Origin of the sequence: Paenibacillus sp. XY044, from assembly GCF_002257645.1 — a bacterium.
GTDB lineage: Bacteria > Bacillota > Bacilli > Paenibacillales > Paenibacillaceae > Paenibacillus_AQ.
This window is the reverse complement of sequence record NZ_NQMO01000007.1, coordinates 230687-288357: the sequence shown is the minus strand read 5'-3', so window position 1 is coordinate 288357 and position 57671 is coordinate 230687. Positions and strand designations below refer to the sequence as shown.

General features: G+C 47.5%; 51 protein-coding genes and 1 pseudogene (2 of these 52 running past the window's edge). 41 read left to right on the top strand and 11 right to left on the bottom strand.

Going from position 1 to position 57671, the window contains the following annotated elements:
* Both CJP46_RS25695 and CJP46_RS25690 read left to right on the top strand, forming a co-directional pair.
* On the top strand, positions 1-1035 hold the 3' portion of the coding sequence (locus CJP46_RS25695) for a Gfo/Idh/MocA family protein (RefSeq protein ID WP_094598487.1). The gene continues 48 nt to the left of window position 1, outside the view; the window shows 1035 of its 1083 coding nt (coding positions 49-1083); its start codon lies beyond the left edge, outside the window; the stop codon is at positions 1033-1035.
* Positions 1036-1367: 332 nt separating this feature from the next.
* Complete coding sequence (locus CJP46_RS25690) at positions 1368-2138, top strand: class I SAM-dependent methyltransferase (RefSeq protein WP_256992529.1); 771 nt, start codon at positions 1368-1370, stop codon at positions 2136-2138.
* 86 nt (positions 2139-2224) lie between these two features.
* Here the strand turns inward: CJP46_RS25690 and CJP46_RS25685 are convergent, their stop codons facing one another.
* Positions 2225-3697, bottom strand: a complete 1473-nt coding sequence (locus CJP46_RS25685; RefSeq protein WP_094598486.1) for a DHA2 family efflux MFS transporter permease subunit — start codon at positions 3695-3697, stop codon at positions 2225-2227.
* Positions 3698-4156: 459 nt separating this feature from the next.
* Here CJP46_RS25685 and CJP46_RS25680 point away from each other — a divergent pair, with 459 nt between their 5' ends.
* The 13 genes from CJP46_RS25680 (at position 4157) to CJP46_RS25620 (ending at position 21026) form a co-directional block, all read left to right on the top strand.
* On the top strand, positions 4157-4597 hold the full coding sequence (locus tag CJP46_RS25680) for a DUF5946 family protein (protein ID WP_094598485.1): 441 nt from the start codon (positions 4157-4159) through the stop codon (positions 4595-4597).
* Between the two features lie 312 nt (positions 4598-4909).
* Positions 4910-5773, top strand: a complete 864-nt coding sequence (locus CJP46_RS25675) for a phosphotransferase (RefSeq protein WP_094598484.1) — start codon at positions 4910-4912, stop codon at positions 5771-5773.
* Between the two features lie 274 nt (positions 5774-6047).
* On the top strand, positions 6048-6440 hold the full coding sequence (locus CJP46_RS25670; RefSeq protein ID WP_094598483.1) for a hypothetical protein: 393 nt from the start codon (positions 6048-6050) through the stop codon (positions 6438-6440).
* Positions 6441-6712: 272 nt separating this feature from the next.
* Positions 6713-7690, top strand: a complete 978-nt coding sequence (locus CJP46_RS25665) for an ABC transporter permease (RefSeq protein WP_094598482.1) — start codon at positions 6713-6715, stop codon at positions 7688-7690.
* 14 nt (positions 7691-7704) lie between these two features.
* Complete coding sequence (locus CJP46_RS25660; RefSeq protein WP_094598481.1) at positions 7705-8580, top strand: carbohydrate ABC transporter permease; 876 nt, start codon at positions 7705-7707, stop codon at positions 8578-8580.
* Positions 8581-8660: 80 nt separating this feature from the next.
* Positions 8661-10259, top strand: a complete 1599-nt coding sequence (locus CJP46_RS25655) for an extracellular solute-binding protein (protein ID WP_094598480.1) — start codon at positions 8661-8663, stop codon at positions 10257-10259.
* Between the two features lie 100 nt (positions 10260-10359).
* Positions 10360-12129 (top strand): cache domain-containing sensor histidine kinase, encoded by a 1770-nt coding sequence (locus CJP46_RS25650; protein WP_094598479.1) that lies wholly within the window; start codon positions 10360-10362, stop codon positions 12127-12129.
* Positions 12130-12843, top strand: coding sequence for a response regulator transcription factor (locus CJP46_RS25645; protein WP_094598478.1), 714 nt, complete (start codon positions 12130-12132; stop codon positions 12841-12843). It begins immediately after the preceding gene.
* Positions 12844-12884: 41 nt separating this feature from the next.
* Positions 12885-14036, top strand: coding sequence for a serine hydrolase domain-containing protein (locus CJP46_RS25640; protein ID WP_094598477.1), 1152 nt, complete (start codon positions 12885-12887; stop codon positions 14034-14036).
* Positions 14037-14089: 53 nt separating this feature from the next.
* Positions 14090-16420: a glycoside hydrolase family 95 protein gene (locus CJP46_RS25635; protein WP_179281332.1), complete on the top strand. Its 2331-nt coding sequence runs from the start codon at positions 14090-14092 to the stop codon at positions 16418-16420.
* Between the two features lie 92 nt (positions 16421-16512).
* Positions 16513-17268, top strand: coding sequence for an alpha/beta fold hydrolase (locus CJP46_RS25630; protein ID WP_094598475.1), 756 nt, complete (start codon positions 16513-16515; stop codon positions 17266-17268).
* A 591-nt stretch (positions 17269-17859) separates the two neighbouring features.
* Positions 17860-19596, top strand: coding sequence for a Rieske (2Fe-2S) protein (locus tag CJP46_RS25625; protein ID WP_094598474.1), 1737 nt, complete (start codon positions 17860-17862; stop codon positions 19594-19596).
* 263 nt (positions 19597-19859) lie between these two features.
* Positions 19860-21026 (top strand): MFS transporter, encoded by a 1167-nt coding sequence (locus tag CJP46_RS25620; protein ID WP_094598473.1) that lies wholly within the window; start codon positions 19860-19862, stop codon positions 21024-21026.
* Between the two features lie 114 nt (positions 21027-21140).
* Here the strand turns inward: CJP46_RS25620 and CJP46_RS25615 are convergent, their stop codons facing one another.
* Together CJP46_RS25615 and CJP46_RS25610 are read right to left on the bottom strand one after the other, a co-directional pair.
* The gene (locus CJP46_RS25615; RefSeq protein WP_094598472.1) at positions 21141-22028 is read right to left on the bottom strand and encodes a LysR family transcriptional regulator; all 888 of its coding nucleotides are present in this window, start codon (positions 22026-22028) and stop codon (positions 21141-21143) included.
* 281 nt (positions 22029-22309) lie between these two features.
* The gene (locus CJP46_RS25610; protein ID WP_094598471.1) at positions 22310-23350 is read right to left on the bottom strand and encodes an NAD(P)-dependent alcohol dehydrogenase; all 1041 of its coding nucleotides are present in this window, start codon (positions 23348-23350) and stop codon (positions 22310-22312) included.
* Between the two features lie 154 nt (positions 23351-23504).
* Between CJP46_RS25610 and CJP46_RS25605 the strand changes: the two genes are divergently transcribed.
* The gene (locus CJP46_RS25605; RefSeq protein ID WP_094598470.1) at positions 23505-23927 is read left to right on the top strand and encodes a MerR family transcriptional regulator; all 423 of its coding nucleotides are present in this window, start codon (positions 23505-23507) and stop codon (positions 23925-23927) included.
* A 63-nt stretch (positions 23928-23990) separates the two neighbouring features.
* Here CJP46_RS25605 and CJP46_RS25600 read toward each other — a convergent pair whose 3' ends face one another.
* Positions 23991-24536 carry a TetR/AcrR family transcriptional regulator gene (locus CJP46_RS25600; protein ID WP_094598469.1) on the bottom strand — a complete coding sequence of 182 codons (546 nt, stop codon included), beginning with the start codon at positions 24534-24536 and terminating at the stop codon, positions 23991-23993.
* A 209-nt stretch (positions 24537-24745) separates the two neighbouring features.
* On the opposite strand from CJP46_RS25600, the gene CJP46_RS25595 reads away from it, so the two are divergent.
* From CJP46_RS25595 to CJP46_RS25570, 6 genes are all read left to right on the top strand, one after another.
* Positions 24746-25126, top strand: coding sequence for a DUF2255 family protein (locus CJP46_RS25595; protein WP_094598468.1), 381 nt, complete (start codon positions 24746-24748; stop codon positions 25124-25126).
* A 55-nt stretch (positions 25127-25181) separates the two neighbouring features.
* On the top strand, positions 25182-26348 hold the full coding sequence (locus CJP46_RS25590; protein WP_094598467.1) for an MFS transporter: 1167 nt from the start codon (positions 25182-25184) through the stop codon (positions 26346-26348).
* A complete protein-coding gene (locus CJP46_RS25585; RefSeq protein WP_094598466.1) occupies positions 26335-27087 on the top strand; it encodes a carboxymuconolactone decarboxylase family protein in 753 nt (250 codons plus the stop codon). The genes CJP46_RS25590 and CJP46_RS25585 overlap by 14 nt, the downstream gene beginning before the upstream one ends.
* A gap of 17 nt (positions 27088-27104) precedes the next feature.
* Positions 27105-27968 (top strand): aldo/keto reductase, encoded by an 864-nt coding sequence (locus CJP46_RS25580; RefSeq protein WP_094598465.1) that lies wholly within the window; start codon positions 27105-27107, stop codon positions 27966-27968.
* Between the two features lie 49 nt (positions 27969-28017).
* Positions 28018-28425 (top strand): cupin domain-containing protein, encoded by a 408-nt coding sequence (locus CJP46_RS25575; protein ID WP_094598464.1) that lies wholly within the window; start codon positions 28018-28020, stop codon positions 28423-28425.
* A 434-nt stretch (positions 28426-28859) separates the two neighbouring features.
* The gene (locus CJP46_RS25570; protein ID WP_094598463.1) at positions 28860-29741 is read left to right on the top strand and encodes a nucleoside hydrolase; all 882 of its coding nucleotides are present in this window, start codon (positions 28860-28862) and stop codon (positions 29739-29741) included.
* Positions 29742-29838: 97 nt separating this feature from the next.
* Here the strand turns inward: CJP46_RS25570 and CJP46_RS37650 are convergent.
* Both CJP46_RS37650 and CJP46_RS25555 read right to left on the bottom strand, forming a co-directional pair.
* Positions 29839-30598 (bottom strand): annotated as a pseudogene (locus CJP46_RS37650) (HAD-IIB family hydrolase).
* A 31-nt stretch (positions 30599-30629) separates the two neighbouring features.
* The gene (locus CJP46_RS25555) at positions 30630-31370 is read right to left on the bottom strand and encodes an SIS domain-containing protein (protein ID WP_094598460.1); all 741 of its coding nucleotides are present in this window, start codon (positions 31368-31370) and stop codon (positions 30630-30632) included.
* A gap of 215 nt (positions 31371-31585) precedes the next feature.
* Between CJP46_RS25555 and CJP46_RS25550 the strand changes: the two genes are divergently transcribed.
* From CJP46_RS25550 to CJP46_RS25520, 7 genes are all read left to right on the top strand, one after another.
* Positions 31586-32359: a DeoR/GlpR family DNA-binding transcription regulator gene (locus CJP46_RS25550; RefSeq protein WP_094598459.1), complete on the top strand. Its 774-nt coding sequence runs from the start codon at positions 31586-31588 to the stop codon at positions 32357-32359.
* A 274-nt stretch (positions 32360-32633) separates the two neighbouring features.
* Complete coding sequence (locus tag CJP46_RS25545; RefSeq protein WP_094598458.1) at positions 32634-34265, top strand: extracellular solute-binding protein; 1632 nt, start codon at positions 32634-32636, stop codon at positions 34263-34265.
* A 67-nt stretch (positions 34266-34332) separates the two neighbouring features.
* The gene (locus CJP46_RS25540; RefSeq protein WP_094598457.1) at positions 34333-36075 is read left to right on the top strand and encodes a DUF4838 domain-containing protein; all 1743 of its coding nucleotides are present in this window, start codon (positions 34333-34335) and stop codon (positions 36073-36075) included.
* A gap of 64 nt (positions 36076-36139) precedes the next feature.
* A complete protein-coding gene (locus CJP46_RS25535; protein WP_373558037.1) occupies positions 36140-37120 on the top strand; it encodes an ABC transporter permease in 981 nt (326 codons plus the stop codon).
* 16 nt (positions 37121-37136) lie between these two features.
* The gene (locus CJP46_RS25530; RefSeq protein WP_094598456.1) at positions 37137-38045 is read left to right on the top strand and encodes a carbohydrate ABC transporter permease; all 909 of its coding nucleotides are present in this window, start codon (positions 37137-37139) and stop codon (positions 38043-38045) included.
* Positions 38046-38067: 22 nt separating this feature from the next.
* Entirely contained in the window at positions 38068-39042 is a 975-nt protein-coding gene (locus CJP46_RS25525) for a BadF/BadG/BcrA/BcrD ATPase family protein (RefSeq protein WP_094598455.1), read from the top strand.
* A 52-nt stretch (positions 39043-39094) separates the two neighbouring features.
* Positions 39095-39823 (top strand): sugar isomerase domain-containing protein, encoded by a 729-nt coding sequence (locus CJP46_RS25520; protein ID WP_179281330.1) that lies wholly within the window; start codon positions 39095-39097, stop codon positions 39821-39823.
* A gap of 239 nt (positions 39824-40062) precedes the next feature.
* On the opposite strand, the gene CJP46_RS25515 is transcribed toward CJP46_RS25520, so the two are convergent.
* Positions 40063-40530 (bottom strand): DinB family protein, encoded by a 468-nt coding sequence (locus CJP46_RS25515; protein WP_094598453.1) that lies wholly within the window; start codon positions 40528-40530, stop codon positions 40063-40065.
* A 286-nt stretch (positions 40531-40816) separates the two neighbouring features.
* On the opposite strand from CJP46_RS25515, the gene CJP46_RS25510 reads away from it, so the two are divergent.
* The 3 genes from CJP46_RS25510 to CJP46_RS37225 all read left to right on the top strand — a co-directional run bounded on the left by CJP46_RS25510 (position 40817) and on the right by CJP46_RS37225 (position 43750).
* Positions 40817-41575, top strand: coding sequence for a cyclase family protein (locus CJP46_RS25510; RefSeq protein WP_094598452.1), 759 nt, complete (start codon positions 40817-40819; stop codon positions 41573-41575).
* A 291-nt stretch (positions 41576-41866) separates the two neighbouring features.
* Positions 41867-43075, top strand: coding sequence for a hypothetical protein (locus CJP46_RS25505; protein ID WP_094598624.1), 1209 nt, complete (start codon positions 41867-41869; stop codon positions 43073-43075).
* A gap of 51 nt (positions 43076-43126) precedes the next feature.
* Positions 43127-43750: a hypothetical protein gene (locus tag CJP46_RS37225; RefSeq protein ID WP_256992525.1), complete on the top strand. Its 624-nt coding sequence runs from the start codon at positions 43127-43129 to the stop codon at positions 43748-43750.
* Here CJP46_RS37225 and CJP46_RS25495 read toward each other — a convergent pair.
* The gene (locus CJP46_RS25495; protein ID WP_094598451.1) at positions 43653-44195 is read right to left on the bottom strand and encodes a DUF4267 domain-containing protein; all 543 of its coding nucleotides are present in this window, start codon (positions 44193-44195) and stop codon (positions 43653-43655) included. The two genes, CJP46_RS37225 and CJP46_RS25495, sit on opposite strands and share 98 nt — an antisense overlap.
* A 414-nt stretch (positions 44196-44609) precedes the next feature.
* On the opposite strand from CJP46_RS25495, the gene CJP46_RS25490 reads away from it, so the two are divergent.
* A complete protein-coding gene (locus tag CJP46_RS25490; protein WP_094598450.1) occupies positions 44610-45692 on the top strand; it encodes a stalk domain-containing protein in 1083 nt (360 codons plus the stop codon).
* A gap of 379 nt (positions 45693-46071) precedes the next feature.
* Here CJP46_RS25490 and CJP46_RS25485 read toward each other — a convergent pair whose 3' ends face one another.
* Positions 46072-46944: an AraC family transcriptional regulator gene (locus CJP46_RS25485; RefSeq protein WP_094598449.1), complete on the bottom strand. Its 873-nt coding sequence runs from the start codon at positions 46942-46944 to the stop codon at positions 46072-46074.
* A 363-nt stretch (positions 46945-47307) separates the two neighbouring features.
* On the opposite strand from CJP46_RS25485, the gene CJP46_RS25480 reads away from it, so the two are divergent.
* Both CJP46_RS25480 and CJP46_RS25475 read left to right on the top strand, forming a co-directional pair.
* Complete coding sequence (locus CJP46_RS25480) at positions 47308-49233, top strand: glycoside hydrolase family 26 protein (RefSeq protein WP_094598448.1); 1926 nt, start codon at positions 47308-47310, stop codon at positions 49231-49233.
* Positions 49234-49706: 473 nt separating this feature from the next.
* Complete coding sequence (locus CJP46_RS25475; RefSeq protein WP_094598447.1) at positions 49707-50129, top strand: VOC family protein; 423 nt, start codon at positions 49707-49709, stop codon at positions 50127-50129.
* A 127-nt stretch (positions 50130-50256) separates the two neighbouring features.
* Here CJP46_RS25475 and CJP46_RS25470 read toward each other — a convergent pair whose 3' ends face one another.
* Entirely contained in the window at positions 50257-50613 is a 357-nt protein-coding gene (locus CJP46_RS25470; protein ID WP_256992524.1) for an SDR family NAD(P)-dependent oxidoreductase, read from the bottom strand.
* Positions 50614-50684: 71 nt separating this feature from the next.
* On the opposite strand from CJP46_RS25470, the gene CJP46_RS25465 reads away from it, so the two are divergent.
* On the top strand, positions 50685-50912 hold the full coding sequence (locus CJP46_RS25465) for a hypothetical protein (protein ID WP_179281329.1): 228 nt from the start codon (positions 50685-50687) through the stop codon (positions 50910-50912).
* Positions 50913-51448: 536 nt separating this feature from the next.
* Positions 51449-52480, top strand: a complete 1032-nt coding sequence (locus tag CJP46_RS25460) for an aminoglycoside phosphotransferase family protein (protein ID WP_094598446.1) — start codon at positions 51449-51451, stop codon at positions 52478-52480.
* Between the two features lie 128 nt (positions 52481-52608).
* On the opposite strand, the gene CJP46_RS25455 is transcribed toward CJP46_RS25460, so the two are convergent.
* The gene (locus tag CJP46_RS25455) at positions 52609-53421 is read right to left on the bottom strand and encodes an SDR family NAD(P)-dependent oxidoreductase (RefSeq protein WP_218831056.1); all 813 of its coding nucleotides are present in this window, start codon (positions 53419-53421) and stop codon (positions 52609-52611) included.
* Positions 53422-53472: 51 nt separating this feature from the next.
* Between CJP46_RS25455 and CJP46_RS25450 the strand changes: the two genes are divergently transcribed.
* The 4 genes from CJP46_RS25450 to CJP46_RS25435 form a co-directional block, all read left to right on the top strand.
* Complete coding sequence (locus CJP46_RS25450) at positions 53473-54387, top strand: AraC family transcriptional regulator (protein WP_094598444.1); 915 nt, start codon at positions 53473-53475, stop codon at positions 54385-54387.
* 222 nt (positions 54388-54609) lie between these two features.
* Positions 54610-55671, top strand: a complete 1062-nt coding sequence (locus CJP46_RS25445) for a substrate-binding domain-containing protein (RefSeq protein ID WP_179281328.1) — start codon at positions 54610-54612, stop codon at positions 55669-55671.
* A 136-nt stretch (positions 55672-55807) separates the two neighbouring features.
* Positions 55808-56725, top strand: a complete 918-nt coding sequence (locus CJP46_RS25440; RefSeq protein WP_094598442.1) for an N-acetylneuraminate lyase — start codon at positions 55808-55810, stop codon at positions 56723-56725.
* Positions 56722-57671 carry the 5' portion of a sialidase family protein gene (locus CJP46_RS25435; protein WP_094598441.1) on the top strand. Its footprint extends 85 nt past the window's final position, so only the first 950 of its 1035 coding nucleotides appear in the window; its start codon is at positions 56722-56724; its stop codon lies beyond the right edge, outside the window. Before CJP46_RS25440 ends, CJP46_RS25435 begins: the two co-directional genes overlap by 4 nt.

Below are 57671 nucleotides of genomic sequence, written 5' to 3'. Positions count from 1 at the left end.
GGCAAGCATATGCCGAGTTTGTCTAAGTTAGACAATGTACAGATGGTGGCCTTCTGCGACTTGAAGCCGGAAAGGGCCGAGGAAGCGGCCCAAAAATACGGCACGCCTGATGCAAAGCTGTTTACAAATTACAAGGATCTGCTTGCCATGGAAGATATTGAAGTCGTACATGTGCTCACACCGAACAGCTCTCATGCGAAGATTTCAATTGATGCTCTCGAAAGCGGCAAACATGTCATGTGCGAAAAACCGATGGCGGTCACAGGTGTGGAGGCCAAAGCGATGTACGAAGCCCACTTGCGAACAGGCAAGAAGCTAACCGTCGGGTACCAGAATCGTTCCAACGCTAGAAGCCAACTGTTAAAAAAGATGATCACCAATGGGGAACTTGGAGATATCTATTTAGCAAAAGCTGTCGCTACCCGAAGAAGAGGCGTACCTACATGGGGCGTGTTTCTGGATAAAGAGAAACAGGGGGGAGGTCCAATGATCGATATTGGAACCCACTCCCTTGATCTGATCCTATGGTTGATGGATAACTATGAGCCGGAGAGTGTGGTCGGCAGTGTTTTCCATAAATTGAAGTATACCGAAAATGCAGCGAACGAATGGGGAGCCTGGGATCCTAACGAATTCCAGGTAGAAGATTCGGCGTTCGGGTATGTGAAATTTAAAAATGGAGCTACGGTCATCATTGAGACCAGCTGGGCCCTTAACATTGCGGAAGGTGGCGGCAACCTGCTCTGCGGAACGAAGGGAGGAGCGGATTTTGCTAAAAACGAACTGCGGATCAATGGCGAGAGGGACGGGAGCTTGTTCCTGAATAAAATCGATGTGAACCCGAATGCAAGAGAACGATTCAGCGGAGAAGAAATGACCGATTTCGAATATGAAGCCAAACAATGGATTCACAGCATCGTGAACGATACCGAACCCTTGGTTAAAGCGAGGGAAGCTATGATTGTATCACAAATATTAGAAGCGGTGTATATATCCGCAGATACAGGAAAAACCGTTTATTTTGATGAGGAATAAGGACGTGAACTAAAGACCACTTTTCAGAGTTAATTTCCCCTCAAGGTAGACAGTGAAATATGAGTTCATGGTATCATGACTCCAACACTGTTGACTGGAGGGGATTTTTCTATTCTATGATATTCATCATCTTAGGAACAGTATATAGCTGAAAAGTGGAATTCAACAGCAGGGAATGTTATTTCTTGCAATAACCAGACACGCTGCCACCTATCGATGGCCAAAGTCAACTATGAAGAAAAACCGTCCATAATTTCGAATCATCCCAAAAGATCAACAAGCTGAAGCTGGTAGGCTAACGCTATAAATTCTAGTTAGGGGAGTGCATAAGCATGATGAAAAGTATGGAGCACAATAAAAACATTTGGGAAGAGAAAGTAAAGCAACGAAACCGTTGGACCGTTCCTGTATCCAGCGAAGACATTCAGCAGGCGAGGTCAGGCAATTGGAGCATTGTGGTAACATCCGTAAAACCTGTACCAAAATCATGGTTTCCTGAGCTTCATGGAAAAAAAGTGCTTTGCCTTGCTTCTGGCGGCGGACAGCAAGGTCCGATACTCGCAGCAGCAGGGGCCGATGTAACTGTATTGGATTTTTCGAAATCGCAATTGGAACAAGACACTCTGGTTGCGGAACGCGATGAATTATCGATCCGAACCGTTCTTGGCTCGATGACAGATTTGAGTATGTTTGTCGCGGATCGCTTTGATTTGATTGTACATCCGGTATCCAATTTGTATGTGCCCGATATCCAGCCGGTCTGGCAAGAAGCCTTTCGTGTATTAAAGACCGGAGGCAGCTTAATCAGCGGATTTATGAACCCTGTATTTTATTTATTTGATTGGGAACTTCAAGAGGAAGGAATCCTCCGAGTGAAACATTCCATCCCTTATTTGGAACTCGATTATTCAACAGAAGAAGAGATTGCAAAGAATGGAATACCTCTTGAATTCGGCCACACGTTGGAACAGCAATTGCAGGGTCAAATCGATGCCGGCTTTGTCATAGCTGGATTTTATGAAGACACCTTCGGAGGAGAGAAGCTCTTGGACCGCTATACAAATAGCTTTATTGCGACACGGGCCATAAAACCCAATTTATAAGACTTAGGAATGGAGGAACAAGAACCGGATTCCCTTAAGGATCCGGTTTTTCCTTTTACCAACTTGTAATAGTTTTGTAATTACGATCATTCAAACTCAATTTTTTCCGAATTTTTGATCGCATGAGTCCCTTGCCGTTTTCTTTGCGGGAGCAGTAAAAACAGCCCAAGCAGGAAGGCGAGTCCAAGAAAGGCTGCGAACAACCGAAAACCAACATTAGACGCATGAATAAGGGCATCCCTTGATTGATTCAAATCATGATTTAGGTCCCCGGACAACAACTGAGAAGCGATATCGGACTTCGCTACCCATTGAATGATGACCAAAACAAGCGCTTGGCTGATAGCACGGCACATATTGTATACCGTCCAGAACACCCCCGATGCGGGCCCTGCTTGATTTTGTGGAGCCGCTGACAGCACTGCTTTAGCAAGCGATGGCCAGGAAAGCCCAGTTGCTCCAGATATAATTAAAAGCGGAATGATCACAGCTACACTCGACAACTTGGGGCCGAGCTGCCCGAGTAATAGGATTGCAAGACCGATTAGAAACGAACCGAGCAATATCATTCTTGCTGGACCGAAACGATCCGCAAGTTTGCCTCCGAATGGAGCCGTGAACAGTTGGGGTACGGATAAAGGGATCAACATGAGCCCGGATTCCAAGGGACTGAGGTGTTGAGCACCTTGCAAATACAGCGTCAAAAGAATGGAGACAGCGAAATAACCGATGCAATAACTAGCGGAAATACCTAGCCCTAATGTGTAATCCCGATAACCGAGGAGACCTAGATCAAACAAAGGGTGTCGAACCTTTTTCTCAATGAATACGAATGCGATCCAAAGGAGAATTCCCGCTGCGAGCAATCCGAGCGTTCTACTCGATGCCCATCCCCAGGATTGCGCTTCGGACAGGACAATGAGAAGAGCGGTTAATCCTGTCCCATAGGTCAGTAAGCCTGGCCAGTCCGTCCTGGCTTTCTCCGGTTCCGCAGATTCCCTTAAAATGAGAATTCCAGCGATCAAGCCCAAGATCCCGAGTGGAACGACTGCGTAGAACATGGAGCGCCATCCAAACCCGCCGATGAGAGCCCCTCCGGCAACCGGGCCGAGGAGAGAACCGGTTACCCATGCGATGTTGTTGACACCAAGGGCCCTTCCAAGCTCATGGGGAGGAAATGTCTTCATCAGGATCGGGGTGGATGCTGCCATCGCCATAGCGGCACCTGCTCCTTGCAGCAGACGAGCGAGGATCAACACCGTGCCGGAGCCTGCCAGTCCGCAAAGAGCGGTAGCTACAGTGAATAAAGCGAATCCCCATAGAAAAACCCGTTTCGTTCCGAACATATCTGACCAACGGCTGGAAGGAAGCAGAAATACGGTACTTGTGATGTAGAACGAGGTAAGCGTCCACATTCCCGTTTCAAGCGAAAGGTGCAAATCCTCCATGAGTGGAGGGAGACCGTTGACCACAATCGTCGCATCCAGATTCGTGATAAAGGACACTAGCGTGACGACAAACAATACGGACCATTTGCCCGATTGCGTACGTTTGATCATAAAGGCACCTCATCTTTGGAATTGTTTCTGGTTTTGACTCCCACATAAAACCCTGCCCTCATATTCGTTTTTTTTCGATTAGCACCTGATAATCCGGATGTTTCAAGTCAACCGATATCATGTTACTCCTCCTTGACATCACGTTTTTTCAACCATTTCATCTTGCCTGAGACTTTGCACAATTTTAGCACTTCAGAAAATTCATGCCGCCGAAAAATGAGCATTCATTTTTAGCTGGTTGAGTTTACTAAAGAAGCTCGTGGTTGCTTTCTGGTCGGTTAGAATAGGATTAGAGATTGACTTTCTCGTAAGGTGAAGGTTTATGATTACGAAGTAACCTTTTCTTTTATTGCTTGATTTAATTAGCTACGTCTCAAAAATATGTTTTGAGAAATAAGGATAAGAATAGACGCTTAACATTAAAGGGTTATTTTTGCGAGTGGGTGAGGAGGAAAACAAATGTCGAATACTTGTGATAAATGCAATGCCGAACTTCCTCTGGGAAATACATGCGAATCGATCTTGAACGAATTTTTGGCACTTGAATTCAGCGATCCTGGCTATGGAAAGGTTCACTTTCTCACGGTTGCCTCCTACATGGTTCAACACCAAGGCTATAGCGATGAGATGTATGCCTGGGTGCAATCCGCATTACGGAAACATTTAGAGGAAGGCTACCCTACGGAATTGATTCGCCAAGATATGGCCAGAGGACCAGGAAGCACCAAGGGGATTCGAAGGCCATTGGATGCGCAACCTCTCCCCAAAATATCTTGGACCATGACGATCGCCGACGTGGCGGCGCAGATGCATGACGCCGAAAGCTATTGTAAGCTCATTAAGCAGTGGGGGCGTACCACGCTGAAAGAAATGGCACCTCTTGTTTTGAAAAATATTTAAAATTTTTAATCATGAAAAACGTTAACCCATTGTTCTATCAAATGAAAAGATCAGGTGTAAGACGAGATGAACATTTATCAATCCGTTTGCCGAAAAAAGCAAAAACAACATGGTTAACTGTAATTGATAAGGATTATCAGCTACGAGGTTGGCGCTTAAAAGAGTACTACATTTTCAGGTTAAATACGCTAATGACCAGGAAAGTTGATTATAACAAAACTTTATCTTGAATCCCCTTCAAAACATCCATATATTAATGAAATGGTGGAATTTTACATTTTATCTAATTGAGAGTTAAAGGGGAAATGAATAATGTTTGAAAAAATAGATGTGAACAGCATCATAAATATACTTATTGATGAAGGCATAATTGAAAACAATGTTATTGCAACTAATAATAAAACTGGATCTACGGATGGTGTTGTTTATTTTCTTTCAGAGCACGATGAAACAAAATACGTTCTTAAAATTGATCGTCCGCATCAAATTACTTTGACCGAACAATTTCTTGGTACTTATCAGTACGTTAAACTTTTTCCTGAAATTCTTTATACCGATCCAGCAAAAGAATATATCGTGTATACGTATATCACGGGTGCAACTCACCATAATCGTGGATTAAAAATAGATTGGATGACAATCTTAGTAAAAGAGCTTTTTAATAATTACGAAAAATATGTACAAACGGATAAATGGGGAAGGCTAGGTTCACCGATTCAGTTATGGCGTGAGTGGAACTATCGGAGTTTGGTGGATACAAGAAATGATTGGGGAAGCCTTTTATCAAATGAGGATTATAAAAGAGTAGAATCAATATTTGAGAACATTTCGAAAAATGAAGATCAAGAAGTAAGATATTTGCTGCATGGGGATACTGGCGTGCATAATTTTGTATTTCATGAAAACTCACTTGTTGGTGTTATAGACCCATCACCGATGATTGGTCCTATGCTATACGATTTTACATACGCTTTTTGCTCTTCTCCAGACGATTTGAACCTAGAGACTTTATTGGCTGCCTTTAATTTGCTTCATCATGAATCCATTGAAGAATCAAGGCTGATTGAGGAAGTAATCTTTCAACTTTATTGTCGAATTGGGATCTGTATAAAATTACATCCGCATGATTTGAAAGATTACTTGCAAGCGTGGGAATATTGGAAGTCGTTGCAATAGAATCTACGACTGCTTGCCGAAGAAGGAATGTTCTTTAATCCGACCTGGCTAAATCTAATGGAGATGGTTCATACTCACTGGCGGATGCCAAGTTTTTTAAAACGAGGAGTTAACTCCTCGTTTTTTTGGTAGAGCGGCACCTACCTTAAAGTCATACCTTAAAGTTCGGTAACAATATTATAAGAATTAACGGTTGTTCCCACAACGATTCTTGGTATATCAAACGAAATATTGCATGAATGCTGTATATTCGAAGTAGGAGGGTGATTTGTTCATGGGAAATTTGACAATAGAAGAAAAGCAGCAGTCGGTTGAAGCGTTTAAGTCGATTATTCGTAAATCGGAAAAGGCGCTCTCTCATATGAAAACAGATGCGCCACAGACGAGATTGCTTGAGAAGCGAATGAAGGCTGCTCGGATTGGCGTAGATACGCTTCTTGCACGTTGGGAAGGTCAGGAATTGGATGTCAGCAAAACAGATTTAATGGAAGCCAAAAAAGAACTGGAGGGATTACTGTTGACACTGCCTTCATTTCTTAAGAGATCAAAAGAGGGCAGTGGGCAGCGGACCTACATTACGAGAAGGATAAATGCTCTAAAAACTGCAGTTTACTATGTGGACGAGCTGATTGAAAAAATTGATAAAGATCATCAATTACGGGGATAGCGAGCAAGAATCGGCCCGTTACTTGATGGCTGCCGGATCAAATCTTGCTTCTGTTACCCGTTGGTAGCTGCCTTGCGGCGCTAAACCAAGATGAAACGAACCCTATTTTCTCTAGAAAAAAAGCGGTCGCTATCGTACTCGCCTCTATTTTGGCGGGTGCGTTTTTTTGTTGTTTTGTCCTTCTTAAGAATTGACAATGCTTTCTTTAGATTGTTGTCTATCGTGTCCGCATTGACAGCGCTTACAATAAAGGCAGAGGAAGGGGGGATAAGATGATTCACAAAAACACGCAAGATGCCGTCTTGACGAATCATTCAGGAAGGGTTTGGAAGCGATTTAAAAAACAACGCACCCTACAGGCATTTGTGCTGATCGGCATTATCTATTTGCTTATCTTCGCTTATACGCCAATGTTCGGCATCTTGATGGCTTTCAAGCACTACTCGATCGTGACCGGCATTCAGGGGATCTTTACAAGCCAGTGGGCCGGGCTGCAGCACTTTCACGAGTTGGTGACCGATTACCGCTTCGGTCAAATTGTCCGAAATACGTTGGTACTCAGCCTGCTGAAAGTCATCTTCACGTTTCCGCTGCCCATACTTTTCGCGATTATGCTGACGGAACTTCGCAACATGGTTTTTAAGAGGGTTGCCCAGACGGTGAGTTACTTACCTCATTTTATCTCGTGGGTCGTTGTCGCCGGATTGACCTATTCGTTCTTCTCAACCGAGGTGGGGATCGTCAATCGCATTCTGATGGGGATAGGGATCATCGATGCGCCGCTGACGATTCTGACAAATCCGAACTCCTTCTGGGGGCTCGCCGTAGGAAGCGCGGCATGGAAGGAAATGGGCTGGTGGGCGATCATTTTTCTTGCCGCCATCTCCGGCATAAATCCTTCGCTGTACGAAGCCGCCCAGATCGACGGAGCTGGGCGATTAGCCCGCATTCGCCACATTACCTTACCGGGCATCATGGGAACGATCGTTGTGGTATTGATTCTTACCGTCGGTAATATTCTTGGAGGCGGTCTTGTCGGGTCCAACTTCGAGCAGTCCTTCTTGCTTGGCAACGACATCAACAATTCGACTTCGGAAATCGTACAAACCTATGCTTTCAAGGTCGGGTTGAGCCAAGGGCGTTTCGATTATGCCGCATCCATCGATTTGCTCCAATCCATCATCTCCGTCACGCTGGTGTTCCTCAGTAATTGGATTGCCAAGCGAGTGTCGGGATCAAGTCTCTTCTGAGGGGAGTGAACAAGGTGTTGTCTAGGAGAACTACTGAGGACTGGATCTTTGACATTGCAAATTACTTTCTCTTGCTTATCGTCATCATCGCGACGGCTTATCCGTTCTATTACGTCTTCATGATGTCCTTCAATGCGGGAACGGATGCGGCGATTGGCGGTTTGTATTGGTGGCCGCACCATGTCACGTTGGAAAATTATGCCAAGTTCTTTTCCGATTCCAAGTGGTCCATGGCGCTCGTAGTTACGGTTGCCCGAACAGTCGTCGGTACCTTACTGGGAGTCATCTTCACAATGATGGTCGCGTATGGCCTGTCGACGAAAGATCTGGTGTTCGGCAAGTTGTATTTTACGCTCGTAATCATCGCCATGTATTTCTCCGGCGGGTTAATTCCGTATTACGTGGTGCTTCGCTCCTTGTTCCTGTTGAACACGTTCTGGGTCTATGTCATTCCGACCATGTTGAACACATTCTTCCTGTTGATCGCCATATCGTTCTTCCGGGAGTTGCCGTCGGAAGTGCGGGAATCCGCCTACCTCGACGGAGCAGGAGAACTGACCATATTTATGCGCATCGTTTTTCCGGTATCCAAGCCGCTGCTCGCGACCATGTCCTTATTCCTGGGAGTGGGGCAATGGAATTCCTGGCTCGACTCGGCCTATTTCGTGCAAAACAACGACTTGCGGACGCTGACCTATCGAATGATTGAGCTTATCAACACCGCTCAGATTCCCGCATCCGCAGCCGCGGCAGGGGCAACCAATACCGTAACATCGTACTCGTTGCAACTGACGGCGCTCGTCGTCTCGATCGCGCCGATCTTGTGCGTGTATCCGTTTTTGCAGAAGTATTTTGTGCAAGGCATCATGTTGGGGTCGGTCAAGGAATAACCAACGTTCGATTATGAAAGTGAATGGCTTTAATTAAATAAAAACTTCTAAAGGTATATCTCTAAGGAGGGGGATCCCAAATGCGAATGGTTGAACCAAGAAAGTTGGCGGCAATCTCGTTATCCGTATTGCTGGTTCTTGTCATGCTGGCAGGTTGCACGAAGGGCAGTGGCAGCGACGGCAATGCCTCAGGTACAGGGGACGGCGGCAGTATAAGTACGAAAACCGAAGATTCGACGCCCACGGCCCAAAACCCGCTCACGCTCAAGATGTTTATTGATTATCCGTGGTATCCGGTCAAAGAATGGAAAGGACCTATTGCTGATGCCCTCACCCAGAAGACAGGAATTAAATTGGATATTACGGTTGCGGCTGACGCTACGCAGCTGTCTACCATGATCGCCTCGGGCGACTTGCCCGACCTGGTCTTTACCGGGGGACAAAATGGGATTCGAATGTCAGATCCGAATCTGTCGTATGCATGGAATGAATTGATTCCGAAGTATGCTCCGGATTTCGAAATAGATCCGATCCGAAAAGCAATCAACACAGCATCGGACGGCAATATCTACACCGTTCTGAATTCATTCGCCACCGCGCAAGAATGGGAAGACAATAAATATGCGGTCGGTAGTGATGGAAATCCAGGTTTGGCCGTAAGAAGCGACATTTTGAAACAATTAGGAAATCCGCCGATTAAAACACTCGACGATTTTGTCAACATCTTGGAACAAGTGAAATCAAAATATCCCGATATGATTCCGTTGGTTCTGGATCCGAACTGGCAGGAAGGATATTTCCAAGTTCAGTTCGGGGTCAGTGTGGGCGGCAGTGAAATGAACGTAGGGAAAGACGGTAAGCTGCACTTTTATATTACGGATCCGAATATGCTCGAGTATTACAAATTCTTTAATATGTTGTATAGCAAAGGTCTGATTTTGCCGGAAAATTTTGCGATGACCAACAGCGATATTACCGGTGATTATGCCCACAGCGGGAAAGCTTTTGCTCATATGGGCACGGTCTCCATGGCGGATATGAACAACGTAGCGGCTAAGAAGGACGGTAAGCCGTATACGTGGGAAATGCTGCCGGAAGCCTTGACTCCGCAAGCCTCTATAATCGATGACGGTATCGGTTTTGCCGGCACTTTCATTACGAAGAGCAACAAGCATCCAGCGGAATCGATCAAATTCCTGCAGTATTTGGCCCAACCGGATACCCAAAAACTGATGATGTGGGGCGAGGAAGGTAAGGATTGGCAGATGAACGAGGACGGATATCCGGACTTCAACTATGATCCTACTGATGACGACTATGTAAGTTCGCAAGGATTGAAGTGGTATTATTTCTACTCGGACGGCATCTACGAATTCATTCGCGGGTATGTACCGGAGTCGCAAAATACAAAAGCGCTGCTTGAAATCAAAAACATTAAAAAATTTGATCCTGTACTGGGAATGGTTCAACCTCCCGCTAATTCGGAATACGCCAATATAAAAACCAAACTTGATGATTTGATCAAGACCGGGCGGACGAAGATCATTCTGGCCAAAACCCAAGAGGAAGCCGTTCAGGCTTACAATGATATGATCAAATTGGCGAATCAAATTGGAATGGCCAAATTGGAGCAATGGGCATCGGAACAGTATGCAGAAAAACAAAAATTGATGAAGTAATTTGAATCAATCTAATTTTGAACCCCCAATTCCTTGTCCCAAATTCCTTCCTTCTGATCTATAATGTATGAAACCGCTTTATTAATACTGGAGGCGCTGGATGAGAAGGAGCTTGGCAGCGATAAAAAGCAAACTAACAGGTATCGGCATTGTCAGGAAAATGATGATTAGTTATATCTGCATCATTTGTTTGCCGGTGATTGCTTTCGGTTTCTATTATTATCATCAGATCAGCGGGATGCTTATAGAAAAAATCGCCATCAACCACCGGCAGACGATGCAGCAAGCCTACAACAATCTGAATGTCAGTCTGACCCATTATGAATCGTTGTACAAATTCGTGCAAACCAATCCGTTTATCGTCGATTATTTGGACGGTGAGTACAACACGGACGCCGAAAGTGTGTTTAACTATTTGTCCTATATCTATCCGCAAGTCGAGTATTTGGTAACGGGGGATTCCAGAATTTCAAACATTATCCTCTACAAATTCAAATCGAATGTGCTTCATATTCCGAATCAGATCGTTGACGCAAGCGATCTTGAACCCGATATACGGGAAGCAATCAGCAAGCTCAAGCCAGACCAAGGGATCTGGATCAATCAAATGGACGGGATGGATTTGACCGCACTCTGTTATTACCAAGTATTATATGACCGAAATTACACCGATCAGCTTGGGATTATGGAGATCACCGTCTCGGCAAAAGTCCTTCAGAATTTTATGAATACGCTCCGGGCAGATTCAAGCTGGGAGGTCTATCTGCAGAATCAGCAGGGAGAATTCGTGCAGCCTGTTGCCAATTCCGGTGCAAACGCAGCCGGCACCAAGGTTGCGGCTGGGGTCACGCTCCCTCGTCACCCCGGAAGATCGGCAATCTTCGACCGCCTGGATCTCGAAAGTCTTGGCCTTGAAGTTGTGGCATTCGGGAAGAAAAACGAAATGTTCCGGGACATCAAGACGAAGGAAGCTTATTTGGCCGCTATGATCATTCTATTGCTTCTGGGACTATCATTCGCGTATTTTATGCTGGCTTCTTCGATTGCCAAAAGAACGTCCCAACTTGCAAGACATATGCGCACGGTCGGGAACAACAATTTGAAGATGTATCCCAAGCCAGGCGACATGGACGAAATTGGTTTCTTGACCGCTTCTTATAATGCGATGGTCAAACGGATCGAAGAATTGATCGAGAACGTCCACCGCGCGGAGGCGCTTCGCAAAGAAGCGGCTTTCAGAGCGCTTCAAGCGCAGGTAAGGCCGCATTTTCTGTATAACACACTGGAGACCATCCGCATGATGGCGGTGGCCAAGAACGTGCCGGAAGTGGCAGAGATCGCGTATTCCTTCGGTCAATTGATGCGGTATAGCTTGTCCCCCACATCCAGCGAAACGAAGTTAAGTCAAGAACTCGAGATGGTGGGCAGCTATCTGGACATTCACCGGATTCGCATGAAAGATCGTCTCCAGTACAAGATCGAAGGGACGTGGATCGCCGAGAACGTCAAATGCCCTCGATTCATTCTGCAGCCGGTCGTCGAGAACTGCATCGTTCACGGAGTGTCGAAGGTGCGTCGCCCGACTTGGATTAACGTCGCCGTATCGGAGGACGAGGAGTTTTATATCATCACGATTGAAGATAACGGAGGAGGGATAGAGGAATCCATGCTGAATGAATTACGCATAAGGCTGAGAGGCCCCTTCGAGGATTCCATGCTGGGGGAACGCGGCAGCATCGGACTACGCAACGTGTTGGAACGAATCCATTCTTATTATGGCGGTCGGTCGCGGCTGGAGATCGACAGTACGAAGGGAACAGGAACCATGATCCGAGTGTTCTTGAACAAGCAAAAGGATGAGGTCGATTGAATGAAGTTGATGATTGTCGACGACGAACCTTATATCTTGGAAGGACTTACGAAGATGATCAAGGAAGCATCGACGGGCTTTACGCAGATCATGGAAGCGAAAGATGCATTCGAGGCGCTTGATAAGATGCCCGGCTTCCATCCGGACGTCGTGATCACCGACCTGGATATGCCGGAAAAGGATGGTTTTGAGTTGATCGAGGAAACGAGGAAAGCAGGTTACTGCGATCGATTTGTCATCTTAACGGGCTATGACGAGTTCGAGTATGCGCGCAAAGCCATCCGGGCGAAGGTCGTTGAATATTTGCTTAAACCAATCAATCAAGATGAAATTATGAAGATTTTAACAACCATTTTTACGGACATCAACGGGCCTCTGGAGCACATCGGGCACATGGATAAAATCGTGGATTATATTAACCGGCATTACAGCAACCCGCTTTCGCTCGACGATCTAGCCGGTTATACAGGGCTTCATCCGAATTACATCAGCAACTTGTTCCGCAAAGAGCTCGACATTACGTTTATTCATTACCTGAATTCCGTTCGGATCGAGAAAGCCAGGGAACTATTGGAACAAGATCGGCATCTATCCGTCCATCTCGTCGGACAACAGGTTGGTTATGAAAGTCCGCAGTATTTCCTGAAAATATTCAAGCGTTACATAGGGATGACACCGGGACTCTACAGGGAGAATGCTACACGGTCCAACTGAGGCATGAGGCGCGATATTTTGAATGGAGGGTGAGGATTAGAATGAACTTCTCGAAACTGAAGGACTACCTCAACAGCTTTTACACGGAGAAAAACATTCCCGGCGTGGGAATGGCCGTGTATTACAAGCACAAGCCTGTCTTCGAGCATTATGCGGGATTCTCCGATGTGGAGAATCAAATCAAATTCGGGCCGGATTCGATCTTCCGGCTTTATTCGGCCACCAAGGTTATTACCTGTACGGCGCTCTTGCAATTGTTTGAGGCTGGATTGTTCAGGCTTAGCGACCCGCTGCATGAATATATTCCCGAATACAAGGACATGGTCGTACGGCATATTCGGAAGGACGGGTCGGAGGAATTGCGTTCCGCACAGAACCACATCACGATCGAGCATCTATTCAGCATGACCGCGGGGATCGACCGACGAGATACCGAAGAGACCGACAAAGTGATCAAGGCATCGGGCGGGGAAGGCAGAACGTTGGATGTCATCAAAGCTCTTGCCAAGGAGCCGTTAATTTTCGAACCGGGCACCCATTTCAAATACGGCGCTTGCCACGATGTGTTAGGCGCATTAATCGAGGTGCTATCGGGCAAGACGTTCGGGACTTATTTAAAGGAGAACATTTTTGACAGGATCGGTATGCGTGATACTTCTTTTGTTATGAAGGACGAAAAGCGTTTCTGCAAGCTGTACAACAACTTTAACGGAAAGACGCACACCGCCGAGAGCATCGGAGAGACATTCAGGCTCCAGCCAGGCAGGGCTTACGAGAGCGGCGGGGGCGGACTCTTCTCTACCGTACCCGATTATATCTTGCTAGCCGAGACTCTGTGCAATTATGGGCTGGCACCGAACGGCGAACGTATCCTGAGAAAAGAGACGGTCAATGAGATGAGGAAACGGCGTTTGAGCCAAGAGGCACAGCAGGATTTCGCCAAATTCGGCGGAGTGAGCAAGAGCGGATATAGTTACGCTCTCGGCGTACGGACACTTGTGGACAGGGAGGAAAACAATTCTTTGAGCCAAAATGGCGAGTTCGGTTGGGATGGCGCCCGCGGTTGCTATGTTGTCATTGATCCGGAGGAAGAATTGACACTGTTCTATGCCCAGCAGGAGGGCGGCTCACCTTGGTATCGCTGGCATGGCACGATTCGAAATTATGCATACGCCAGCGTCTGGGAAGACTGACGCAACTGGAATGAACGATTGGAAGCATTTTAATAATGAGAGGTGAACTTAACTTGAAGCTTTGGTATGAATCGCCTGGCACATCATGGCAAGAAGCGTTGACGATCGGCAATGGACGGATTGGAGCGATGGTGTTCGGGGGTGTAGAGAAAGAAAGAATCCAGATTAATGAGGAGACGTTATGGTCTGGTGGTCCGCATGATTACAACCGGCCGGACGCCGGAAAGCATTTGCAGGAAGTCAGGGACTTGATCTTCGCCGACCGGGTGGAGGAAGCCGAAGAATGGTTCTTGAAGCATATGAGGAGCGATCCGTTCTGTATGCAGGCGTTCATCCCATTCTGCGATCTATGGATGGAATTTCCGGAGCATGGCGAGGCGGAGAATTACTACCGCGAATTGGACCTGGAGAGAGCGGTGGCGACCGTACGCTACGAATTGAATGGGGTCAATTATACGCGCGAAGTCTTCTGCTCCCACCCCGGTGGATGCATGGTCATCCGGATCACGAGCAATGCGCAGGGAAGCGTGTCCGTGAATGCCTCGTTGACCAGCGTCCATCCGGATACCTCCGTTCATACGGACGGGAACAGGACGTATCGGCTTGTCGGGCGTACGGGCACGCGCAAGTCCGCCGACTTCACCAAACACTGGATCGCTGATTGGGAAGGGCCGGGGTTGTCGTTCGAAGGAAGTCTCACGGCTTTTTGCGATGGAGGACAGTGCATCGCCGATGGCAGCGGACTCAAGGTCGCGAACGCGGATACGGTGACGTTCGTGTTCTCGGGAGCGACAGGATTCGTGAACTACCAGGATATCAGGGCGGATCCGACCGAGAGAAACCGGCAGTATATCGCCGGCATTGCCGGTCGGCCCTACGAGGATGTATTGAACGAACATGTCGAAGATTATGCGGCCTTGTTCAATCGCGTGTCGTTGACTTTAGGACAGCGCGATAGCTCCATGGACCGCATGCCGACAGACCAACGCATCCGATCCGTGCGCCGGACGGAAGATGCGGAGCTGGCGGCTATATATTTTCAGTTCGGACGCTATTTGCTGATCGCCTCATCCAGGCCTGGCGGTCAACCGGCCAACCTGCAAGGGATCTGGAACGAAGATGAATGGCCGGCATGGGGCAGCAAGTGGACGATCAACATCAATACCCAGATGAATTATTGGCCGGCCGAAGTCGGGAATTTGCCGGAATGCCACTACCCGCTGTTCGATCTGATCGACGATCTTCGAGTAACCGGGGCACGTACCGCCGAGCTTTATTACGGCGCGCGGGGCTTCGTCGTCCATCACAATGCGGATTTATGGCGCGGGGCCGCGCCAGTCGATATTCATGCGGGTATCTGGCCTATGGGCGGCGTGTGGTTGGTGCAGCATTTGTGGGATCACTATGAATACAAGCCCGACGCGAGCTTTCTAAGAGAGCGGGTTTATCCCGCTATGAAGGAAGCGGCGAGGTTCATCCTGGATTTTCTCGTGGGGGCGCCGGCTGGACATAAATATCCAGGCATGCTGATCACCGTGCCGTCCTATTCGCCGGAGAACGCCTATATCGACGCGCAGAAGCGCAGACGCTTTCTCTCCTATGCCTGCACGATGGATCTTCAGTTGATCCGCGACTTATTCGAACGCGTCTTGATTGCAAGTGACCTTTTGCGGGAAGACGCCGCGTTCAAGGACGAGGTTAAGGACGCGCTCGACCGGCTGCCACCGATGCAGATCGGCCGGTACGGGCAATTGCAGGAATGGTTGGAGGATTGGGATCGTCCCAGCGATCATAACGGGCATGTATCCCATCTGTATGGGCTGTATCCCGGCAATCAGATTAACGAAGTAGATACACCTGAGCTTTTCGCTGCGGTGAGGAACAGCCTCGAACTTCGCAACAGCGGACGAACCCATAACTGGCCGGCGGCATGGCGTTCCGGGCTGTACGCGCATCTTCGCGACGGGCAAAGGGCGCGCGAACACATCGTCGACCTGTTGGCGGAATCGACGAACCCGAACATGATGAATCAGCGGCAACCTTTTCCTATGCAGGTGGACGCGAATTTTGGAGGATCCGCCGGTATCGCGGAAATGCTGCTTCAAAGCCGTGCCCGATATAAGGGAGATCAAGCAGAATATCAGATCGATTTGCTGCCGGCGCTTCCCATTCAGTGGTCGGAAGGCTCCGTGACGGGCCTGCGGGCACGAGGCGGTTTCGAAGTCGACATGGTCTGGGCGGACGGCTTGCTGAAATCGGCGGCCGTACGTTCGTTGAACGGATCAGCATGTACGCTGCGGTATCGGGAAGAGTCGATTTTATGCATGGTGGGAGCGGGAGAGGACTTCCAATACTGTCCAGCCTTAAGCAATTCCTCACGATGAGAACGGTGCTATACAAAAACTGCGCTGAGGAAATAATCCCCAAGTGTAACATACTCATATCAACAACACCACGGACAGAAAGGATGGTTCATATGTCGGCAGAAGTTAAAGAATCTGAATGGGAGGGCTTCACCCGGCTGGATTTCACGTTTAAAGGACGCGAGTGCATCCTTATACAGCCTAAAACGCGCTCAGGCAAGCCAGACGGCGGCAAAATGGTTATGTACATGGAGTATTTCGGCGCCTTCCCCAACACTGCGATTTCGCTCGTCGAGCACGGCTACCACCTCTCCTACATAAAGAACAGCAACCGGTGGGGAACCGACGATGATCAGCATATGCGTCGAGATTTTGTGGATTTCCTGGCTGAAGAATACGGCCTGTCCCGCCGGTTCGTGACAATCGGCATGAGCGCGGGCGGCGTGACCTCGGTAAATTTCGCCCACCTGTACCCTGACTACGTGTCGGTGCTCTACCTCGACGCGCCGGCCATGAATTTGTTGAGCGCCCCGCTCGGCTACAACAAGCCCACTAGGAGCGAGGAGACGGTAAAGGAAGTTTTGGACGCGCTCGGCCTGACTGCGTCGGAGATGCTAAGCTTCCGCGGCCATCCCATGGACAAAATGGGCACGCTTGCCGAGCACAACATCCCGGTGGTGCTGCTCTACGGCGACAGCGACACCAGCGTCCCGTATGAGGAAAACGGCAAACTCCTGGCTGACTTCTACGATAACCACGACAAGAGCGACATTATCACTGTGTTCGGCAAGGAAGGGTGCGGGCACCACCCCCACGGACTGCCGGATCCCAAGCCGATCGTGGATTTTATAATGAAGCATGACAGGTAGCTGCCTATAATCCGTATAAGGATGATGGGAGCGGATGTTGACCGGCCAACCGCCAAGTGTGAACTTGTGGTGCCTCGGGACATTTCTTGGGACTATTTTTTATTTTTATCGATCCAACCGCCAGAGTTGTGATAGCGCCGATGATGGATCTAAAGGGGATATTTGCGTCAGAAGTCAATGACACAAATATCCCCTTTACCCGACAACGTCTGCATTGGTGATGACGGCCGACTGTAGCCGACAACGACCGTCGCCGCGACGGATCGGATACCCGATGCCAAAGCCGATGAGGACCATGATGGAGAGGACGTCGCATCCTCCGCCGCATCCGGATTCAATTAGCCGACCAATTAGGTGAATGGCGACAAGAACATACTCGTTGAAAAGCCGCATAGATACGGCTTTTTTTGTTTCAACGATATATGTTCATGCTAACACCGGAGGACAAGAACTTATTTCGTTAGCCGAAAATGACAACAACTTAAACGGTTAACTATAACACTTTTTAAACATACATATTTAAAAAGTATTTAAAATAAGATAATCTGTAAACAAGGAAAACATTTACTATTCAAAATTGGAGGCGTTTTCATGAATGGTTGGATTTCGGCTGGTTCGGTTGAAGAAATTCGAGAGCAAGGACCGAAGCTAATTAAGGGGGGCATTGTCGTATTTTATCACGAGGATCAAGTACATGCGCTTGACAACCGTTGCCCTCACCTCGGTTTTCCTCTTCACATGGGAAGTTTATGCAACGGAATATTGACATGTCATTGGCATCATGCGCGGTTTGACGTATGCAGCGGGGGAACGCTCGATCCATGGGCGGACGATGTTCCTGTGCATGATTTAACCATTCATGACGGATTGATTTGGGTCAACCCGCGTTCCCGGAACGGCAATCAAGTACAACTGTATAAAGACCGGCTTCTGAGCGGCCTTGAGCAAAATATCGGTCTTGTCATAGCTAAGGCTATCGTCGGTTTAATGGAGGCAGGCGCTCCAGAGACGGAAATCGCAGCGATCGGAATCGAATTTGGGGTCAAACAGCGCAGGCAAGGGTGGGGCTCCGGATTAACGATTTTGACCGCGATGACCAACATCCTGCCAAAGCTTGATAAGCAAGGCCGGATTCTTGCGTTGTTTCAAGGGTTGCTGCACACGGCGCGCGACTCAGCCGGAAGCGGTACGCGCTTCTTTCTCGATGCGCTTCCGAATGCAGAAGTCTCTGTAGAACGGTTGACAGAATGGTACCGCGATTGCATCGAGGTTCGGGATACGCGCGGCGCGGAACGGGTGCTTCTGACCGCGCTGCTGGCGGAGGCGGATGAGAGTCGGTTATTCTCTATGATGAGCATGGCGGCGACGGACCATTTCTATATTAATGGCGGTCACACGCTGGATTTCCATAATAAAGCTTTCGAGAGCTTGCAGTATGTCGGGCACGAGCAGCGCAAATATGTCCTCGCTTCGCTCGTTCCGATGTTTGGTAACGCAACGCGTAGTGAAGAGCTTCATAGCTGGCAATCTCCGGTCAATTTGGTTCAGCCGTTGAAGGAAGCGTTCGAGGAGCTGTCCAACAAGGGAGTTTCATCTGGTAGTGGGGGATCTGGGGTTAACGACGAGGAGCTGCTTGAAGCGCTGCTCGGAGATGATCCGCTTCGAACGATACGCATGTTAAAAGAGGCTTTGCTCGGCGGCGCCTCTCCGGCGCGCATCTCGCAAATTGCCGTATTGGCTGCGGCAGAACGGGTCGTCCGCTTCCATACGCATAACGATTTCGGAGACTGGATATCGGTATTACATACTTTTACGCATGCTCACGCCGTTCATGAAGGTTTGATCCGTTCCGAAGATTCCTGGCTGGTCCGTGGTATTTTCCATACGGCGGCTACCATTTACCTCGACCGGTTTTTGAACATTCCCGCTGCCCCGAGACCGGCAATCAGCACCCCTGAGGAAGTGCCGCAGCCCACGGAGCTGCTGGAAATTCTCGATAAGCAGCAGCAAGTTGCACCGGCGGCGGCATGGGTCATCCGTTATTTGCGCAGCGGCGGAAAGCCGGGGCCTCTTTTCAACGTATTGGGCCATGCGCTGCTTCGTGAAGATGCGGAATTCCACTCCTTCCAAATGTACGAGGGGGCCGTGGCGGAATATGACCGCTGGGCTTCCGAGTCCGGACCGTTTGCTGAGAAAGCCCGCGAAACGCTGATTCTTGCAATTACCCGTTATTTGGCAGCGCATGCTCCGACTTCACGGGAGACGCCTCATACGGCGAAAATTGCATGGCGGCTTCATCGCGGAGAGAAATTGTTCGAAGAAGAATAAAGTACAATAGATAGGCGAGCGCTCCACCCGATTCGGAATCGAAGAATGTATAAAATCCGCATTTTGCGGATTTTATTATTTTTATATATGGTTAACCACACTAAGCATACGAGATGTGGGCGATAAGAAATGCCTTTTGCGCATATCAATATATATGATATAGGTATTTTTAATATGTAAACAAAGCAATTAAAATAAATGACGAAGAGCAAGGAAAGACGGTTCTGCCGAACTGTAAATCATTGAAGATAGGAGTTGCTTTTTTGTCTAAACGAAACTTACTTATATTTATTTTGACCATAGGGGCATTCGGCATCATCAATACGGAAATGGGGGTTATAGGGATCTTGCCGTACATTGCCGATTACTTTCATATCAGTGTATCTAAGGCCGGGTGGCTGGTAAGTCTCTTCGCACTAACCGTTTCCATATCCGGTCCAACGATGCCATTATTCTTTTCTGGTATCAATCGCAAGAAGGCGATGTTACTTGTGCTTGGTATTTTCGTTCTAGGTAATATTGCCTCTATATTTACATCAAACTATGCTATTGCAATCATTGCGCGTGTGGTTCCTGCCATTTTTCAACCCATTTATTTTTCAGCAGCTTTTACAATGGCAGCTAGCTCGGTTCGCAAGGAAGAAGCCCCAAAAGCTGTTTCAAAAGTATTTATTGGCGTATCTGCAGGCATGGTACTTGGTGTACCCATCGCAAGTTTTCTGGCTAGTGCCGTTTCGTTCCAAATATCAATGGCCTTTTTCGCCATCGTGAACGCAATAGTATTTCTGGCTACGTTAGTTATTTTACCTTCAATGCCTGTTAAAGAAAGGCTTTCTTACGGAGCACAGCTAAGCGTATTAAAAAAACCAATGACTTGGCTTTCCATTGCTGCTGTTATTTTATTAAATTCGGCAGTATTTGGGGTATACAGTTATCTTGCTGAGTATCTTAAAACCGTTACGAATACCTCTGGGAAAACAATTAGTATCATGTTAGTCATATTTGGTGGGGCAAATATTATCGGAAACATTGTGGCTGGGAAGTTACTTACTAAAGATGCCATCAAAACTGTAGTGTCTTTTCCTTTTGCATTAGGAGTCGTTTACATCATTTTATTCTTATTCGGCCAATTTACTTTGCCTATGGCTATCATTACTCTAGTTTGGGGAGTATTGGCGGGTATTGGATCTAATATTAATCAATATTGGATTACGTCCGCAGCTCCGGAAGCTCCTGATTTCGCCAATGGATTATTTTTATCCTCCGTTAACTTAGGAACCACCATGGGTACGGCTGTAGGTGGAATATTTATTTCGGAATTAGGTACACCGTATGTCGTATTAGTGGGAGTATTATCCTTGGCATTAGGGCTGGTATTTATTTTACTAAGAAACCACATGCATCGTCCTGCAAAACAACTCTCTAAATAGATTGAACTAAAGATTTGCATTGAACTTCCTGTAATAGCGGCTCACTGGAGCCTATAACACGGTTCATTTCTTTAGTTCATTCTATCTAAATAAGAAAGAAAATTCGGTCTAAATTTAAAATTTAGCCTGAATTTCTTTTAAAAACATATCGGCAGCAGCCGAAAAGACCTGATGCTTTTTCCATACCATATTTAGGCCGGACTCAAGCCTTGGTTCAAGCGGTCTAAAACAAAGGTTACTGTCGCTGGACGTGTTCACGATTTTATCAAGAGTTATTGCATATCCAATGCCTTCTTCAACCATAATGGCAGCATTATATGCAAGATTGTATGTGGTTACGACGTTTAATTTATCAAAATCTTCACCAAACCAATCCGCAAATTCATTTTTGAAGTACGTTTGTTTCATGGCCTGTCGTGAACAGATCAGCGGAACGTTGATTAGATCTGCTGCTCGAATGGTATCTTTAACAGCAAGAGGACTGTCATCTCTCATTACCACGCCCCAAATATCCATGGCCGGGATTTTGATGTAGTTGTATTTTGATAAATCTGCTGGTTGGATTAATACACCAAAGTCGAGCAGTCCCTTATCAAGACGTTCAGTCACTTCATCTTCGTTTCCGCTGTAGAGGTGATACCGTATATTTGGATACCTTAACTGCAGGTCTCTTACTGCCCGTGCGATCTGTTTCATGGCGTCTGTTTCTCCACAGCCTATATATACATCACCGCTTATAGTTTCTTCCATAGATCTAAATTCGGCCTCTAATTTATCGACCATATTCACGATTTCTTCCGCTCTCTGTTTTAAAAGCATTCCTTCATCCGTGAGATGGATACTGTGGCTGCTGCGAATAAATAGTTTTTTTCCTAGCTCGTGTTCAAGATCTTTTAATTGTCTGGACAAGGTTGGCTGTGTAACATGCAAATAATTAGCCGCCCCCGTCATGCTTCCTTCTCTTGCCACCGTAAGAAAATAACGCAAAACTCTAACATCCATCTTTAGTCCTCCTTTAAGTCTTTTACTTCACAGGGTTCAGAAATGCTTATCAAGCATATCTTATTATAAGATATGAGTATATGCTATGTACAAACAGCAGGATAAAATGAATACAAGTGAAGAAATGTACCGTTTGACTGACGATTTTTTTTGCTCCCGGAGAGAGGGGAGGAGCTATCCAACATCAATATAGTAGAATGAAGCGAAGGTGCCCAAATACTTGCTTTTGGGCACCTTCAAAATGTAATCACTTATAGCAAACTTATTACCTTTCACGTAACTTACATTGTGCTAATATCAATCACGAATCTATATTTTACATCCGAAGCTAATACACGTCTGTAGGCTTCGTCAATCTGGTCGGCCGATATCACTTCGATTTTAGGAACAATGTTGTGCTTTGCACAGAAGTCCAACATTTCCTGTGTCTCGCGGATGCCTCCAATCATGGAACCTGCAAATGAACGGCGATGTCCGATGAGGGACATTACATTTAGGGACATCGGCTCCCCAGGGGCACCGACGTTTACCAAAGTTCCGTCCAGCGTGAGTAGGGAGAAATAAGCATCCAAATTGATACTGGCACTTACCGTGTTAATAATCAGATCAAAGCGGCCGGCAAGTTTTTCGAAAGTTTCCGGATCGCTTGTGGCGTAGTAGTTGTCTGCGCCCAATTGCATGCCATCGTCTTTTTTACTCAATGTTTGGGACAGAACGGTGACCTCGGAACCCATCGCATGCGCAATTTGGACCGCCATATGCCCGAGACCGCCCATACCGACCACAGCTACTTTTTTGCCTGGGCCGGCCCCCCAGTGATTAAGCGGGGAGTAGGTCGTAATACCCGCGCAAAGCAACGGCGCTGCTTCATCAAGCTCAATATTGTCAGGAATTCTGACGACGAAGTTCTCAGTGACGACAATGTGGGTAGAATAGCCGCCTTGAGTTGGTTCGCCGTATTTGTCAACACCAGCGTAGGTCGGGACATTTCCTTTGAGGCAGTATTGTTCTTCCCCTTTACGGCAGTTCTCGCATTCGCCACAGGAATCAACCATGCAGCCAACCCCTACCCGGTCACCGACCTTATATTTTGTGACATGGGGGCCGACAGCCGTGACAATTCCTGCAATCTCGTGGCCAGGTACAAGCGGATAGTTGACAGGTCCCCATTCGCCGTGAGCCGTATGGATGTCGGAGTGGCAAATTCCCGCATATTTAATTTCAATTAAAATATCCTGCGAATCAAGATCGCGCCGTTCAATTTCAGCTGCTCGAAACGGTTTGTCCGGACCGTCGACAGCTCGTGCTTTAGCAGTAATCATCTCTAAATCCTCCCATCAATGTATGTTCAAATGTTGCAAAACCAATTTTATTCCCTAGAGTTAACTCTAGGTCAAGTGCTGATTTTATGTTAATATGTTCTCGTAGCATTAGGGTTAGCTCGAGGTCTATATCTATTAGAAAGGAAGATGACTGTTGAAGACTTATTCAATCAGCGAAGTTGCCAGACAATTGAATCTTACTATATATACCTTGCGCTACTATGACAAAGAGGGTCTTTTGCCTTTTGTAGAACGGACAGCCAGTGGAACACGCTTGTTTAAAGAATCTGATATCGATGCTTTAAAAGTAATTGAATGCCTGAAGACTACGGGGATGCCGATCAAGGAAATTAAAAATTTTATTAATTGGTGTTCTGAAGGGGATACGTCCCTGCAACAAAGATATGACATGTTTATAGAACGGAAAGCTGCCGTGGAGGCGCAGATGGAAGAACTTAAAAAAACGATGGAAGTCATCGAACATAAATGCTTCTATTATAAGACCGCACTGGATGCCGGAACGGAAGAGATTCATAAGAACAATAAAATTGGGAGTAACTTTGCCTCTACTTATTAACAGAAAACCACCTGTAATTCATATATTTCTATATGATTTGCAGGTGGTTTTGTTATTCAGGAGTTATAAATTTCGATCTAGCAATATCCCTGTCTGTTCTGCCATGACACGAGGGGGAACAGGCATTCCATTCTTGAACCACCATTCCACGGCCCCCACGACAGCTGCCCCGAAAAATTGCAGTATAACTTCTCGATTTAAACCTTGATTTTTTCCTTCGGTTACATCGACTTCAACCTTATACTCTTGGACGACTAAATCGAGGAAACGGCTGCGGAAATGAGCCGCGCTTTTCGTGTTTAGCATGATTGAAAAAAACAAATGATGCTCTGCAAAATATTCGAACCAGACATAATTTCCTTCTTGGAAGCTCATTTCCGATGCAGATCGGCAAAGTTCACTGAGATTACTGATGTGTTCTTCGATAATCTTATCCAGCAGGTCGAATTTATCCAAATAGTGCAGATATACCGTACCTCGATTCACATTTGCCCTGTCGGAAATATCCCGGATGGTAATGTCATCAAAGTTTTTTTCTGCCATCAGTTCAAGAATGGCCTTCTTGATGGCTTCTTGGGATTTGAGTACCCTTCGATCCACTTTAGTCATGTTTAAAAAGTCCTCCATCTTAAGATAATCGGCAATAATGGATCATTTGTTGAGTAACGCACATATTGCGAGGAAATGACCATTGTAAGCATATGGTTTCTGTATAAAATTATAAACACGAGTTGATTAAACAATCAATGTTCATTTTGATCCGCTGTACTTCATTCTATGTACATGCTTAATATCAAATTTTAAGGAGGATACCATTCATGGGAACATGGACGAAAGAAGAATTGAACTGGATTGCTGGGTCCGATGATCTTCACATCTCACCTTTCCGAGAAGACGGAGTTACCTATGGTACCCCGACCTGGATTTGGTCCGTTGTGGTTGGCGAATCACTCTATGTACGCGCCTACTACGGGCGGAACTCCCGATGGTACCAGGCAGCCATACAGCAGAAAGCGGGGCGAATCACGGTGGCTGGTAAGACAAAGGAGGTCGCTTTTGAACCGGTTGATGGCGAGATCGACAACCTCATCGACGATGCGTATCGTGCGAAATACAAGGAAAGTCCTTATCTGAACTCGATGATCAGTAATCAAGCCCGTTCAGCCACAGTGAAGGTTGTGCCGCTTGCCGTACGTTAATAATAACGGCTTGTTTGAATCTGTCCCATGGATCCCATATTAAAAGGAAGAATAAATGAACAATACTTGGAAAATATACATGCTGGCTTTCATTAGCTTTTTTGTGAGCACCTCGGAGTACGTTATTGCCGGTATTTTGGATCAAATTGCTGCCTGGGCCCATATTTCGGTGTCTGCTGCAGGACAATTGATCACCGTATTCGCGATCGCCAATGCGATCGGTTCACCGATCTTCGTGATGGCGACGACAAAGATGGATCGGCGTTATTTGTTAATGTTCTCTCTCGCGATCGTCGTATTCGGCTGCGTATTGACCGTTACCTTACCGGGATTCACATTCCTTATCGTATCACGGATTGTACTTGCCATTGGAGGCGGCGTTTTTGTGATCGGCGCCAAGACGGTCGCTGCCAAACTCGCAGCACCGGGCAAGCAAGCCGGGGCGATTGGCACCGTGCTCATCGGGTTCAGTGCATCCCTTATTGCCGGCGTTCCGATTGGCCGCGTCGTGGCTGCAGCATTCGGTTGGAAGGTCATTTTCGTCGGAATCGGTATGCTTAGTTTGTTTGCGATTGTGGCCGTGGCTCGTATGATACCACCCACCGAGGGGGATGCGCCTATTCCGCTCGGCAAACAGATGGCCCTTTTAAAGAACCCGAATATCCTAAATGGCTTTGGTGTCACGTTCTTTTGGCAGTTAGGATATGCCATGCTCTATGCCTATATTTCTCCTTTCCTGCTAAATGTTACATCCATGAGCGAACGGGAAGTGAGCATTGCTCTCTTTGCCTTCGGGATCGCGACTCTAATCGGCTCCAAATTCGGCGGATTCATGACGGATCGCATCGGGATTCCAAGGTCGCTGATGAGTGGCCTGATGGTTCATGCCCTAGCTTTGATGCTGCTGTCCGGCATCGCTAAATCAACGTCTGTTGCCATTCCGCTTCTTATGTTATGGGCTTTCTCGGCATGGTCGTCCGGACCGGCCCTGCAGTTTAATCTGGTTGCGCTTGCTCCGGAAGCCTCAGGGATCATGTTAAGCCTGTACGGCTCAATTCTACAGATCGCGATCGCTACCGCCGGAGGGATTGGAGGAATTGCAGTAGGAGTCATTTCGATAAGGGCGGTCGGTTGGATCGCTGCTTTATTCGTCGCAATTGCCGTTATTTTAATGGCGGTATCGTTAAAAACAAACAGGAGGCTTCGTTATGAATCGAAATGAGAAGAGTCAAGATACGTACAAGCAGCTTTTCGGCGATGGAGTACCAGCCGCATATGCCACGGATCCCGATTTCCAGGACATCTTGAGCCGGTTCATTTTCGGGGAGGTTTTTCATCAAGGAAGCCTGGATGACAAGCTGAGGGAGCTCATCACCCTAGTGGTACTAACCACGAACCAAACCTTGCCTCAGCTCAAGGCTCATGTGCATGCCGCCCTGAACGTCGGACTTTCGCCGATCGAAATCAAGGAAGCTGTGTTCCAGTGCGCGCCTTACGTCGGCTTTCCCAAAACGCTGAATGCCATTACGGAGGTCAACGACGTTTTCAAAGCCAGAGATATCGAATTGCCGCTTGAGAGTCAAAAGCAAGTTGAAGAAGAAAATCGGTTTGACAAGGGGCTTGCCATGCAGGTGGAAATTTTCGGGGACATCATTACCAAAAACCGGGGGAATGCCCCGAATAATCTAAAGCATATTCAGGATTATCTTTCCGCCTTTTGCTTTGGCGACTTCTATACCCGGGGAGGCCTTGATTTGAAAACGCGGGAATTGCTGACTCTGTGCATCATTAGCGCACTCGGGGGTGCCGAAAATCAAGTCAAGGCACATGTACAGGGTAATCTAAATGTCAGCAATGATAAGGAAACGATGATCACCGCCATCACGCATTGCCTCCCTTATATGGGATTCCCTAGAACGTTAAATGCTTTGAGTTGCATCAATGAAATCATTCCAGAATAACAAAGGAGACAAAAACAATGTTTAACGAAACTTACAAATTATCAAATGGAATTGAAATTCCCAAATTAGGTCTTGGTACCTGGCTGCTTGACGATGAGCAAGCGGCACAGGCCGTGCGAGATGCGGTATCTCTTGGGTATCGCCATATGGATACGGCTCAGGCCTATATGAATGAGGCTGGTGTAGGCGAAGCAATCCGTTCTTGCGGTGTCGCAAGAGAAGAACTTTTCATTACAACAAAGGTTGCTGCAGAAGCAAAGAACTATGATGCAGTTACGCAGTCCATTCATGAGTCATTAGCCAAATTGGGACTGGATTACATTGACCTTCTGATTATTCACAGCCCACAACCGTGGACGGAGTTCCGTGAGGAGAACCGTTATATCGAGGAAAACAAAGAAGTATGGAAAGCGATGGAGGATGCATATAGAACAGGCAAAGTAAAGGCCATCGGTCTGTCTAACTTTCTTCAGGATGATGTTGAGAATATATTTGCAAGCTGTGAGATCATGCCTATGGTCAATCAGATCCTGGCACATGTGAGCAACACGCCTTTGGAGCTCATTGAATTCTGCCAGAAGAATGACATTCTGGTGGAGGCATATTCGCCGATTGCACACGGTGCAATCCTGGATCATGCCGAGGTTAGGGTAATAGCCGAAAAGTATGGAGTATCTGTTGCTCAGCTTTGCCTGCGTTATGATATCCAGCTTGGTCTTGTCGTACTTCCGAAGACGGCAAACCCAGATCATATGAGAAACAATGCAGAGCTGGATTTTGTTATCAGCGATGCTGATATGGAGACATTGAAGAATGTAGAGAACATTCAAGATTATGGTGAGCATAGCTTCTTTCCGGTTTTTGGCGGGAAATTAAAGTAAACAGACCCAGAGGATACGAATCTTATTAATGTTTAATGGAGGAACCAAAATGGCAAAACATGAAGAAGTAAAAAATGGTGTGATTTTCCCCGTGGGAGAGAAGAATGAAGCATTTGCAAAATATTTTGTGGGACAAAGTTACCTGCAGACGTTGGTTGCCGATCCCAAAGTTCATGTTGGAGTTGGGAACGTAACCTTTGAACCGGGATGCCGGAATAACTGGCATATCCACCGTGATGGGTTTCAGCTTCTATTGGTAACCGGCGGCGAAGGGTGGTACCAGGAAGAAGGAAAAGCTGCCCAGTTCCTGAAAGCAGGTGATGTTATTGTTACCCATGATGGTGTAAAACACTGGCATGGTGCAACAAAAGACAGCTGGTTTGAACATATTGCAATCACTGCAGGTAAGCCGGAATGGTTAGAACCCGTAACGGATGAGCATTACAACAATTTGTAATAAATGATGAAGCGGTAACCTAAAATCCGAATGAGGTGGTCATGCGATTACAATAGGCAGCTCTTAACTGTAAGACGACAAGAACATACACGCTTTATAGCCGCGCAGCTGCGGCTTTTTTTAACGATAAATGTTCTGTCAAACCCGTGCGAAGGCGTACAAATACCTGCAGCTCAAATCTAGAAGCTCCAGCTAACGGGGGAACCAGCAATAACCTTACTACGATACTGACATTCTTTAGGTAAATTCAGAGGTCGTTTGAATGCAATTACCTCGTTGTTTTCCGGATATACGAAAGTGACACACTTCCGGTAGTAACCATTAATGGATTCTACGTTATGATACTATGAAAGATACTGAATGTTGGAGGTGTATTTATGGGGATTTGCAATGTACTCTTGTATACCTAATTTTTAATACAGGAGGAACAATAAATGGAAAAAGTATTGCTTGATTCAGATATTGGCGGAGATATTGATGATGCAATTTGCCTGGCCTATTTATTAAAAGAGCCACAGTGTAATTTAGTTGGCATTACAACGGTGTGTGGAGAATCGGAGAAGCGGGCGGCAGTTGCAAATGCGATTTGTAAAACCGTCAAGAGGGATATTCCGATTGTAGCTGGACTCGATACAACTTTGCAGCCTGTCCCTGTATATCCGACCCCGGATGGTGCTGCGGCATTGATAAACTGGGAGCACGACATCTATGAAAAATCGGATGCGCCTGCATTTATGTATGAGATGATCAAAGCTAATCCACATGAAATTATGTTACTCGGAATTGGAAACATGACCAATATTGCAACGCTGTTTAACACATATCCTGATGTCCTGCACCTGTTAAAAGGACTTTATGTGATGAATGGATATTTTGGTCGGGAGGAATTGCCTGAAGCGTACTACAATTGGAACTCATGGGCTGATCCGCTCGCATCCAAAATTGTTTTTGCTTCCAAAGTAGCGATCAACCGGGCAATTACGCTTGAAATCACCGACAGATTGACCATAGAGGCAGCAAAAGCGGAAGAACTTCTTTTTGCGGATTCCGGTTTGATGAAAGCGGTATTTGATTTTGGAAATGCGTGGCTTGAAAGTTCGAATAAGTTGACACTGCATGACCCGTTGGCGGCAGTTTGCATATTTCATCCCGATGTTTGTCAATTTGAAAAAGGTTATGTCCAAGTTGAAACCAATGAGGAGACGTTAATGGGAGGCACTTCGTTTAGAGCAGCTAAGGAAGGAAACGTGGAAATTTCCCGAGAAGTAGATGCGGAACGTTTCTATCAAATCTTGTCATCTACATTAAACAGGTGAGCAATCCGGAGATGTGACGAGTAGCCATTATTTCAATTTACAAACATTGGAAAAACCCTCATCTATCATGTTATGATAGGTGGGGGTTTTAACATATTTAGATGATAGAATCCATGCGACAAATTCCGAGATGGGCCAGAGCGTAAGCTACGCCATTTTCTTCACAGGGCCGTGTCACCATATGCACCCGTTCCTGCACATAAGCTGGCGCGTTAGCAACGGCTACCGAATAGCCGGCCTCGGCAAACATTGGCATATCATTATCGTGGTTGCCGATGGCAAGCACGTTCTCCGTGGCTATCTGAAGATGCCGTTTGAGGAAACGAAGCGCTTCCCCTTTGTTTGCCTGTGCGTTGGTGATTTCAATATTGTGATTATCGCTTGGATGGATTTGCAGCGGGAGAGGATGGAGATCTCGGGTGATAGCTGCTAGCTTGGCATCGTCATCCTGCACGTAAATTTTATAATAAGTCTCGCTCCCTTCGAATTGAATCGACCAGATGGGATTCCTCCGCCGCGAACATAGCATCACGTGTGTAGATGCGGTAGAGCGCCCGGTGCTTTTCGATCGTATGAATGATTTGGGGAAGATGCTCCGCTCGAATCGGAAAAGAGATCAGTTCTTGTTGCAACCGGATGTCGTACACGTTTGCGCCGTTGCTGGCGAACAAGTAGGCCGCGCCTTGAAACCGTTCCGCGAAGGGCAGCGCGGCGGCGAACATTTTTCCGGTAATAATGGCCACGATGCTCCCTTGGCGTATAGCGTCATTCACGGCATCGCGGTTCGCGTCGCTGAGATACAGCCGGCGGTCAATCGTGGTGCCGTCCAGATCCAGCGCGATCAGTTTGAATTTCATGGTTCCTCCTTGCAGCAAGCTGCCCAATCGATTATTGGTAATGAATTTGGTGTCGGTATTGCTCCAGCAACCTCATATTGTGCTCATCTCCTCCTTCGAGGTTGGCTGACAGGAAGACCGGAGGGGTCAGGCCTCGATGAATCAACAGCTCGATCGTCTGCGAAATGACCGCATGCATCATCGTAATCCCGGTCACCGTGGAGAGCGGTGCCGTTTTGACCTGCAGCCCGTCGATCGACAGCACCGCATCGCCCTTTTCTCCCATGACGTCCAAAATGAGATCCGCGAGCTCAAATAAGCGCTTGCCGCTGGAATGCCGGCTTGAGACATCAGACGAATAGGCGATCGACGTAAGGGCAATGACCTTCACGCCATGATTCTTTGCCCAGAGCGCCAGTTCGACCGGGACGGTGTTGCGTCCGGAGACGGAAGCGATAATGAGCACATCTCCCTGCCTAAGAGCCGTCTCCGAAAGCACGGCCTCGGCCAGCCCGGATATGCGTTCGAATTTGGTGGTGCGCGTGGAAGGAAAGGTCTCCAAGGTCATGCCCGGTAGAAAAATGGGATTCATCAGAATAAAGCCCCCTGCCCTGTAAAACACCTCTTGCGCGAAGAGGCTTGAATGGCTGCATCCTGTGATATAGATGGAGCCTCCCTGCTCCACGGTGTCCGCCAATACATGCGAGGTCTGCTGCATTGCCTCATGTTGTTCTTGTAAGACTTGAACCAGGTTATCCGTTACAGCCTGAAAATAACGCATAATTTGCAGCATAGCATATCCTCCTCGTTAGGATTCAGCTTAATCATACGACCCAAGCTTCAGCAAATCTTCGTTTTTCTTTCCTTGTGACTAGATTTTATCTTCGATTAATTTCGTTGTCAAACGGTTTCCTTTCGATTTGTTTCCTGTTATAGTAGTTATAGCTGTATAATGAAACGGTGAGCAAGACCCATTATTATACATAAAACAGAGGTGGAGAAGAAAAGATGCATGCCATGCAACGTCGAAGCGAAATTTTGAAAATGATTAGAGAGAACGGGTTTAAAAGGGTTTCGGAGCTGAGGGATATATTCCAAGTATCCGAGGTGACCATCCGTTCCGATCTGCGAACGCTGGAGGAGGAAGGAAAGATCGAGCGCAATTACGGGGGAGCTATGGTGAAGGATGAGCAGGAATCACCTACTTTTTCGGAGACCTCCTGGCTTCTGAGCGAAACAAAGTCGGCCATCGCTAAAGCTGCCGTCGATTTGATCCAGCCTGGGGACAGCCTTTTTTTGGACGGAAGCTCAACGACAGTGCTGCTGGCCAATCTGGCACGGCATATCGAGAATGTGACGATCATCAGCAATTCCATCCCCATTTTCGAACAGCTCAAAGAAATAACGACGGCCACGCTTATAGGGATCCCCGGCACGCTAAACCCGAGAACCCAAACGTTCGTCGGACCGTATGCAGAGAAAATGATCAACGATCTTCGGGCTACCAAAACCTTCATCAGTCCCAAAGGTGTCCTGCTGGAGGGATTGCGCGACATCACGATGGTGGAGGCGGATATCCGCAAACGAATGATGGATTCCGGCAGCGAGGTCATCGTGCTGGCGGACCACAGCAAATTCAACAACAACCGTACCTTAATCCGAATCGACAGCTTCGACGGGGTGAACACCATCATTACCGATCGGCGACCGGATGATTCGTACATGAGTATTTTTGAGGAGAAGAATATCCGGGTGATCATCGCGGAGGCGAATGATGAATAACAATGTCATACTTTATTCAACAGGCAGCTGCCCCTTGAGTACAGGAATGTACTTAAGGGGCTAGTTTTTTGTCTTGAATTCATAAAACGAAAATAATAATAAGAAAATAATTTTCGTTAATCCTTCTTTGGAAAATAAAATTTTATTCTTGTTGACATTTCGATAAACACCAATCTATAATCGAAACACATTCGAAAACAATTTAACTTTTGGATTTCGTTTATTTTCGGTTTCGAAAGTTGTTTTCGAAAAACTGTCCTTAAGGGGGAATAAAATGAAGAAGAAAGCGTTGTTGATCTCATCCTTTTTTCTGATTGTTGTTCTGGCTTTGGCGGGATGCTCAGGTAAGGACAATCCCGAAGCAAAAGCGGGCGACTCGGCGCAGGACGATCAAGGAGGGGGACAAACCAGCAATATTACAAGCTGGGACAGCCCGGACTTGGCCTGGAAAAAGAGCGTGGATCCCGTAGCCTTCGACACGTACATCGATTTCGATTGGTACCCCGTTGATACATGGGGGAAGGATGATGTATCCAAAGAGATCACGAAGAGGACCGGCGTCTCCCTGAACGTAACGAAAAGCAGCGACCTCAACCAGCTGCAAGTATTGATCGCTGCCAATGAATTACCCGATCTCGTCTTCACCTCCAACCTGGTAGAACGCTTCTACAATCCCGACATTGCTTATCCACTCGATGAATTGATCAAGAAATATGCCCCTGAAATGATGAATCTGCTTGACCCCGTAGAAATTGCGAACAACACCCAGCCCGACGGACATTTTTACGCCTTAAAAACCCATTATAACAACGACGAAGCATGGAATGATCCGAGAAACCTCCCGTCTCCCGGTGACGCAGGGCTTTACGTCCGGCAGGATATCATGCAGGAGCTAGGCAATCCGCCACTGGAATCGCTGGAGGATTTGCTGAAAGTTTATCAAATGGTCAAGGAAAAGCACCCTGACATGATCATCTACCTCCCGCATCCGACATGGACGAACCCGTTAATGGAAATGATGGGCTTGACCGACCAGAACCCCTATGCGGACGAAGCCGGCAAAGTGCACTTAGGCTTCAGCAATCCCGGTTTTAAGGATTATTTCAAATACATGAACTCGCTGTACAGAAGCGGATACTTAAGTGCGGAAAGCTTCGCCTACAAGCCGGAGCAGTTCTCGCAAATCATGAAGAGCGGCAATGTATTTTCCGCTTCCTACAACGCCGGTCTAGCCGACGAAATGAATAAAGTCTATGACGACAATGGCATTCAAGCGCATTTGGTACCTATTTTGAAAGCGCTCACTTATAAGGGGGAGGCGAAGCTGAAGCCCGTCGATGCTTCCGTTGGCTGGGCCAGCCTGTTCGTTCCGAAAACGAATAAAAATCCTGAGCGCGCAATCAAATACATCGAGTTTCTCAAAAGCCCAGAAGGCGATGCCTTGACGCAGTGGGGAATCGAAGGGAAGCACTACACCCTAAACGAGGATAAGCTGCTGGTGCGTCCGGAAGGCTTCAATCAGCTGAAGGTGACGGATACGGGGATCGGACCTTGGTATTTCGAGGCAAGCGGGCTCGGGGAAGGCGTTGCCGTTTCCTCGGGGGCGCTCAGCAACCCGAAATACAGCTCTTCCGTCGATTTGCTGAAGTTCAGAAAGGCGCTGTACGTGCGCAATCCGGCACTGGCCTTCGTCAAGCCGAAGGCAGATACGGATGAGTTCAATATCAACGTGAAGCTGTCGGAGCTGTACACCAACGCCAAAGTCGAAATCATCACGGCCGCAAGCGAGGATGAAGCCGGGAAGCGATATGACAAGCTAATGTCGGACGCGAACAAAATCGGTCTGGAGCGACTGGAAACCTACATGAATGAAGCTTATCAGGAAGCCTTGAAGAAATACGAGTAGAACCAAGGCGGCAAGCACGGGAGGGGGCTCTCCCTCCCGCATATATCAGGGAAATGAGGGAAGATCCATGAATAACGAATGGGTATTCATCGAGAACGGCACGACGGATTATACGATTGTTATTGGAGAGCAAGCATCGCCTTCAGAGGTGTATGCAGGGGCGGAACTGCAGACCTATTTGCGCGAAATTACCGGCGTGACGGTGCCGATCAAAAACGACGACGGTCCGGTCACGCCTCATGAAATCGTCGTTGGCTTCAACCTGCATATGGCTGATCTGGCGTCATCCATCGATTTTGAGCAGCTGGGCAGCGACGGGTTCGTTATCCGTACAGCCGGCAGACGGCTTGTCATTGCAGGCGGAGCGCTGCGTGGAACGTTGTACGGGGTGTACACCTTCCTGGAGAATTACTTGGGCTGCAGATGGTTCAGCCCCGAAGTAAGCCGCATTCCGAAGCGAAGCCGCGTAACGCTGGGCGATATCGATATCGAACAGGTTCCGGTACTGGAATATCGCGAACCGTTTTTCTTTTGTGCCTTTGACGGCGATTGGGCAGCGAGAAACAAATCGAACGGCAACTTCCCTGAATTGGAAACCCGCCACGGGGGCAAGACGGAATACACATCCTTGTTCGTACATACCTTTGATCACTTCATCCCGGTAAAAGAGCATTTCGATGCGCATCCCGAATACTTTTCGGAGGTCGGCGGCGAGCGTATTTTCGAAAAGACGCAGCTTTGCTTGACGAATCCCGAGGTACTGGAGCTGATGATCAACCGGGTCAAGGCGTACCTTGGCCAGCACCCGGAAACCCGCATTCTGTCCGTATCGCAAAATGACTGGTACAATCCCTGCCAATGCGCCAATTGCCGGGCGGTGGACGAATACGAAGACAGCTACAGCGGCAGCCTCATCCGGTTCGTAAATCAGGTGGCCGAAGCCATTGAGTCCGAATATCCGGAAGTAGCTATCGATACGCTGGCTTACCAATATACCCGCAAACCGCCGAAGTACGTACGACCTCGTTACAACGTGATCGTCAGACTGTGCAGCATCGAATGCTGCTTTGCACATCCATTGGAAACATGCCAGGAGCTGGCATCTTTCAAAAGCCGGGCGGAATCCGGGGTTTCGTTCGCCCAAGATCTCATTGAATGGGGCAAGGTATGCAACCGCGTATACATCTGGGATTATGTGACGAACTTTTCGAATTATGTCATGCCGTTTCCGAATATTCGGGTCCTGCAGCCCAACATCCAATTTTTCATTCGCAATCAGGTGAAGGGCATCTTCGAGCAGGGCAGCTACGAGAAGGGGGGCGGCGGCGAATTTGCCGAACTGAGGGCATACGTGTTATCCAAGCTGCTTTGGAATCCGGATAGCGACGTTGATACGGCGATCGATGAATTTCTGACCGGGTATTACGGCATGGCGGCATCGCCGCTGCGCCAGTATATCGATATGCTGCATGACAAGGTGGAGCGGGAGCATATCCACACCGGAATTTACGACCCGCCGACGAGCGATTATTTGTCGAAGGACCTGATCGAGCAAGCGGCGGCGTTGTTCGACCGCGCGGAAATGCTTGCCGATGACGAGGAAATCCTGCACCGGGTTCATGTTGCCAGACTTCCCATTCGCTATGTGCAGCTGTCCGCCATGCCGCAGGATGTCCCAAACCGGCAGGAGCATATCGATCAGTTCTTCGCCGACGTTCAGGCCGAAGGCATCACCGCCTTATGGGAAGGACGCAGCCTGGAGAAATCCAAACAAATGATGGAAGAGGGATCCGTTTTCCTGCATGCATAGCATGCGGGACATGAGGAATAATCGATGAATCGGTATTGGATTCTGAGTCCAGGAGGTGGGGAGTTTGCCTGCAAATCGTCAATCGGAAATGCTTGTGAATTCGGGCTCTGCGAAACGGGTGTGGAGAAGGCTTCGGCAGCAAAAGTTTTATCAAATTAGCGTTTTGATCGGCATCGCGTACCTGCTAGTTTTTGCTTATGTGCCCATGGTCGGGCTCATCATTGCCTTCAAGAATTTCAAGTTATCCTCTGGAATTCCCGGATTTTTTACCAGTGAATGGGTCGGGTTCAAATGGTTTTTGGAGTTTTATCATGACATCAGCTTTTGGCAGATTATCCGCAATACGGTCGTCATCAGCCTGCTGAAAATCCTGTTTACTTTTCCGATTCCGATCCTGTTTGCGATTGCGCTGAATGAAGTAAGGAAGGAAGGTTTGAAGCGCTTCGCGCAAACCGCAAGCTATCTGCCCCACTTTATATCATGGGTCGTGGTCTCGGGCATGCTGTTCTCCTTCTTGAACTCGCAAAACGGGGTCGTTAACCAGCTTCTGATGGCCGTCGGCCTGATTGACAAACCGATGTCCTTTTTGGCGAGCGCTTCGTATTTCTGGCCGCTGCTGGTGCTCAGCGATATTTGGAAGGAGATGGGCTGGTGGACGATCATTTTTCTGGCGGCCATTGCCGGAGTCGATCCCACGCTGCATGAGGCAGCGGTCGTGGATGGCGCGGGACGCTTGCAGCGGATCATGTACGTGACGCTTCCCAGCATTAAAACAACCATCATCGTCGTGCTGATCCTGGCGTTAGGCAACCTGTTCGGCGGCGGACTGGGCGGATCCAACTTTGAGCAGGCGTATTTGCTGGGGAATCCGGTGAATAACAGCGTTTCGGAAATCATTCAGACCTATACCTTAAAAATGGGCCTGGCCCAAGGCAGATATTCTTATGCCACGGCGATCGGCCTGATTCAATCCGTGATCTCGCTCACGCTGATTCTGGTCAGCAATTATTCCGCCAAAAAGGCGTCTGGCGTGGGACTTTTCTAACCGGGGGGAATAACCGATGAAACGCGGATCTCAACGTACCAGGGAAGATTACGTGATCGACGGCATTGTTTATGCCATCTTGATAGCGGTGATGATCGCAACCATCTACCCATTCTACTATTCGCTCATTATTTCGCTGAATAACGGCATCGATGCCTCGCGGGGCGGGATCTTTTTGTGGCCGCGGATGTTTACCTGGGATAACTATGAGGCGGTTTTCTCCAATGACCAGCTTATCAAAGCGTACGGCGTCACGATCGCCAGAACACTGATCGGCACCGTATCCAGCCTTGCTTTTACCGCACTGGTTGCCTACAGTCTCGCCCATAAGGGACTCATGTTCAAAAACTATTATTTTCTCATCTTTATCATTGCGATGTATTTCTCGGGCGGACTCATTCCTTACTTTATTCTGATTAAAAAGCTGCACTTGATGAACACGTTCGCCGTGTATATTATCCCGGACTTATTAAGCGTGTTTAACGTCATCATCATGATGTCTTTCTTTCGCGAGCTGCCGGAAGCGCTGAAGGAATCCGCCAGGATCGACGGGGCGAGCGACTTGCGCACTTTCCTGAGGATCATGCTTCCGCTTTCCGCGCCTGTGCTGGCGACCATTGCCCTGTTCAACGGAGTGGGTCATTGGAATGCCTGGTTCGATTCCGCGTATTTCGTGACTGACAAAAGCTTGAAGACGGTGTCGTTTCTGCTGATGGAGCTGATCAACAAAGCGAACCTTACGGCAGTGACGGGCGCCAATACGGTGGATGCGCAGCGCAGTGCCACATATGCGGCCCAGACCTTTACCGCTGAGTCCATTCGCATGGCCACGATGATTATTGTTGTCATTCCGATTATATGCGTATATCCTTTCCTGCAAAAATATTTCGTTAAGGGCATCATGGTCGGTTCTGTGAAGGGCTGATGCCGGAAAGAGGGGGAGCGCCGTGGGATACTGCCTGAGCGTGGACGGCGGCGGAACGAAGATTATCGCTGTTTTGTTCGATCACGATTGGAATTGCCTGGCCGTAGGCCGAAGCGGAGCGATCAATCCGAATTTTACGAGGCTCGAATCGGTCGCGGCCAATATGGAGGCATGCATTCGGGAATGCTTGAAGGAGCATCCGCATATCACGCTGGGCGCAGTTTATGCGGCGATGCCCGGTCCCATCGATTTACTCGCCGAAGTCATCGGGAAATATGCAAAAGTCGGGGAGATGCATGCTTTCAGTGAAGGATATATGTGCCTCCTTGCCGGAATTCAGCACCGGCGAGGTATTGTAGCCTTGGCAGGTACGGGCTCCGGAATATTCGGGGTCAGGGAGGAGAGCCAAACCCATCTTGGCGGATGGGGAAGTCATCTTGGCGATGAGGGCAGCGGATACGATATCGGGAGGCAGGGAATGATGGCCGCCATTCAAAGTTTTGAAGGCCGCGGGCCTGTGACGATGCTTCAGGAACTGATCATGCAGGAGTGGCAGCTGAAGCTTATGGGCGACATTATTTCCGTCATTTATGGCACATCCGATACCCGTGAGGTCATTTCTTCATGTTCGCTGCTTGTTTCCAAGGCAGCGATGTCAGGGGATGCAGTGGCGCAGGGCATTTTCGCGGCAGCGGGACAGAGCCTGGCCGTGCAGGTATGCGCACTGATGAACCGGGATGCATTCGATGAACAGACATGGGCCATGGCGGCTGGAAGCGTCTGGAAGGGGCATCCGCTCATGTTCACAAGGTTCAGGGAAGTCATTCGGGAGAAGCATCCGAAAACCGTGGCAGCAATGCCGTTATTTGAGCCCGTCATGGGCGGTGTCGTCCATGAGGCGATGCGCATGGGAGAGGGCGACCCTTTGGATGGTCCGATGCTGCAGCGGTTGAAATCGTCATTCGAAGCGTTTCTCTATCAGCCAAAAGATATATAAAAAGCCGTAAGATTCAATCTTACCGCTTACTTATGATATGGAGGGGAAGAAGATGAGAGGTCAATATTTTCAGAAGCTGAACAGCCTGATTGCCCAAATCGAACAAACCCAGGGGGAAGCCATGGGAGAAGCGGCACAGGCGATCGCAAGCGCGATGGCGGCCGGCAAATGCGTGCACTTGTTCGATACGGGGCATATGCTGGATAGCGAGCTCGTCAACCGTGCGGGCGGACTCACCGCTTTTCGGGCTTTGCGCTTTCAATTCGACGTTAACAACGAGGTGCGAGAGCGCGAAGAGGAGAAAGAGAAGGACCGCAGCCTCGAAGGGCTGATGGAATACGTGCTGCGGGCAAGCCGGCTTCTTCCAGGCGATGTGCTCATTGTCGGCAGCGTATCCGGAAAAACGGTTTTTCCGGTTGATATCGCGCTGCGGGCAAAGCGGATGGGAGCTTATGTCATCGCCTTAACGAGCGTCACTTACTCCTCTCAGTTGAAGAGCGAGCATTCCAGCGGGAAAAGATTATTCGAGGTTGCCGATCTTGTGATCGATAACTGCGCCCCTCCGCTGGATGCGATGCTGGAAGTGCGAGAATTAAACGCGTCCATCTGCCCGGCATCTGGCATCGCGGCCGCTTCCATCATGTGGGCCATCGAGGCCGAGGTGGTCGAGCTTCTGCTTCGACGAAACTTGAAACCGTCTGTGTTGAAATCCATCAACTTCCCGGGAAGCGCGGAGTATAATGAAACAGCTTATCAAGCCTATGCCACAACTTCATGTTAAACGGGCTGTGCCTCGAGAATTACGGGCGAGGGATTACGGGGCTCCTATAAACAGAAAATGCCTGTTTTTGATCGCTAGGTGTGATAGTAAGCCTAGTTTCGACCCTTAAAATCGTATTTTTGCTTTTCAGGTATAAAATATGGGAATGTCCAATTTGGACGTTCCCATTTTTATAAAGCCACCTATAATTGAATAACTGTAAAGCTAATAAAGCTTTTTTAAAAGCTCCGTTTCCCTGCTCAAGCTCCTTGCATTTTACTTAAGAATACTATTTGCCCAATATGGTATGCGTCGTGCATTGCTAAACTCTTCAGTTCAAGCACCAATGATCTTTCTCCAGGGATCGGTCTATACAAATCTTTTTCTTCTGAGTTTGCTAGTATTTTTTCAAGTTCGCGATGAACGTAAAGGTATTCTTGTTTTGTTTCCTTCCAATTTTGAAGCGTTTCAGCTGGTAATCGAAATGTAGATTTATTATCTTCGGCTTGTGGTTCATTCTCTGCTTCACCAAGAAATCGCATCAGAAGTCTCTTTTCATAGAAAAGTAAATGACAAACTAATTCCCAAATGGAATTCATTGCATCAACGGGTTTCCAAATTGCCTGTTCAAAAGTAACATCCTCTAGCACTTTTTCAAGTGGTGGAAACCAGTCTTCTTGATCTAAGCAGCTTGCCCATTGTTGTAGCAAAAGCGTCTTTACATCCATTTTCTGTTCCCTCCAATAAATCCTTTGGTCAAAATTCATTTGCGAAGTGTTGTAGATGGTTATTAAACGGACCGTCTTTACAGAACCATGAACGACCCATTATTTTGGAAAACTCTGGTACCATTAGATTATCATAAGTTGTGTTTACTAAGAAATAACAACGATCTAGAACCATTTTGGTTATCATAAAATAGGGATGGCATAGAACGCAACGTTGGCCTATCGGCTATATGTATAATTTAGTATAATGTGCTTGATTCTAGATGAGAGAGGAGAGGAAATCATCATGAAGCTTATTGACTTGAGCGTGCCGATTAGTCCGCGAATCCGCGAGCCGCTGCCAGCGAAGATCGAATATGCGACCCATGAAGACGGTGCGCTGCAAGCAGCAGCGATACTCGGCCTGAAGCAGGAGGATTTTCCAGAGAGCAAGGCATGGGCAACGGAAATGGTGACGCTGAATACGCATTCGGGTACCCATATCGACGCGCCGTGGCATTACTGGCCGGTCTCGGAAGGGAAGCAAGCAAGGACGATTGACGAACTGCCGCTCGAATGGTTTTATTCCGACGGTGTGGTGCTCGATTTCAGCGCAAAGCCGCCGGGTTACGAGATTACGACGGACGACCTGATCGCCGAGTTGAAACGGATTAAGTATACGCTGAAACCTTTCGATATCGTTCTCATCCGAAGCGATGCGGACAAACGGCTGTATCACGAACATTATGCATTTCTTCATGCCGGGGTATCAGCCGAAGCAACGCTGTGGCTTCTGGACCAAGGCATTAAGGTAGTGGGTACTGACGGTTGGGGCTGGGATATTCCGCTCAACCTGCAGGCTGAAGCGTATAAAAAGCAGCCGCAGGAAGGCGTTTTGTGGGCAGCGCATTACGTCGGCAAGGACAAGGAATATTGCCAGATTGAAAAGCTGGCCAACTTAGAGAAAATACCTAAACCGTTTGGCTTCAAAGTAAGCTGCTTTCCGATTAAAGTAGAAAAGGCAAGCGGTGGCTGGGCCCGGCCGGTCGCAATCGTGGAGGAATGAGACAAGAGATTGGTCACTTATTATACTTGAGTCGAGATTATCAGTAACGTTATTGTAAATTGAAATGAAAAGATAATTTAGTTAGTAAGAAAGGAGCAGCTATCTTTCGACTACTGCTCCTTTTTCATGGATGTATCCACACACCTTTGATTCGGATCTGCCGGCTGGCATTACTAAACATTTGCGCTGAACAAATAATGGTTGGGGGGATTTGGATGAAGTGTTACAATTGGGGCATTCGAACTGAACCGTTTAAGCAAGTACTAGGGGTTAGGAGAAAGGATGATAGAGATGCCGAATGATAACCAAGCTCGTCTTCCCGTTGGTTCAATTAGAGAAGATGGCCGCTATCCCATCGACCTGACAGGTCTTCACAGCCACACGCTTGTGATTCGACCCGGGGTGGGCAGCCTATCCATTGGCCCGTCGTACTTGGGGAAAAAGGCGGATCTTCACGTCGAGCCCATCGCGCATATAGATTGGACCGTATTTGATGCCTTTGCTACGCCAGCCGGCTCGCCTTGGCCGCGTTTCCTGCATTATACAGGCAATGACGCAGGCTTCTTGGATTGGGCACAGAAGCGTCCCATTGAAGAAATGACGTGGGCGCCAATCCTGTCTGCAAACACGCTGGCGGACGCCAGTCAGTCCATTTTGCATGGCTTGCACATCGAGTTGGGTCCGTCCGGAGGGCGTCTGAATTTAAAACTTCCGAGAAGGCCTTGCCGCTTGAATGTGTCCGGCGATCTATCACGCCTCTCGGCCACTGGAAACATGCCGTCTTCTCTGACACTAGCGCCACACACAAGAAGACGCAAGAATGATACCCCCTTCTTGATGCCTGACCTAGGTGAGTTGCACCAGGTGACGAGCCTGGCGTTACAGAACGCGCCAATGGGCCAGCCGATCTCGCTAGAGTGTCTGAACCATTTTCCGAACCTAAATTCACTGAGTTTGTGGGGGAACTTCTGCGATATGGACGTATTGGCCCGTCAGGCACGGTTAACGAATCTAGAGCTGCGTTTCATGCCGGATCTGGAAGACTTGCCCCCATTAGACACGTGGCCGTTGCTTGATAGATTTATCGCATACAACGTGGAAGAAATCACGGGTAAACGTCTGAAGCAGCAAATGAAAACACGCGCTAAAATCCGGCCGTGGAGCGGCCATGCTTCAGTGAGCCAACTGCGAAAGCCTGAGTGGTGGTCGACCGAGTTCGGGCGCCCGTTCTCGTCCTGGCCTAAACGTCTGGCCAAGGTGGCTAACGAAGCTTACAACGTTGCACAGGCAAGCTTATCTCAGGCCCGCAGCTTAGCCGATGCCGAGGCAGCCATTACCGCCTTCACCGTGCGCTTCAATATTCTCAAAGGCATAGAAACCACCGAGAGAGAGGACCTCGGCGAAGCAGTATGGCAGCTCAGCCAGTCCGATCACCTGATTGGCCAGTCTATCACGGAAGAAATGGCTCAGCGCTGGTTCGATGCAGCACGCAATTACTGAAGAAAAAACCAGGATTTTCTGTGCAAAGTTTATAAAAGGAGTTATGGCGCAATGTCTTTAAATCAACAGCATCATAAGGAATCGATTAGGTACTTAGCGACGGCCCCCCTTCACGAAAATGATTCGAAGTTTATCTGCACAATAAGTGAAGTAGCCTATGAGTTTTTAACAACAAATGAAGCAGATTTCATAGAGCTGCTGTATTTTAAAATGAAAAATATCGCCCTGCGAAATAAAATTCTGTATGGTTTAATCCGGTGCAAGGAATTGGAGCTGAAGGATTTTTTTCAGAAAGCCTATAAAAAGGAACGATATTTGGACATGAGACTGCTCGCCATCCATGGATTAGCGCATTATGCCTCAGAAGAAGAGATCGACAAGGTCATTGATCATTTTCTTAAGATCTTGATGAAGAGGCCGGAGACTACCCCCTATAACTACCAGGAATATGAGTTTTTAAGATCTGCCTTCGGGCTGCCTCTCCTCATTAAAAAATACGGGTATCCCTGTTTTGAAAAAGCACTTCAACAAGTCGAGAAACAATATCATGCTATGCCGGAAGCATTTAAGGGGCATTTTACCTTTGATGAAGATGGAAAGGCAGTTCAGTTGAGAAGTCCCAACGTAACGAAACAAATGATTGAACGGTTTTTTGCGGCGCAGAACGGTCACTAATCCGAACAAGGAGGTGGCACCAATTGCCGTTATGATTACTTACTGTTGTGGCTCGCTGTTCTTCTCGATATAACATCCAACCAACCACGAGTCCATATAAAGCAGTAAAGATATGAATCCAAGAAGGTGTTGTATCTGCTGCATTCGTAATAACCAAAATCGCATCAATTGTAGGCATCAGAATGGAAGTTAACATCACAACAAGCAATGCTTTTCGCATACGAAGTATCATCAAGGCAAGTAGGAAGATACCAATAAAAAGGTCACGATCTGCTTTGATGTGAACCAGATAGTTATCCTCGTTGTCGTGAAGTGGTAAACCGAAATCACGTATTGCAGCTTCTGGCTGGACAAAACCTCTTACACCTAAATACAACATTAACAGCGTAACAACACCCACGAGCCAAAATGTTACTGACTTTGGTCCCCAATAAGATTTACTCATTTATCTGGCCTCCATTTAATTTTGAATGACTTTATTGTAAATCGGTAAAAAACATGTTGTTAAGAACGCACTTTAAAGTGCAGAACTTACTTAAAAGTAAGGGTCCTGCTTCTATTTATTTTCGCTTCATTAAAAATGGATAAGAACCGGTCCAAAGTTCCGAATCCCCGAACAAAGCCATTCCGGCCAGATATACTTGCACAACGATACAGATTAAAAATACTAACGCAAGGATAAAATACGCCAATCTGCAATATCGCACTCGGGAAAGCTCCTTTTTTATCGCCTCAATGTTCAATGTTCAAGCTCTCGGCTGTTTTTACCTAAGGCTGCAACCTATTCGAATCGATTTCCGTCTGATGAATTGTTAGCATGATTGACGTCATCCATCTCAGGATCGGAAGGAGTTTTTGTATGAAAAAGAGACTAACTGTATTATTAACTTTGGCTGGGATTCTCGGCACAACAGCCGCAGTCGAAGCTGGCTCTTTAGTTGAAAAGATTACAGGTTACTTACAAAAAGATACAAAGGTTCTTATTAATGGACAAGACAGCATGCTTACGCCTGTCTCTATTGATGGAAAACTATATATTCCAGTGCGTGATGCTGCTGCTAAGCTTGGATATACTTTAAATTACGATGAAACGAAAAAAGAAATTGAGCTCAGCGAAGCGGCAGATCTGATGCGTGCCTCCGGTGTAATCGTAAACGTGCAGGCTATTGAAGACGGGAAATACCGTATCGAGCTGCTCGGCAGCACTTGGGTCATACTAACTGTAGACAAATCAACGGCTATTAAAAGTCTGGACGGCAAAATGCTAACCCCTGCCGATTTGAAATCCGGCACACAAATTGATGCAGAGTTCGGACCAGCTATGGCATTGAGCTTCCCGGGCCAAGCACAAGCCGTAAGTATTAATGTTCACGCAGATCGCGCGGTCAAAGAAGATACAATCAAAGCTGTGAAGCACACGGATGACGGCTGGCAAGTTCAATTAGGCGACAATCTGGTATTGAATGCAGGTAAAGAAACGCGTGTCATGACTTCTCAAGGGGAGTCCGTGAATTGGGAGGACCTGAAGGCCGGTACGAAAGTAAAAGCCTACTACGGCCCACTCGTGACGAAAAGCCTTCCTCCACAAAGCCCTGTTTACCTCCTAGTTGTACAGGCTCAAGCACCTGTTACAGGCGGACTGAAAATGTCGCCAGAGACAGCGCAGGAATACCGCAACATGGCATGGGCACAGGTGAGTGCCCAAGTCTCCCATATTACGACAAAGCAAGACGAGGCAGCCGTTCAGATTGTCTCCTCTAAAGAGGTTGGCGTATTGGCTCTCACGGACGAGCAGAAGAAATTACTTGAAGACGTCCAAGCTGCGAACGGAAGCGTTGTGACGGTTACTTACAACACGGACCAAGACGAGCTGCTTGGACCGTTGACCGTTGTGTTCGATTTCAACACAAAAGCTTTTATCGGGTTCAACGCTAGAAGATAAAATGATTTCTAAGCTGCCATGAAATTCAACCCCCTTGAATTTCATGGCTATTTTAATTGCTGGAAGAGGGATATAGAAATAATTCAAGGCGTTTGGGGCTCGCATACAAGAAAAAAAGAGATGAGAAGCATTAGTTTATGAAGCATCGAAGAGGGGGGATCAGAGAAGAAATCTTTGATCGGCTGCCTTTTTCTCACCCTAATCGGACAGAGCGATGACGATGGGGCTCGCAGGAAGAAAGAAGCGCATGTCGTTATAGGGCTGAAACGGACGGTATATATTTCAGGGAACCAAAAAAATATTGATCCTACGGAATGTTTGTAGCTTGTTCTCTTATGATGAAACACATACAGCGAAGAATAGCATATTTATGCGCTTCCTATACGTTACGCAATCTGCTGACAAATTCCTTGGGTGTGCAGCCGTTGTAGCGTTTGAACATTTTGTAGAAGTGGGCCATGTTCTCGTACCCGACATGTTCGGCGATATTGGTGATGGTCCAATTTTCGGTGAGCAACAGCCGTTCCGCTTTCTGTATCCTTTTCTGATTGACGTATTCAGTGAAAGACACGCCCATCGTCTTTTTGAAAAACTTGGAGAAGTACGAATAGCTCATATGTGCCAAATCACTCACGTCCTGGAGATCGATTTTGTCTCTGAGATGCATGTCGACATAAGTCAGGATCGGCAGCAGCAATTGAGCCTCAGAGGTATCCTGACGTTCCAGTAACCCCCACTTATCATGCCGCAGCAGTGTCAGCATTAGACGTTTGACATGTATACTGGTCGCGATTTCATATCCCTTCGTCCTCTCGTGCATTTCCTTGTAAATATCCGCGAAAATGCATTTAATGTCCCTATGTATCCCAGCATTACTTTCCATCAAATCGTTGAAACAATCTAGCGATCGATCGATTTCCATAAAGACCCGGTAGTACATCTGCATGGCAGAATCGAGGTAAGCCTGGAAATCGACGTGGAGTACATAGTATACGAGCTTCTCTTCGCTGACTTTTCTGCCGAAATGAAGCTGCGATGACCCGATTACGCAGCTGTCGCCTGCTTTCAATTGATAAACACGGTCCGGTATATGTACGTCGAGCCGACCTTGCTCGACCAGAATAAACTCAACCGGTTTATGAAAGTGCCATATCCAATCGATTGGGTACTCGATTCCATTGTTGACCAACTGCCAAATCTTTAAGCAAAGAATAGGGTTCTGGTATTCAATCGGCTCTTGGAATAATTCCATATAGTACTCTCTCCATCGAATTCAAGTTAGCAAAAATGGATACAAACAAGACAAAAAACGGCATATACGCTTACATATTAACATTGTATTATTTCTATGATTATTATACACAACAAAAAGGAGATGAGGGTACACAGGGTTGGAAGCTATTACAGCAAGTTCAATCGAAGAAGAGTACTAAGGACGATAACGTAATATGAAAAAAACTAAGATTCATTCTGAGAATTCTGGGAAGGAAGTAATACAGAGCTCGGTGCTTAATGAAACAGTGCCGCTAAATTCTCTTAGTGAATCTTAAATTGGAAGCGTTTCCGTTTGATTTATCGACAACATCAAGCAGTATATATGAAAAAGGAGGCAACGATGGTGAAAGTAAGTAAGATGATGATATTGATGCTAGTGGCGATTCTTATGCTTCCTGTGACTGGCGTAGCCAGGGCAGCAGGCAATGATGTGGCAAACAGCAACAGGGGGCAGTCGGCAGAAGCTGTATGGCAAGATGCTTGGCGTGATACGGATAATGGCTTTGTCACGGCAGACGATATTAAAGGTTTAAATGTTTACAAAGATGCCGGGCTTAGTCAAGATACGTCGATTGATAGCTCTAAGGACATGAAGTTTCTGTTTAATAACGATAAATATACGCGCATCGTTAACTTTGCAGACGGTTACCTACTGACGATTCCAGGCACGAAGAATAATCCGAAATTTGATTTAGGTGCTCAGTATAATCGCTATTATGCTGCAGATGATTCCTATGTGCTCACCGTATCGAAAGAAGATAAAAATATTTATGGTGTGAGCCCTGAGACTCCTCACGGAACACCGGAAGGTTGGGAGCCGTACTTCCGCGAGTGGCTCGTACCGTATATTGGTAATGCAGATTGGATCAAGAATAATGGTCTTATCACATTACGTGATCCTGGAGACAGGACGGATTTGCTTGATGGTTATACGGTGACAACGTATAACTTGAAATTTGTTGATAAACCGAACTTAGACTATCAGTACTACAATGTAGCCATCGTACGTGAACAAAATGAGTATAAAGATTTCTTCTTGTTCGTTCATAAGTCGAAGACGAATGAAGTGGACGTCTTTGATCGTATCCTGCAATCGTTTAAACAAATTGAGCCTGTAGGTGCAGCGAAAAATCACATTGCACCATATGAGGTGAAAATTCCTAAGCAGTGGAATGAAGAGACAAGACGGTTCTACGAGCAGTATCGTACGAGCAATCATGTGAACTGGGGTTTCTTCACGAACTCGATGCCACAAGATAAAGAAACGGAAAATGTGAAGACTGTACGTGAGAAATTGGCTGCAAACCAGTCGAGACTATCTAATTCAATGGATTATCAATTCGACATTATGCCAACATATTTACACTTAGGTTGGGGAGGTCAGTTGACTGAATTCCCGCTGCAATTAGCAAATGAATTTGCCGGCGGCAATGGTTTTAATGGTAAGCCAGTCTTGCAAGTATCGTACCAGTTCACTACAGATAACAATGGTATCTATGCTAACAAAGGTGCATATACGCCAATGTTCGATTTTCTCGATGGTAAATTTGATAACCACTTCCGTACCATTGCTAAGCAGATCAAACAGTATGGCAAGCCGGTGTTTATCCGCTTGAATAATGAGATGGATTCAGATTGGACCAGCTACTGTGGTTTAGCAACGCTGCTTGATAGTGAAGTATTTGTGCAATCTTGGCAGCGTATGTATGACATCTTCGCCGAGGAAGGTGTTGATAATACGATCTGGATGATTAATGGAATGGAGAAGTCGATACCCTATTCCAACTGGGGCGATCTGATGAGCTATCTTCCAGGCAACGATTATGTGCAGGCTTATGCTTTATCTCTATACTCAATGAACAATGATGGCAAACCAGCGCCTTTCTCCGACCAGTTAAAAAGTATTTACGAGAGTAAAAAAGATTTTTTCGGTAAGTTACCATGGCATATCGGTGAATTCGGCTGCGCATCCGGTGGTGAGTTCGTTATTGAAAATGGTGAAGTGGTTTACACAGAGAAAGGGCGCTTTCAAGCTGCGCAGGCATCATGGGTTAAAGAGATGTTTGACAGTTTGAAGAAGGCTGCCAATGGTAATAAGAACTACGAATATGCCAGTAATATTAAAGGAGCCGTATGGTTCTCTGTAAACGACTATGCCAACATTGAAGGCAACGATTTGATCCAAAACTATATCGAGCTAGGTCCTGAACTGACCGACACGTTAAAAGAGTTCCGCAAAGGGTTGGTTCATAACAAGAACAAGTAATAACGGTGAAGTGTTAGAGTCAAACTCCTATTATAAACATACATGCTTAAAAGCCGCATAGCCGCATACCTGCGGCTTTTTTTGTTTTTCACAATATATGTTCTACTATAATTACTCAGTAATTAATGATGCATGGAAAGCGAGACCTGATTCTGTAAGTGGAACATTAAAGACTTTTCAGAAGTAACAACCTTGGGTCATGGTACTAGATCACGAATATGATATATGGTCCGTTATGGGTATCCAGATCTTGTTCGACTCTGTTGCTCAATTCGATTCATTTAATAAAAACAGGGTTAGGTGTCGTGTGAACTGATCTGTTTCTTCTATATACATAACTTGTTCTTATCCCCGTCTTTCATCGAACAAAAGGGCAGGATAATAATTGCGCCCAAACTATGACAGTATCTGTCACCATTAAGGTTTATGATATGAAACGAGAAACCATTATAACACTTTAAGGAGGCATTTGTATGACTGTTCAGTTGATTCCGTTTCTGATGTTTGACGGCAACGCCAAAGATGCAATTTTGTTCTATGAGGAGGTTCTGGGAGCCAAGGTGCTGTTTAAGCAAACCGTCGGTGAAGGCCCGCTAGATCCGGAAGTATCATTAACCGAGGAGCAGAAGGCACAAATAGCCCACTCCGTCCTCAAAATCGGGACAACAGACATTTTTGCATCCGATCTTATTCCAGGGCAACAGCTGCAAAGAGGTAATCAGGTCACGATCTGTATCACGACCAAAGATCCCGCTAAAGCTCGTCAGTATTACGAAGCACTGTTACCAGGCGGACAAGTGTTACAGGAGCTAGGGGTAGTTCATTTCAGCCCAGCTTACGGTATGATAACGGATCGTTTCGGCGTAACCTTTCAAATCTTTACATCCAAACATTGAAATTATAAACAACATGCCTCACTTGCTGTCAACTGACTGCAGGCGAGGTTTTTTATTTGTGCGAGCGTAAATCAGAATCAAGCTTCTTTAACTGATTATCCGAGGTTGTATTGGGGAAGAGATGTCCTCACCCCCGCGCCATCGCATTCGAAAGGGCATCCGGAAAGTATTTCCCGGCAAAGCGCAAAAATTTAGAGAAGCCCGGGACGATCCTCTTTTTGTTATGCTCCATTCCTTGGATCCCGTGCTTCACGAGCGTTTCCAGGCTCATGCTGGGAATGCCGCCGCTCTGCATGTCGGACAGAAGATTAGTTTCCGCTACAAGGGGTGGGACAAGCTCCATAACATGAATATTTTTACGCGATTTCTTGAGTTGGATTCGCAGCGCATCGGTAAACATATGCACTCCTGCCTTTGTAGCCGAATAGACGGGATGAACGGGCGAAGTGACGTAGGAAAGACCGGAGCTAACGGTTACAATCATGGCTTCGTCTTGTCAATCGAAATATGAAGCTTATGTGCGTGAGCCGGAAATGTTTAAGCTGTATACGGCGTATGGCGTATATCGATAGGAATCCGGCGGTACTCGCTCGGCACATCGGCGATTTGGTGGGCAGCTTAAAGGCAGCGAGCGGCATTGAGGACGTTGGGCGGCTGCATGCTATTTTGCTGGCATTTTCATATTTTTCCGCGCCGGTTTATGCAGACAATTGGCTGCGGGTTGATTTCAAAGCGGAGTTCGAAGCGGTCTGTAAGCTGATCGAAGCGGGGATTGTGGGATAGGCGCTCGACTGAGCGGGGGCGGAATATACGGCAAAGGGGGGTTGCTGCAGACACCTCTTCGAATACAGTCCTTAAGGAAATCCCGCGGATAGAAAGATGTCGGGGGACAAAAGCATGGTCCCATGGAAAGTCGCTATTTTAGCGGCTTTTTTGTTTTATCAGTACAAGTTCATATTTCGATTTGCGCCTTGACATATACCTAATCATTTTCCAACCGCTATTCCATTAAGCTAACGGGCAGGAAGAGATAATAAATGAATATATCTATAGTTGACCTTTCATCGCTGCCTACTTTTCAAATATGATGATTGTAAATGACCGTGTAGAAATCGGACATGATGTTTGGGAAAGAGTATTGGCGACAGGGATACGCAAAAGAAGTTGTAAAACGCTTAATGTTACATAGCCACTGAAAAACATCTTATATCCATTAGGATTTCACTTGATGGAGTATTACGCGGCCGGGTAAATTTGAACAGCGAACAACAGGTACAAAAAGGTTTCACCTAGTTAAAAAACGATTGGAGGTCTTCATCATGAGTGAAATAAAAGACGAAACTCTGACACAGGTGTTAAGCAAAATGCTTGGTACAAAAATAATCTGTGCCGATTTTCAAACCAAACCATTACATGGCGGTACAGTGGGTAATGTACAGCTTATAACGGGTAATGCGGAAACCACTGACGGCGGGAAATTACCCTATAAAATCGTTTTAAAGGCGCAGAAGAAATGGGAACGCTACAGCGATCCCGATTCATGGCGTAGAGAATACGATTTTTATAAATCCAATTTCGGCGCTCTGTTTTCTGAATCATTCCGTTGGCCTGAATGCTATCACGTCGAAATGAACGAAGAAGAAGACGAAACGCAGATATGGATGGAATATATCGACGGTATATCGGGTTTAGACTTGACCGGCGATATGTATGAACGCGCAGCCGAGGAATTAGGAAGGTTCCAAGGCAAGTTATATGCCGAAAAGCCAGCTTTTTTACAGAACTTGACCAACCTAAGCAAAGTGGATTGTATGAAGAACTTCTATCTCCATTACCGGTCATGGAATAGAGTATACGATTACATACGCTCCGACGATTGCGAGATCCCGAAACACCTATGTAAAATGCTCATCGACATTGATGAAAGCGCAGACGAAATATTCAACCGTATTGAAAAGCTGCCCATCGTGCTGTGCCATAGGGATTTTTGGGTGACAAACATATTCTATTCAGGCGGTAAAACCACACTCATCGACTGGGATACCACAGGGTGGGGCTATTTAGGTGAAGATATGGCAAGTCTTATCGCGGACGAAGCCGATATTGAACACATGGTTGAATACTACCATAGATGTATCCCGGCTTATTACAAGGGCTTTTCGGAATATGCGGATATTTCGCACATAAAGGATAACTGCATATATGAGTTGATTCTACTTATGTTCGGGTACAGGCTTGTAGAGTGGTATATGAACGCAGGATCGGGAAACAAACTCCATGATACGGATGATGAAAGAACGATGCACATCCATACCCTGCAAAAAATCTATGAGATAAAGAATGAACAATGATTGATCGATGAGTTCTATAACTTCTTGTATCAAAACAACACAACAGCAGCCTGCAAGTAACGGGCTGCTGTATTTGTTGAGCTAAAGGACAGGAAACTTTGCCCGAGGGATGAGGGTGAGGTTCCTCATTAGATATGAATCAATTCCATAGACACTTTCCACAATTCTTCAGCCGCGTCGGGATCAATTGCGTAAGAGGCGAGCCCCGACTGAGTCTCTGCAACCCGAGGTCCGACCTCGTTGCAGTTTTCAAAATATCGTCCGCCGATACCGTTTAACAATGGAGACGTTGCCAAAAGCGCGGAAGTAGCGGCTCCCTGTTGAGGGGTCTTCCAGATGATTTCGGGATAGCCTGTTCTAGTCTCGTTTAGTTTTTCGATCTGCTCGGCAGTGATCTGTAAACGGTCAACTCCCGGAGTTCGCACACCGCCAGGCATTAAAGCATTTGCAGTGATACCGTCGTTGATCCAACGTTTTGAAGCTTCCACGGCGAATAGTATATTAGCTGTTTTGGATTGTCCGTAGGCAAGAAACGGGTCATAGGGACGACGCAGGAAGTGAATATCATCGAACACCACCGGAGAGCGGAGATGCCCCGCGGAACTAACTGATACCACACGGGCACCGTCTGCCAACGCTAGAGCATCATGGAGTTCGGTGGCAAGAGCGAAATGTCCCAAATGATTGGTAGCGAATTGAAGCTCCCAGCCTTCAGGGCTTCGCAACTCGGGCGTTGCCATAATACCGGCGTTGTTGATCAAGATGTGCAGCGGCCCTCTCCATGAAGCAACGAATGAGGCTATCGATGATCGATCGGTAAGATTTAATGGCATCACCTTAACGAGTGGATTACCCGTGGTTATAGCAATATCTTCGGCTGCGAGCTTTCCTGCATCGAGGCTGCGAACAGCCAATGTCACTTCGGCACCCGCTTCAGCCAAAGCCCGGGCTGTTTCAAGGCCGATACGAAAAGCGCCCAATCAAAAACGTATATGGATCAAATGCTGGAAATTGCGAAACGGATTACCCTTGACGAGGGGCGTAACCGGACGATGATCCCGTTTTTAACGACAATGCGGTATAGTCGGCAGACTTCGGAGATTTCGGGTGTTCTGACTCCATCGATTTGTCTAATTCTACAGGGCACCAAAAAACTCCATCTTGGCCAAGAGGTCATTGATTATCATGCCGGAGCTTACCTGGTATCCGTTATCGATATTCCCGCATCTGCGGAAATTATCGGGGCCACAAAGCAGAGGCCCTATATCGGTTTGCGCGTTGATTTTACGATGGAAGAGATCGCTTCCGTGATTATGGAGGCCGGCATTCATTTTAAACCAAGGAACAAAAAGCTGAATACAGGAGCATACGTCGCGACAGCCGACGAAGGTTTGGTGGAATCTTTTTACCGCCTGCTCAAGCTAATCGAGAAACCGAATGCGAATCATTATTTGGCTTCTCTTATGAAACGCGAGATGATTTTTCAGTTGCTCTCTGGGGATTCAGGGCATATTTTTTTTCAACAAGTCATGATAGATCGGCAAGACGAGGGGATTGGCAAAGCCATCGCATGGATCAAAGAGAATTATGCTCAAACGATTACGATAAAGGAATTAGCAAAATTATCGAACATGAGCGTTTCCGGGCTGCATCATAAGTTTAAAGCCGTTACTACACTAGGACCTATACAATATCAAAAGCAGCTTCGACTATTTGAAGCCAAGCGTCTTATGCTGGGCGGCGCAATTAATGTGACTGCAGCAGCTATGGAAGTCGGTTATGAAAATGTATCGCAATTCAGCCGGGAATATCGCAGGCTTTTTGGATCTTCACCATCTAAAGATATCAAAGCTTTTAAAAATAGCCCCATAGTAGAGAAGATAGAAAAGGATAGATTTGCTCATTAGGCAAAAGATAAGCCAGGTCTTTGCACTATCGGAGGACGTCAGTGCGATAAGACGTGGAAACCATTAGAAACGAAAGCAGAAGCTGCGGCATATTCGCGGCTTCTTTTATTATTTTTTGTTCTTTTCAACGCTGCAGGAAGAAAAGGATGGAAACGGCCGCAGGTCAGGGTTATAATCTGTATGCATGATCGATATCTGTCATACAGATTTACGGAGGAACCGATGACTACAACACCGCATCGCTATCTAGAAATAAAGGAACGACTGATCCGCCTAATCGCGCAAATGGAGCCGCATGACCGCATTCCTTCGAGGAACGTGCTTGCCGATACGTTCCATGCCGCCCGAACGACGGTCGAGAGGGCGATCTCCGAAATGATCGGGGAGGGTTATTTATATTCGCGGGACGGAAGCGGCACGTATGTCGCCGAAGCGACTACGGCGGCGGAAAGAGAAGACGGCGGGGAAATTAAAAGCTGGGGACTGCTGATTCCGGACATCCAGCATTACAATTATCCGGATATCGCGCGGGGCGTGGGCGACGTCGCAAGCGAGCATGAAATGAATCTCATCATCTGCAATACGGATGATGAATATGCGAAACAATCCAGACATATCGATCGGATGATCGCCAGCAAGGTGAAGGGGCTGGTCATCGTGCCGGCCATATTCGGCAAGGCGGATTTGACGCCGTTCTATCGGCTTCAGGAAGCGGGGATCCCGTTCGTATTCTGCCAGAGGACGATCGAAGATATCGCCGCGCCGAGAGTTATCGCGAATCAATTTTTCGCCGGATATATGGCCGCGAAGCATTTGATCGATGCCGGAAGACGAATGATCGGCTTTATCTCGAGGCCGCTTTATTCGATTTCTTCCGATCGGTACATGGGTTACTTAAGCGCGATTAACGAAGCAGGCTTGCCGGCCCGAAGGGACATGATCGCCTTTGAGACCGCCTTCGACTCGGATGAAGAAGGTTATTCAAGCGCGCTCCGTATGCTGGACAGCAGCAATAAACCGGATGCGTTTTTCTGCTTCAACGACAGAATCGCCAGAGGCGTTTACGCCGCCGCCGCGGAAAAGGGAATCGTCGTCGGCCGGGACCTGGCGATCGTAGGCTGTGACAATACGGAAATTTGTTTATCGCTACCGGTAAAATTGACCTCCGTCAGCTTTCAGACCTACAAAATGGGCAAACTGGCCGCCGAAACGCTCCTGGATTCCGAAAGCGGGGGAATACAGGTTCTGCAGCCGGAGCTCGTTATCAGGGATAGTTCGGGGTAGCTCCGCTGCGGCCGTTTCTTAGACGGAAAGAGCAGCCGCGGCATCAAGGCTTGTTTTCCATTTCAAATTGTAAGCGTCTACACTTCGTGAAAGGCATCATGGTCGGCTCAAATAAAGGCTAAAGGAGCGTAATAAGATGGACCGAAACCGATTCAAAGGAATATTCACAGCACTTGTTACTCCCATGGACGAGAAGCTCGAGGTGGACCATGATTCGCTGACCCGGCTTGTCGAGCATCAGATCGCCTGCGGAATTCATGGCTTTTATGTCGGCGGCAGCACGGGGGAAGGCTTCATTCTTACGTCTGAGGAGCGGAAGAAGGTACTTGAGACTGTCGTCCAAGCGGCCAAAGGCCGCGCCGTCGTCATTTCGCATGTCGGCTCTATCAGTACGATGGAAAGCATGAGCCTGGCGCGCCATGCGGAAGAAACCGGGGCGGACGCCATCTCGGCCGTCGTTCCTTTCTATTATAAAGTCGGCGTGCAAGAAATCCGCGAGCATTACGCTTCGATTATGTCGGCATCGGGGCTGCCCATGATCGTTTATCATTATCCGGGCGCAACAGGCGTTCAGCTCTCCCTCGATTTCTATGAGGACATGGCGCGGAACCCGCAGTGCCTCGGAGTCAAATTTACCTCGATGAACTTGTTCGAGATGCAGCAAATACGGAGCCGGTGCGGGGACGACTTCCTGATCTGGAACGGCCATGACGAGGTATTGGCCGGAGGATTGCTGCTTGGGGCGGACGGCGCGATCGGCAGCACGTTTAATATGATGCCGGATCCGTTCCTCCGCATGTACGATGTGAAAGCGGCAGGCAACTGGGATGCCGTTCGGGAACTGCAAGTGAAGGCGAACGCGGTGATCGCCCATATGCTGCATTACGACGTCATTCCGTACGAGAAGCGGATGCTATTCTTGCAAGGCGTCATCTCTAATCCCGCGACGCGTCAGCCACTGAAGCGGTTTAGCGCGGAGCAGCAGGCGGAAATCGACCGTTTTTATGCAACGTCAGACCTCTTAATGGTAGATAAGGGGGAGAAGAGTTTATGATCCAAAAATTTAAAATCAGCCGCGATGATAACTGGTATGAGGCTTGGCCCGATGTTGTTCTGACAAGAGGAGGCAAGCTGATCTGCGTCTTTACCCAAACGACCCATCACGGCGACCGTTCCGCTTCACGGCTTGTATTGATCGAAAGCATGGACCGGGGGAGAACATGGACGAACAAACGCGCGTTAACCGAGACGACGAGCGGCAGGCCTTATTGGAACTGTGCTCGGATATCCCGGCTAAGCGGAGGACGTCTCGCGATCGTCGCGGACCGGATCTCCGGAGCCAAAGAATCCAATGCAAGGAATTATTTATGGTTCGCAGACGAAGAAGGAATGAAATGGTCCGGACCGATCGAAACACCGCTGGAAGGGATCGTGCCGGATAAGCTGTGCGAGCTGCCCAGCGGACGTTGGCTGCTATCGGCTCACGATCGGGACGGCCAGTGGCTCCGCTATTCAGACAACGAAGGTAAAGATTGGTCGGAGCCGGTGCTCATAGCCTCACAGGAGGGCTTGAAGCTGTGCGAAGTCAGCATCCTTCCGTTGCAGGACGGCACGTTAGTCGCTTTCCTGCGCGAAAATTCAGGCGAAGGATGGGATTGCTATAAAACGATCTCCCGCGACTCTGGAGAAAGCTGGAGCGACCTCTACCGAACCCCTCTGCCGGGCTGCCACCGCCCCGTAGCCGGACTGCTCCAAAGCGGAACCGTGCTGATTACGTACCGGTTTATGCAAGGCGGCAAAGGCTGGCTCGGCAAATGGACGCAAAACTTTTTCGCGTCGATAACGGATCAGGAGTCGGCTGCCGCGGAGAATCGGAAAGATCAATGGACGCGTATCATGCCGGTCGACTACGACCGCAGTCCGGTGTCCGATCTCGGTTATTCGGGCTGGGTGCAGTTCGAGGACGGAGAAATTTATGTCGTCAATTATATCGTCGACGA

Coding starts and splice junctions, on each gene's coding strand:
- CJP46_RS25505 (WP_094598624.1), top strand. CDS start 41,867: ATGCCGAATGATAACCAAGCTCGTCTTCCCGTTGGTTCAATTAGAGAA.
- CJP46_RS25450 (WP_094598444.1), top strand. CDS start 53,473: ATGGATCAAATGCTGGAAATTGCGAAACGGATTACCCTTGACGAGGGG.
- CJP46_RS25485 (WP_094598449.1), bottom strand. CDS start 46,944: ATGGAATTATTCCAAGAGCCGATTGAATACCAGAACCCTATTCTTTGC.
- CJP46_RS25555 (WP_094598460.1), bottom strand. CDS start 31,370: ATGCTGCAAATTATGCGTTATTTTCAGGCTGTAACGGATAACCTGGTT.
- CJP46_RS25670 (WP_094598483.1), top strand. CDS start 6,048: ATGGGAAATTTGACAATAGAAGAAAAGCAGCAGTCGGTTGAAGCGTTT.
- CJP46_RS25475 (WP_094598447.1), top strand. CDS start 49,707: ATGACTGTTCAGTTGATTCCGTTTCTGATGTTTGACGGCAACGCCAAA.
- CJP46_RS25540 (WP_094598457.1), top strand. CDS start 34,333: ATGAATAACGAATGGGTATTCATCGAGAACGGCACGACGGATTATACG.
- CJP46_RS25640 (WP_094598477.1), top strand. CDS start 12,885: ATGAACTTCTCGAAACTGAAGGACTACCTCAACAGCTTTTACACGGAG.
- CJP46_RS25600 (WP_094598469.1), bottom strand. CDS start 24,536: ATGACTAAAGTGGATCGAAGGGTACTCAAATCCCAAGAAGCCATCAAG.
- CJP46_RS25585 (WP_094598466.1), top strand. CDS start 26,335: ATGAATCGAAATGAGAAGAGTCAAGATACGTACAAGCAGCTTTTCGGC.
- CJP46_RS25520 (WP_179281330.1), top strand. CDS start 39,095: ATGAGAGGTCAATATTTTCAGAAGCTGAACAGCCTGATTGCCCAAATC.
- CJP46_RS25580 (WP_094598465.1), top strand. CDS start 27,105: ATGTTTAACGAAACTTACAAATTATCAAATGGAATTGAAATTCCCAAA.
- CJP46_RS25495 (WP_094598451.1), bottom strand. CDS start 44,195: ATGAGTAAATCTTATTGGGGACCAAAGTCAGTAACATTTTGGCTCGTG.
- CJP46_RS25615 (WP_094598472.1), bottom strand. CDS start 22,028: ATGGATGTTAGAGTTTTGCGTTATTTTCTTACGGTGGCAAGAGAAGGA.
- CJP46_RS25545 (WP_094598458.1), top strand. CDS start 32,634: ATGAAGAAGAAAGCGTTGTTGATCTCATCCTTTTTTCTGATTGTTGTT.
- CJP46_RS25490 (WP_094598450.1), top strand. CDS start 44,610: ATGAAAAAGAGACTAACTGTATTATTAACTTTGGCTGGGATTCTCGGC.
- CJP46_RS25510 (WP_094598452.1), top strand. CDS start 40,817: ATGAAGCTTATTGACTTGAGCGTGCCGATTAGTCCGCGAATCCGCGAG.
- CJP46_RS37225 (WP_256992525.1), top strand. CDS start 43,127: ATGTCTTTAAATCAACAGCATCATAAGGAATCGATTAGGTACTTAGCG.
- CJP46_RS25570 (WP_094598463.1), top strand. CDS start 28,860: ATGGAAAAAGTATTGCTTGATTCAGATATTGGCGGAGATATTGATGAT.
- CJP46_RS25680 (WP_094598485.1), top strand. CDS start 4,157: ATGTCGAATACTTGTGATAAATGCAATGCCGAACTTCCTCTGGGAAAT.
- CJP46_RS25665 (WP_094598482.1), top strand. CDS start 6,713: ATGATTCACAAAAACACGCAAGATGCCGTCTTGACGAATCATTCAGGA.
- CJP46_RS25445 (WP_179281328.1), top strand. CDS start 54,610: ATGACTACAACACCGCATCGCTATCTAGAAATAAAGGAACGACTGATC.
- CJP46_RS25480 (WP_094598448.1), top strand. CDS start 47,308: ATGGTGAAAGTAAGTAAGATGATGATATTGATGCTAGTGGCGATTCTT.
- CJP46_RS25630 (WP_094598475.1), top strand. CDS start 16,513: ATGTCGGCAGAAGTTAAAGAATCTGAATGGGAGGGCTTCACCCGGCTG.
- CJP46_RS25465 (WP_179281329.1), top strand. CDS start 50,685: ATGGCGTATATCGATAGGAATCCGGCGGTACTCGCTCGGCACATCGGC.
- CJP46_RS25530 (WP_094598456.1), top strand. CDS start 37,137: ATGAAACGCGGATCTCAACGTACCAGGGAAGATTACGTGATCGACGGC.
- CJP46_RS25515 (WP_094598453.1), bottom strand. CDS start 40,530: ATGGATGTAAAGACGCTTTTGCTACAACAATGGGCAAGCTGCTTAGAT.
- CJP46_RS25650 (WP_094598479.1), top strand. CDS start 10,360: ATGAGAAGGAGCTTGGCAGCGATAAAAAGCAAACTAACAGGTATCGGC.
- CJP46_RS25625 (WP_094598474.1), top strand. CDS start 17,860: ATGAATGGTTGGATTTCGGCTGGTTCGGTTGAAGAAATTCGAGAGCAA.
- CJP46_RS25440 (WP_094598442.1), top strand. CDS start 55,808: ATGGACCGAAACCGATTCAAAGGAATATTCACAGCACTTGTTACTCCC.
- CJP46_RS25675 (WP_094598484.1), top strand. CDS start 4,910: ATGTTTGAAAAAATAGATGTGAACAGCATCATAAATATACTTATTGAT.
- CJP46_RS25690 (WP_256992529.1), top strand. CDS start 1,368: ATGATGAAAAGTATGGAGCACAATAAAAACATTTGGGAAGAGAAAGTA.
- CJP46_RS25595 (WP_094598468.1), top strand. CDS start 24,746: ATGGGAACATGGACGAAAGAAGAATTGAACTGGATTGCTGGGTCCGAT.
- CJP46_RS25590 (WP_094598467.1), top strand. CDS start 25,182: ATGAACAATACTTGGAAAATATACATGCTGGCTTTCATTAGCTTTTTT.
- CJP46_RS25685 (WP_094598486.1), bottom strand. CDS start 3,697: ATGATCAAACGTACGCAATCGGGCAAATGGTCCGTATTGTTTGTCGTC.
- CJP46_RS25610 (WP_094598471.1), bottom strand. CDS start 23,350: ATGATTACTGCTAAAGCACGAGCTGTCGACGGTCCGGACAAACCGTTT.
- CJP46_RS25575 (WP_094598464.1), top strand. CDS start 28,018: ATGGCAAAACATGAAGAAGTAAAAAATGGTGTGATTTTCCCCGTGGGA.
- CJP46_RS25645 (WP_094598478.1), top strand. CDS start 12,130: ATGAAGTTGATGATTGTCGACGACGAACCTTATATCTTGGAAGGACTT.
- CJP46_RS25470 (WP_256992524.1), bottom strand. CDS start 50,613: ATGATTGTAACCGTTAGCTCCGGTCTTTCCTACGTCACTTCGCCCGTT.
- CJP46_RS25550 (WP_094598459.1), top strand. CDS start 31,586: ATGCATGCCATGCAACGTCGAAGCGAAATTTTGAAAATGATTAGAGAG.
- CJP46_RS25655 (WP_094598480.1), top strand. CDS start 8,661: ATGCGAATGGTTGAACCAAGAAAGTTGGCGGCAATCTCGTTATCCGTA.
- CJP46_RS25460 (WP_094598446.1), top strand. CDS start 51,449: ATGAGTGAAATAAAAGACGAAACTCTGACACAGGTGTTAAGCAAAATG.